This window comes from Pseudomonas sp. IT-P2 (assembly GCF_949767575.1).
In the GTDB taxonomy this organism is placed as follows: domain Bacteria; phylum Pseudomonadota; class Gammaproteobacteria; order Pseudomonadales; family Pseudomonadaceae; genus Aquipseudomonas; species Aquipseudomonas pharyngis.
In genome coordinates, this window is sequence record NZ_CATKQA010000011.1 from 806,681 (window position 1) to 862,451 (window position 55,771).

A 55,771-nucleotide genomic window follows, 5' to 3' on the forward strand; every position below is an offset into this window, starting at 1 on the left:
GCTTCGGCGCAGGCCTGTTCCAGGGGCATCGGGCCGCTGGTGACCGCGAATGCAGCGTCAATGCCGTGATGGTAGAGCGCTTGATAGCCCTCACCGAGGGTGCCGGCGATGACGATCACGGGGACGCCGTGTTGCTTGGCGATCCGCGCCACGCCAAACGGGGTTTTGCCGCGCAGGGTCTGGGCATCGAAGCGCCCTTCTCCAGTAATCACCAGATCTGCGTCCTTTACTGCGTCGGCCAGTCCGACCAGCTCGGCGACCACTTCGACACCGGCCTGGAATCGCGCACCGAGAAACGCCTTGGCGGCAAAGCCCAATCCACCTGCGGCACCACTGCCCGGTTCATCGCGTACGTCCTTGCCCAACGCCTGCGCGCAGAGTCCGGCGAAGTGGCCGAGGGCCTGATCCAGTTGTTGAACTTGCGCCGGTGATGCGCCCTTTTGTGGGCCAAAAATCGCCGAAGCGCCGTGGGGGCCGCACAGTGGATTGTTGACGTCAGCGGCGATGTCGAAACGGACGTGAGCCAGACGTGGGTCAAGTTCGCTCAGGTCCAGACGTGCGAGTTGCGCCAACGCCAGACCTCCCGGCACCAGCGATTGCCCTTGAGCATCCAGCAGTTTCACGCCCAACGCTTGCATGGCGCCGGCGCCACCGTCGTTGGTGGCACTGCCGCCGATGGCCAGAATGACTCGCTGCGCGCCGGCATCCAGCGCGGCGCGGATCAGCTCACCCGTGCCGAAGGTGCTGCTGATGCAGGCATCACGCTGCCCCGGCGGCACCAGTTGCAGGCCGCTGGCTTCAGCCATTTCGATGATTGCGGTGTGGTTATGCGGCAACCAGCCCCACGCAGCTTCAACTGCCGCACCCAACGGGCCACGCACGCGAGTGCGGCGCAATTCGCCTTCGCACGCGGCGAGAATCGATTCCACCGTGCCTTCGCCACCGTCGGCCATCGGGCACTTGACCAGCGTCGCCTGCGGCCAGACCTGCGCCAGGCCCAACGCAATGGCTTCTGCAACGCCTTGGGCACTCAGGCTGTCCTTGAACGAATCGGGGGCGATGACGATTTTCATGCGAATTCTCCAGTTCCAATGCCCCTCATGCTGCCAGTCGCCTTGCCGGTTGACGCCTGTCCGCTGCACAAGTCGTGCAGGCGTTTATTGTTCATTTCGACAAATCGTCGGTCTGCGGCAGCAATTGCACACCCAGATACAACGCCAGCATCCCGTCGAGCTTCAACGGATCGACCCCGCTCAACTCGGCAACCCGCTCCATCCGGTAACGCAGGCTGTTGCGGTGAATGCCCAAGGCATCGGCGCAGGCCTGGCTCTGGCCGTCGTGATCGCACCAACTGCGCAGGGTCGCGAGCAACTGGCCGTTGCTGTCCTTGGCGATCACTTTGCGCAACGGTTTGAGCAGTTCATCCAGCGCATCGTCGTTGCGATGGCGCCAGAGCATCACCGGCAAGCGATAGCGATTGAGAGTCAGGAGCCGTGAACGCGGCAGCACTTCGCGGCCATAGGCGAGCAAGTCGCCGACCCGCCGATAGCAACGGCGCAACCCTGCCAGCCCATCGGCCTGCCCGCCAACCGCGATACGCAGAATGTTCCAGCCCAGACCATCGAGTTTTTCCAGCAGGCGATCATGCTCGACATTCTGACTCGCCGGCCGGCACCAGAGCAGTGACGACTTGGCCGAGCTCACACACCAACTGTCGGGATAGCGCGACATCAGCCAGGCACTCAACGCCTCGACGGTTTGCCCCGGTCCGTGTTCCAGGCCCAACTCGAACAGATACGGCACTCGTGTCAGTTGCGGTTTAAGGCCAAGTTGCTGGGCCTCGTCAATCAGCCTTGGCGAATCCCCCGCCTCGCTCAGCAGCAAGGCCAGTAAATCATCGCAACGTTGCCGCCGCCATTGCTGTTCGGATTGCTGGTTGCGCTGGCCCACCAGCATTTCAGCGGTCATGCGCACCAGCTCGGCGTAAGTACGCAGTTGCTCCGGCTCGCCGGTGATGCCGAGTACGCCGATCAAACGCTGATCGAGCAGCAGCGGCAGATTGATCCCCGGCTGCACGCCTTTGAGATGCACCGCCGTCTGCGCGTCAATCTCCACCACCCGCCCGTTGGCCAGCACCAGTTGCGCGCCCTCGTGGCGGGTGTTGATGCGCTCCGGCTCGCCACTGCCGAGGATCAGCCCCTGGCTGTCCATGACGTTGACGTTGTACGGCAAAATGGCCATGGCCCGGTCGACGATGTCCTGGGCGAGGTCGTGATCGAGTTCGAACATAGGGGCTGGAATCCTTGAAAACAGGCGCGGACGGTTGTTCACCCGCACAGGGTCTGGCGGCAAACCCTGTGCTCAGGCACAAAGACAATCCGGCCAAAGGTGGCCGAGACTCTCAGGGCGATCAACGTTACCCTTTGCATCGCAAAAAATCATAATAAAGAGAGAGCCGCCATGTCGCAGAGCGCCGCTGCCGCCCAGACCATCGTTGACGATAAAAATGCCGTCTACAAACGCATCACCCTGCGTTTGATCCCCTTCATCTTCATCTGCTACCTGTTCAACTACCTCGACCGGGTCAACGTTGGATTTGCCAAACTGCAGATGCTCGACGCGCTGAAATTCAGCGAAACCGTGTACGGCCTCGGTGCCGGTATCTTCTTCATTGGCTACGTGCTGTGCGGCGTACCGAGCAACCTGGCGCTGACCAAATTCGGGCCACGGCGCTGGATCGCGCTGATGATGATCACCTGGGGCACGCTGTCGACTTGCCTGCTGTTCGTCACCACGCCAACCCAGTTCTACACCCTGCGCCTGTTCACTGGCGCCGCCGAAGCCGGGTTCTTCCCGGGTGTTGTGCTCTATCTCTCGCAATGGTTCCCGACCTTCCGCCGTGGCCGGATCATGGCGTTGTTCATGTCGGCGATCCCGGTGTCCGGCCTGCTCGGCAGCCCGTTTTCCGGCTGGATCCTCAATCACTTCGCCGCCGGCCAGGGTGGTTTGGCCGGCTGGCAGTGGATGTTCCTGCTGCAGGGCATTCCAACCGTGGTGCTGGGCGCCCTCGCCTACTTCCTGCTCAGCGACAACTTCGCCAACGCCAAATGGCTGACCCCTTACGAGCGTTCGGTGCTGGAAGCGGATCAGGCCGAAGACCTGGCGAACAAACCGAAAACCGCCTCCGATTCGCTGATCGCCGTTTTCAAGAACCCGGCCATCTGGGCGTTTGGCTTGATCTACTTCTGCATCCAGAGCGGCGTGTACGCGATCAACTTCTGGCTGCCGTCGATCATCAAGAACCTCGGCTTCAGCGACAACCTGGTGATTGGCTGGTTGAGTGCGATTCCGTATCTGTTGGCCGCCGTGTTCATGCTGGTAGTGGGTCGTTCGGCGGACTTGCGTAAAGAACGTCGCTGGCATTTGGTGGTGCCGATGTTGATGGGCGCCATTGGCCTGTTGATCGCGGTGAACTTCGCGGCGAATCCGGCGATTGCGATCCTCGGTCTGACCATCGCGACCATGGGCGCGCTGACCGGTCTGCCGATGTTCTGGCCGGTGCCGACTGCCATGTTGAGCGCGGGTGCTGCGGCGGGTGGTCTGGCGTTGATCAACTCGATGGGGCAGATGGCCGGGTTCCTGAGCCCTTACCTTGTGGGTTGGGTCAAGGACAGCACCGGGTCGACCGATGCGGCGTTGTATCTGCTGGCGGGGGTGATTGTTGGCGGGAGTCTGCTGGCGTTGCGGATGACGCGGACGTTGCGGGCCTGATTATTGGCAGGCACACAAAAACGGCCCATCTCGGGCCGTTTCTCGTTTATATCGTTCCCACGCTCTGCGTGGGAATGCCTCAAGGGACGCTCCGCGTTCCAGCTCTGGAAGGGACGCGGAGCGTCCCGGGCTGCATTCTCACGCGGACGGTTCGACGCCTCGACGTGGGAACGATCAGGCTAAGGATCTGGCTAGAGCGGTGTTTCTGGCTTCAACTCCAGATTATCCAGCGCCCGATTCACCGCCAGTTCACTCAGCATGATCAGTTGCGAGATGCCCAGCAGCACATGCCGCTGCGAGCCGTCCACCAGCCCGGCGAAGTCAGTGGCCATGGTTTTGGCGCAAGTCAGGGTTTCAGAGGCATCGGCCAGCAGTTCTTCGCTGTCGATGCCGGGGGCGATGAGGTAGCGGGTGTTGGGTTTGAGCAGCGGTTTTCTGGGGAGCAGCGGATTGAGGTAGTGGTCGAGGGCGCGTTCGGCGGCTTCGTGGAATTTCTTGGAGTCGAGGGTTTCGTAGGGTGAGGTTGTATCGGTTTCGGGTGGGTTGGGTGTTGGTTTGATCACGTTTGAATCTCCAAATCAGAAAAATGGAGCCATCAAACTTCGCTACCAAACGAAGAGGTGGTGGCCATACACGGGTTGGTAGACCGGTGACTTGGAGAACCGGCGCGCTCGAAAACGCCCCACGCATGGCCACCATAAAAGCACGGACGGATGAGCGTCCGAATACGGTGAATTGCGCAACAAGTCAGATCCGGGCTACCAAACCCGATCGCTGCATTTCAGCGACGGGACAACGATAAAACCCGGCCCATAAGCGCACAAGCCGGCGGATTCTGGCGCAGTCGTAGGCAACGGCGCAAGGTTGTGTAGCCTGGGGTGCGTGTCTGAACGTGTCCTTTAAACACCCCTCTTAAACACCCCTACTCCGATCGTTCCCACGCTCCGCGTGGGAATGCAGCCCGGGACGCTCCGCGTCCCTTCCAAAGCCGAACGCGGAGCGTCCGTGGAGGCATTCCCACGCAGAGCGTGGGAACGAGCGTCACACACTGTTTTTTGCATCCAGCTCAAGCACCAACCCACCCGGCATCTGCACAAAAATCTGCCAGATCCCATCTTCCGGCACCTGCGCCACCTGATACGGCAACCCACTGCCCTGCACCCGCTTCAAAACCACCGCCGCGTCTTCATCGGTGCGAAACGCAATATGACTCAACGCCGCCTCATCCAGCGCGGGCTGCTCAATCACATGCACCAACGCCTGCGCATCCTGATACAACCACCGCCCCGGAAACGGAAACGGCGGCCGGCGCCCCGGCGTCAGCCCCAGTAACCCACCAAAAGCGTCCTGCAGCGCCTGACCGTTAGCGGTATTGAAGGCCAGATGATCAAATGTCCACGTCATGTCTGTCTCCTGCGGTTATTCAGGATTCCAGTATCTGCGCTTGCCAATCCCGGAAAAATCCCGCAAAACGCCAAGGATCTTCAACGGATTTTTACTAATGAGCTCAATCCTCGATCTGGAAATCTTCGTCCGCACCGCCGACTCCGGCAGCATCTCCGCCGCCGCCCGGGCTCTGGAACTGACCCCGGCCGCCGCCAGCATCGCGCTGAAACGCCTGGAAACCCGCCTCGGCATCCGCCTGTTCGCCCGCTCGACCCGCAGCATGCGCCTGACCGAAGAGGGCCGACGCTATCTGGAAAGTGTGCGTCTGGCGCTGGCCACCCTGGCCGAAGGCGAGCAAGCGCTGAAGCAGCAAACCGAAGGCCTGAGCGGCGTGCTGCAACTGGCAGCGCCGTCGGATTTCGGGCGCAATGTGCTGTTGCCGTGGCTGGACGATTTCAAACGCGAGCACCCGCATATTCAATTGCAATTGCTGCTCAACGACCGGCATGCGGATCTGTTTCGCGAAACGGTGGACGTGGCGCTGCGCTTTGGCGTGCCGAGTGATTCGACGCTGGTGGCGTTGCCGATTCTGCCTGATCATCGCCGTGTGGCTTGCGCCAGCCCTGCGTATCTGGAACGGCACGGCACGCCGCAAAACCCTGCCGAATTGAGCAAGCACAGCGCCCTGCTCTATCTGCGCAACGGCCGGCCTTACAACACCTGGCGCTTCCATCGCGAAGACGAAACCGTCGAGGTCGAAGTACGCGGCGACTACCTCAGCGATGACGGCGAAGTCGCCCGCCGCTGGGCACTCGCCGGGCACGGCATCGCCTACAAGGCTTGGCTCGACGTCGCCGAAGACGTGCGCGCCGGGCGGCTGATGACGCTGTTCGATGACTGGCATGGCGAGAGCGTGCCGTTCAATCTGTTGTGCCCGCACCGGGTGCAGGTGTCGGAACGGGTCAAGGTGTTGCAGGCGTTTTTGCGCCAGCGCTGCGAGGCGTTGCGCCGATAAATTCACTTTGCCGCGCCGGGCGCTTCTGGTATTTGATGGAAGCTTTCCCACCGACAAAAGGATTTCGGCATGAGCTATCGCACACTGGGTCACTCGGGGTTGCAGGTTTCCACTCTCACCCTTGGCACGATGATGTTCGGCGAGCAGACCAGCGCAGAAGATTCGCTGCGCATCATCGACAAGGCCTGGGATCAGGGCATCAATTTCATCGACACGGCTGACGTCTACACCAATGGCCGCTCGGAAGAGATCGTCGGCGAGGCCATTGCCCGTCATCGGCATGAATGGGTGCTGGCGACCAAGGTCGGTTTCGGCCCGGTGGACGGCGTGCCAAACCGCAGCGGTCTGAGCCGCAAGCACATTTTCAATGGTCTGGAGGCCAGCCTGACCCGGCTCGGCACCGACTACCTCGACATCTATTACCTGCACCGCGAAGACCACAACACGCCGCTGGAGGTGACGATCTCGGCGATTGGCGATCTGATTCGTCAGGGCAAGATCCGTTATTGGGGCCTGTCGAACTACCGTGGCTGGCGGATTGCCGAGGTGATTCGAGTGGCGGACAAACTCGGCGTTGATCGCCCGATCATCAGCCAGCCGCTGTACAACATCGTCAACCGTCAGGCCGAAACCGAGCAGATCACCGCCGCCCAGACCTACGGCCTCGGCGTGGTGCCTTATAGCCCGCTGGCCCGTGGCGTGCTCAGCGGCAAGTACGCACCGGACGTAACCCCGGACGCCAACAGCCGCGCCGGGCGCCAGGACAAACGGATTCTGGAGACTGAATGGCGGGTGGAGTCGTTGCGCATTGCCCAGCAGATTCAGCAATACACCCAGGAGCGTGGGGTCGGGATTGTCGAGTTTGCGATTGCCTGGGTGCTGAACAACGGCGCGGTGACCTCGGCGATTGTCGGGCCGCGTACTGAAGATCAGTGGGATGCGTATACCAAGGCGCAGGCGGTGAAGATTACGGCCGAGGATGAGGCGTTTATCGACTCGCTGGTGACGCCGGGGCATGCGTCTACGCCGGGGTTTAATGATGTGAGCCATTTTGTGTCGGGGCGTAAACCGCATCAGGCTTAAGCACCTATGCTTCGACACAGGTTCCCGCTCTCACGGGACCTGTGTCGAATGTTGGAAATATTGATCACTCGGCCAATATTCACCACAAAAACCACGTATCCTGCGCGCCCCGCTTCACCATCATCCCCGCGAGGACAGTTTGTCTAAAGGCATTGCTCTATCGGTGACAGCATCGACGCTGTTCGCCGTCATGTATTACTACACCTCGTTGCTCACCCCGTTGAGCGGCGTGGAAATCTTCGGTTGGCGGATGCTGCTGACCGTGCCCTGCATGACCGTGTTCATGCTGGTGTCCGGCGAATGGCGGCGGGTGCTCGAGCTGCTGCGCCGGATCCCTGCGCTGCCGAAGTTGATCGGCGGCCTGATTCTTTCGTCAGCGCTGCTGGGCGTGCAGTTGTGGCTGTTCATGTGGGCGCCGCTCAATGGCTACAGCCTTGATGTGTCGCTGGGTTACTTCCTGCTGCCGTTGTCCATGGTCCTGACCGGCCGCATCGCTTATGGTGAAAACCTGTCATACCTGCAAAAAGTCGCGGTGTTTTTTGCCAGCCTCGGCGTGTTGAACGAGTTGTATCAGGTCGGTGGGTTTTCCTGGGCGACGCTGGTGGTGGTCGTTGGCTACCCCCTGTACTTCGTGCTGCGCAAATACCTCAAGACCGACAACCTTGGCGGCTTGTGGGTCGACATGACCCTGATGCTGCCGGTGGCGTACTGGTTCGTGCGCGGCGGTGAACAGGGTTTCGGCGTGTTCGATCAGTACCCGGCGCTGACGTGGCTGATACCGCTGCTCGGTCTGATCAGTGCCTCGGCGCTGGTGGTCTACATCATCGCCAGCCGTTTGTTGCCGTTCAGCCTGTTTGGTTTGTTGAGTTACGTTGAGCCGGTGTTGCTGCTCGGTGTTGCGCTGCTGCTGGGCGAAAGCATCAAGCCCGGCGAATGGCTGACCTACATCCCGATCTGGCTCGCGGTGGTGGTGCTGGTGTTTGAAGGGTTCAAGCACCTGATGCGCCAACGGCGCCCATAAGACGCGCAATAAAAAGCCCGGCCTGCATTTCTGCAGGCCGGGCTTTTTTACATCTGATGCGGATTACTCGGTAGCGAGTACGCCACGACGCACCTGGTCACGTTCGATCGATTCGAACAGTGCCTTGAAGTTGCCTTCACCGAAACCATCGTCGCCCTTGCGCTGGATGAATTCGAAGAACACCGGGCCCATCAGGGTTTCCGAGAAGATCTGCAGCAGCAGACGCTTGTCTTCTTTATCCGAGGCGCCGTCGAGCAGAATGCCGCGCGATTGCAACTGATCAACAGGCTCACCGTGGTTCGGCAGGCGGCCTTCGAGCATTTCGTAGTAGGTGTCCGGCGGCGCGGTCATGAAGCGCATGCCGATCTTCTTCAACTGATCCCAGGTCTTGACCAGGTCGTCGGTGAGGAACGCCACGTGCTGGATGCCTTCGCCGTTGAACTGCATCAGGAACTCTTCAATCTGCCCGGCCCCCTTCGACGACTCTTCGTTGAGCGGGATGCGGATCATGCCGTCCGGCGCGGTCATCGCTTTCGAGGTCAGGCCGGTGTATTCGCCCTTGATATCGAAGTAGCGGATTTCGCGGAAGTTGAACAGCTTCTCGTAGAAGTTCGCCCAGTAGGCCATGCGGCCCCGGTACACGTTGTGGGTCAGGTGGTCGATGATCTTCAGGCCGGCACCGACCGGGTTGCGGTCAACGCCTTCCAGAAACACGAAGTCGATGTCATAGATCGAGCTGCCTTCGCCGAAACGGTCGATCAGGTACAGCGGCGCGCCGCCAATGCCTTTGATCGCCGGCAGGTTCAGTTCCATCGGACCGGTTTCGATGTGGATTGGCTGAGCACCGAGTTCCAGAGCGCGGTTGTAGGCCTTCTGCGAATCCTTGACCCGGAACGCCATGCCGCAAACGGACGGGCCGTGTTCGGCCGCGAAGTACGAAGCAACGCTGTGGGGTTCGTTGTTGAGGATCAGGTTGATCGCGCCCTGGCGATACAGGTGCACGTTCTTGGAGCGGTGGGTCGCGACCTTGGTGAAGCCCATGATCTCGAAGATCGGCTCCAGGGTGCCAGGTGTCGGCGATGCGAACTCGATGAACTCGAAGCCCATCAGGCCCATTGGGTTTTCGTATAAATCTGCCATGGTTGGCGCCTCATCATTCTTATCAATTAACCAGAGTTATTTGTCAGTAATGCTGAGACCAGTGGGTGGCGCACAGGAGATGCCACGCACACTGCGGGCGAGGAAGTCACCGTAGATCAGTTGAAACCCGAATATCTTCATTGTCGACCCAAGGCTCTTGCGGGCGAGGCTTCTGCTGCCAGAAGACGATTATTATTGTATGCGTAACCCGATTCTACACAGCGTAAATAGGGTTGTCTGCCCTCTCTATAAAATCCGCTTTTTTCGGCCCGGTGCAAGGGGTTTGTTGCACAGCCAGATGCCCGCCAGAAAGTTCCGCGCCTATTCAACGCCGCCCGGCAGAGCCCGAACATTCGCTATCGCTACGCGCAGTTGCTCACACCCTCGATGCCGTTGGCCGGGGCGATGCGATGACCGTGGTAGCCTAAGGTTCGTTGCCTTCCGACCCAGCAAGCGACTGCTATCCCCTGCAGTCACTCGACAGGTGGGTCTGGCGGTGCTGGATCAACGTCAGGCCTCGCCCGCCACGCTGGCGTTCATTCAACTGGCAACTCGGCTGGATTACCGTTGAGCGGCGCGGGTGCCATTGGCCATCTATCATGGGCTCAGACCTTGGGCTTTGCGCGCACGCTTCTCCTGCAATCAAGAGCCCCACTCCATCGCGACAGGATGCGCCCATGCCACTGACCGTCAGGCCCCGCCGCAAGCGCAGCACCCGGATTATCGTGACATTGCTGTGTGGCCTGCTGCCGATCGTACTCGGCAGCGTCATTCTCTATATGCAGGCTGAACGCGCCCTCCAGCAGAGTTCGCAACACACCGCCGATGAAGCCTTGCGACAGTTCGAACTGATGCTCGACAACACTGCCCAGGCCGCCCGCGAACTGTTGCCTTTGGCCGGCCAGACCTGCGAGACCGTCAAGCTGGCTTTACGCGAGCAAGTCACCCGCCGTCCGTTCGTACGCTCGACCAATCTGGTGTGGGATGACAATCTCTATTGCAGTTCGCTGTTCGGCGACTTCAAGGAAGCCGTGAATCCGGGCGATTACGCCGAAGGCAAGCTGTGGCTCATGAACGGCAACCCGGTGACACCCAATACCGCGCTGCTGGTGTATCGCCTGAGCGAAGGGCGCGGTGGTGCGCTGACCACGCTGGACGGCTACCACCTGAGCAACATCCTGCGCCTCATCGGCCGGCACACGTTATTGTTGCTGCAAGTCGGCAACAACTGGCTCTCCGCCGACGGCAAAGTGCATCAGGGCGCCCTGCCCGCGTTGCCGGTGGCGCAGAGCACCTTGCACTCGTCGCACTATGCGTTCTCGGTCAGCGCCGCGTTTCCGGCAGGCGAAACCTGGCGCTACATGAAAGATGAATATCCGCCGCTGTTCAGCCTGCTGATTTTCTTTGGTGCGGTGTCCGGGGCCATCGGCTACATCGTGCAGAAGCGCTCCACGTCGCCAAGCCACGAAATGCTTCGGGCACTGGAGGCGGGAGAATTCATTCCCTACTTCCAACCGGTGGTGCACGGCGACAGCAAACGCTGGTCAGGTGCGGAAGTGCTGATGCGCTGGAACCATCCCAAGGAAGGGCTGGTGCGTCCGGACCTGTTCATACCCTTTGCCGAACATTCCGGGCTGATCGTGCCAATGACCCGCGCTTTGATGCAGCAAACGGCTGTCATCCTGGGGCCGCAGTCACCGACCTTCAAAGCGCCTTTCCACATTGGCATCAACATCACCGCCAGCCACTGCCACGATCTGGAACTGGTGGAGGATTGCCGTGAATTTTTGTCAGCTTTCCATCCCGGCAGCATCAGCCTGGTCCTGGAGCTGACCGAACGCGAGCTGATCGAACCATCCGACATCACCCAACAACTGTTCGCAGAGTTGCGTGCGATGGGGGTGAAGATCGCGATTGACGACTTTGGCACCGGCCATTCAAGCCTCGGCTACTTGAGAACCTTCAATGTCGACTTCCTCAAGATCGACCAGACATTCGTGGCCATGATCGATAAGGATGCCCTTTCCCGGCACATTCTGGACACCATCATCGAGCTTTCCACCAAGCTGGATCTGGGCATCGTGGCCGAAGGTGTGGAAACGCAAGCCCAATGTGATTATCTGGCCGCCCACCATGTCAACTTTCTGCAGGGCTACCTTTTCGGCAAGCCCATGCCGGCGGCCGACTTCATCGAAGCATTAACTCATCATTAACTTGTCTGGATAAATCCTGTCACGCCGACAGCCCGCACCAAATTGATACAAAACAGCGTTGTTGTTACATGAAGAAAAAGTCAGGATTTACTCTTGTCGCATTAACTACTACAATTTTTCTTACCTGTTGCAAGATGGGCAGGTGAGCCATTATCACCGAGTCGCTTCAAGGCTCTTGGCTTATAGCTTTGTTTGCGGTTGGTATCAGCCAAACACACTATTGGAGTAAAGATATTGTCCAGACTCGCTGAATTTCGTGCAGCTGAAAAGGCCCTTCAGGAACAGCTCAAGCAGCTGGAGTCGCTGAAGAATGATGCCGGGCTCAAGAAAGAAATCGAATTCGAAGAAAAGCTCCAGGGGCTGATGAAAACCTACGGCAAAGGCCTGAAAGACATCATCGCCATTCTCGATCCGAACCCGGCGAAATCCGGTCTGCAACTGACCGCCGCACCTAAAACCCGCCGCGCTCGAGTGGTCAAGGTCTATCAGAACCCGCACACTGGCGAACTGATCGAGACCAAGGGTGGCAACCATCGCGGCTTGAAAGCCTGGAAGGAAAAATACGGTGCAGCTACCGTTGATTCCTGGTTGCGCGGTTAATCTCTCGCAAACATGAAAGCCCTGCATATGCAGGGCTTTTTTTTGGACAATATTTAACAAATGAAACGATTTTTCTGGTGGGAAAGTTGTTTCTCAAACCGCTCCCGCACTGAAACTATGCTTCGGAATGTTGCCCCCAGCACCCAAGATTAACTTTATGTTTAATCAATTCAGGTATCTAACACCACGCCGGCCACAACAGACGACTAAAATTTCAAGCTGTTTCGCGCAGCCACTATGTCGTCGCCGCTGGCTTTATAAACCTCCGCCTGCCCGGCATACGAAAGTACGTACGCTTTTTCCGCCTCGACCGCTGCAACCAATGTTTGCGACAACACATGGCGACCGTTTTCAGTCACCGTACAAGTGGTCTCAAGCGCTGCGAGCGAACCCAGCGTACTCGGATGAACCCTGTTGCAGACACTCTGATAACCGCTCTGGAAAAAGTCTTTTTGCACCGACTTGCGCATCTCCAGTAACACGCCCTGCAAGTTGACCTGGTGGCCACTTTCCACACGGGTCATCGTCAACTCCATCACCATGACCTGATTGCCATCGGCGTCAGTCTTCACTGCGCGCTGACGCGAGACCTCAGGCGAGGTTTCGGGCAGCGCCTCGACCTCCCAGCCGGCGGGCCAGGTGATGCTCGGCGCCTCGGCAAAGGCCGGCAGAGCAAGCAGGGAAAAACCCAGGAAAACGAACAGCGATTTGAACGGTCGGATCATTACCAGAGGCACTCGCGGATTGAGCCGTAAAGTCTGAGGCTCGCCCGCTCACAGGGCAAGCCCGCGCTTTCGGTTTGGCGATGCTGCCAGGCATGCGTATCATTGCGCCCATTCACTCGCCCCAATTTGTTACGGAGGGCTCATGAGCCTGCAAGAACTGAACACCTTCCCCGGCGTCACCGCCACCCCGGACAGCGCAACCCGCAACTTCGTGTTCAACCACACCATGCTGCGCGTCAAAGACATCACCAAGTCGCTGGATTTCTACACCCGCGTACTGGGTTTCTCGCTGGTAGAGAAGCGTGATTTCCCGGAAGCGGAATTCAGCCTGTACTTCCTCGCCCTGGTCGACAAATCGCAGATCCCGGCCGACGCCGCTGCCCGCACCGAGTGGATGAAGTCGATTCCCGGCATTCTGGAACTGACCCACAACCATGGCACCGAGAACGACGCAGAGTTCGCCTACCACAACGGCAACACCGACCCACGTGGTTTCGGTCACATCTGCATCTCGGTACCGGACATCGTCGCTGCCTGCGCGCGCTTTGAAGAACTGGGCTGCGACTTCCAGAAGCGCCTGACCGATGGCCGCATGAAGAGCCTGGCGTTCATCAAGGATCCGGATGGCTACTGGGTCGAGATCATTCAGCCGGCACCGCTGTAAAGCTGAAACGGGGTAGAAAGCACCCCACAAAGAAAAAACCCCATCATCGCTGATGGGTTTTTTTCTGTTTCAGGCCCGGGATTTACGCCGGAGCCGAAGTGCGGATCAAGTGATCAAAAGCGCTGAGAGAAGCCTTGGCACCCTCGCCCACCGCAATCACGATTTGCTTGTACGGCACGGTGGTCACGTCACCGGCGGCGAAGATACCGGGGATCGAGGTTTCACCGCGATTGTCGACGATGATCTCGCCGCGCGGCGACAGCTCGATGGTGCCTTTGAGCCAATCGGTGTTGGGCAGCAGACCGATCTGCACGAAGATCCCTTCCAGCTCGACCGTGCGCGACTCGTCAGTATTGCGATCCTTGTAGCGCAGACCGTTGACCTTTTGGCCATCGCCGGTGACTTCAGTGGTCAGCGCACTGGTGATCACGGTGACGTTCGGCAGGCTGTGCAGCTTGCGTTGCAATACGGCGTCGGCGCGCAGCTGTACGTCGAACTCCAGCAAGGTGACGTGAGACACGATACCGGCCAAGTCAATGGCCGCTTCGACGCCGGAGTTACCGCCGCCAATCACCGCCACACGCTTGCCTTTGAACAGCGGACCGTCACAGTGCGGGCAGTACGCCACGCCTTTGTTGCGGTATTCCTGCTCGCCCGGCACGTTCATTTCACGCCACCGCGCGCCGGTCGCCAGAATCACGCTCTTGGCCTTGAGGGTCGCGCCGCTGGCAAAGCGGACTTCATGCAGCTCGCCATTCTTGCCCGGGATCAGCTTGTCGGCACGTTGCAGGTTCATGATGTCGACGTCGTATTGCTTGACGTGTTCTTCCAGCGCGGTCGCCAGTTTCGGGCCTTCGGTTTCCTGCACGGAAATGAAGTTCTCGATGGCCATGGTGTCCAGCACCTGACCGCCGAAGCGCTCGGCTGCAACACCGGTGCGAATGCCTTTCCGTGCGGCGTAGATCGCCGCCGAAGCACCAGCCGGGCCACCGCCGACCACCAGCACATCAAAGGCTTGCTTGGCGCTGATTTTCTCGGCCTGACGCTCGATGGCGCCGGTGTCGAGTTTGGCGAGGATTTCTTCCAGGCCCATGCGGCCCTGACCAAAGTTTTCGCCGTTCAGGTAAATGCTCGGCACAGCCATGATCTTGCGATCGTTGACTTCGTCCTGGAACAGCGCACCGTCGATGGCGACGTGGCGGATGTTCGGGTTCAGGACGGCCATCAGGTTCAGTGCCTGAACGACGTCCGGGCAGTTCTGGCAGGACAGCGAAAAATAAGTCTCGAAGTTGAACTCGCCCTTGAGCGAGCGGATCTGTTCGATCACTTCGACACTGGCCTTCGAAGGGTGGCCGCCGACTTGCAGCAGGGCCAGCACCAGCGAAGTGAATTCATGGCCCATCGGAATGCCGGCGAAACGCAGGCTGATGTCGGCACCGGGGCGGTTGATCGAGAACGACGGCTTGCGTGCATCGTCGCCGCTGTCGATCAAGGTAATTTGGTGCGAAAGACTGGCAACATCTTTCAGCAGGTCGAGCATTTCACGGGATTTCGCACCGTCGTCGAGTGAGGCAACGATCTCGATCGGCTGGGTGACCCGTTCCAGGTACGATTTCAACTGGGCTTTAAGATTGGCGTCCAACATACGGGCGATCTCCTGACTTTATTTGAGGCGAAAAAAAGCCCGAGCGAATCTCGCCCGGGCTTTTCTATTGGGCGGTGCAGCTTACTTGAGTAGGTGCGGAATCCCGCCCTGCATTGCGTTTGTCACAGACTTAGATCTTGCCGACCAGGTCCAGGGACGGAGCCAGAGTGGCCTCGCCTTCTTTCCACTTGGCCGGGCAAACTTCGCCTGGGTGAGCAGCGACGTACTGAGCAGCCTTGATTTTGCGCAGCAGCTCGGAAGCGTCACGGCCAACGCCGCCATCGTTCAGTTCAACGATTTTGATCTGGCCCTCAGGGTTGATCACGAAGGTGCCACGGTCAGCCAGACCTGCTTCTTCGATCAGCACGTCGAAGTTGCGGGAGATGACCTGAGTCGGGTCGCCGATCATGGTGTACTGGATTTTGCCGATGGCTGGCGAAGTGTTGTGCCAGGCAGCGTGAGCAAAGTGGGTGTCGGTCGAAACGCTGTAGATCTCTACGCCCAGCTTTTGGAAGGCGGCGTAGTTGTCAGCCAGGTCTTCGAGTTCGGTTGGGCAAACGAAAGTGAAGTCGGCCGGGTAGAAGAACACTACGGACCATTTGCCTTTCAGGTCAGCGTCCGAGACTTGTACGAAGTCGCCGTTTTTGAACGCGGTAGCTTTGAACGGTTTTACTTGGCTGTTGATGATAGGCATTGATGACTCTCCGTCAGGGTTGTGAATTCGATGGGTGAATCCTACCCAGTCACTCGACGGATGGCTCATTGGCAAACCTGATGCTGCTGATTTGTTTTCGCTATTAGCTGGAGGTATTAATAGAAGAAAACGATATCTACGGCGACAGCGGCTTATCCGTAATCCGGGCCATCCCGTGAAAGGGGCTCGCTTCAACATAGCGCATGGCGGACTTCATATCCTTCCAGCCCACGTAACTCATCAACGACTTGAGGTCCCAGCCGCTTTGATGGGCCCACGTTGCGAAGCCGCGACGCAGGGAATGGCTGGTGTAGCGCTCGGCAGAGATTCCCGCGCGCTCCAGAGCCTGGCGCAACAAAGGGATCACACTGTTGGCGTGCAAGCCCTCTTCGCTCAGATTGCCCCACCGGTCGACGGCGCGAAACACCGGGCCCCGCACCAGCGCCGCTTCGGTGATCCATTCGATATAAGCCTGCACCGGGCACAACTTCAGCAGCGCCGGGGCCTGATAGGTCTGCCCGAGGTTTTCCCGATCGCCCTTGCTACGCGGCAGGTACAGGGTGATGCCGCTGCCGGCGTGCGCCTGCACGTGCTCGATCTGCACCCGACACAGCTCATCGCTGCGAAAGCCACGCCAGAAGCCCAGCAGGATCAACGCGCGGTCGCGGCAGGCTCGGAGCAGCACCGGCCGGTCCTGTTGTTCCCGGGCGTCTTTCATTTCCTGCTCAAGCCAGGCGACGGTCTGCTCAAGATCGCGCAGCTGGAGTGGCTCGGCCTGTTTTTCCTGCGCGGGATGCAGGGCGCGAATGCCCTTGAACACTTTGCGCACCACCGGCGACTTGGTGGGATCGGCGAAGCCCTGACTGTTATGCCACTGCGCCAGCGCCGACAGACGCAACTTCAGCGTGTTGACCGACAGCACGCCCGCATGCGCCACCAGATACCGCGCGACGCTGTCCGCTGTCGCGGGCAGGAATCCGCCCCATACCGTTTCGAAATGCTCGACGGCCGCACGATAGCTGCGGCGAGTGTTGTCACGGGTGGCGGCTTGCAGATAGCGATCGATATCGCTCATGGACTGATTTTCTCGTGGCGTACTGAGGTTTTTTGCGGAAACCGATTTTATGGGTTTCACATGGGGTAATACCAGTATATCCCGCCTGTTTATCAGTGCTTGTTTCACTTTATTTTCAACATGGTACACTGCGTTCTTTGGTGGCATGTACCACAGTACGAAATGGTAGGAGCAAATATGGCCCGTGGCGGCGTTAACAAAGCAGTGGTCCAGATCGCGCGCGCAGCGATCCTCGCCCGTGGCGAACACCCCAGCATCGACGCAGTACGAATCGAACTTGGTAATACGGGTTCAAAAACCACGATTCATCGCTATCTGAAAGAGCTGGATGACGGCAGCGAACCGGCCGATCCTTCGGCAGAACCCATCGATGACGAGCTGCTGGCACTCGTTACGCGCCTTGCCCAACGCCTGAAAGAACAGGCACAGGAACCGATTGACCAGGCGCGCGAGCAGTACGAGCAACAGCGTCAGGCACTGGAGGACGAACTGAATCAGCTTCGTCAGGATCATGTGCAACTGGAGAAGAAGCACGACATTCAGACTGCCGCGCTGGCCAAGGAATCCGAAGCGCTGAGCGATACCCGCTCGATGTTGCAGACCGAACAGACCCGCAATGCCGGACTGAATCAGGCACTGGCAGACTCTGAATTGCGCCTGCAGGACAAGGACGAGCAGATCCGCTCGCTGGAAGAGAAGCACTTGCACGCCCGCGACGCGCTTGAGCACTACCGCAACGCCATTAAGGAACAGCGCGAGCAGGAGCAAAGCCGTCACGAAACTCAGGTGCAGCAGTTGCAGATGGAGTTGCGCCAGGCGCAGCAAAGCGCACTGGTACGTCAGGACGAGATCACTCAGTTGCACCGCGACAACGAACGTCTGCTGACCGAGAATCGCGGCACCGTGCGCGAACTGAGCCTGATGCAGGATCAGCTCAAGCAGAGCAATCAGCGCCAGGATCAACTGCTGGAGCAAGCGTCCCGCGTCGACAGCGAACGCACCCTCCTCCAGGAACGCCTGCGCGTGGCTCTGCTGGAAAGCCAGACGCTCAAGCAGAACGTCGACGAGCAGTCGCAGCTCAATCAGTCATTGGAAAAGGAATTGACCAAGGTTCAAGCCAGCTTGCGCCTGGCCACTGCCGTTGCGGCAGCGCCAGACGCAGCAGAACCGAAAAAGACTTAAGCGCCGACCGGCGTACGCATAGTGACAAACTCTTCGGCCGCCGTCGGGTGCACCCCGATGGTGTCGTCGAAGTCACGCTTGGTGGCGCCAGCCTTCAACGCGATCGCCAGACCCTGCACGATCTCGCCGGCATCCGGCCCGACCATGTGACAGCCCAGCACCTTGTCGGTTTTGCCATCGACTACCAGCTTCATCAGCGTGCGCTCCTGGCAGTCCGTCAGGGTCAGCTTCATCGGCCGGAAGCGGCTTTCGTAGATCACTACGTCGTGACCCGCTTCCCGCGCCTCTTCTTCGGTCAGCCCAACAGTGCCGATGTTCGGCAGACTGAACACTGCCGTCGGGATCATCTTGTAACCCACCGGACGGTATTGCTCAGGCTTGAACAGACGCCGCGCCACCGCCATGCCTTCAGCCAGCGCCACCGGCGTCAATTGCACACGGCCGATGACATCGCCCAGCGCCAGAATCGACGGCTGGGTAGTTTGATATTGCTCGTCGACTTTGATGAAGCCTTTGTCGTCGAGCTGCACATCAGTGTTCTCCAGCCCCAGGTTGTCCAGCATCGGACGTCGGCCGGTGGCGTAGAACACGCAATCCGCTTCCAGTACGCGACCATCCTTCAGGATCGCCTTCAGGCTGCCATCCGGCTGCTTGTCGATGCGCGCAATGTCGGCATTGAATTGCAGATCCATACCGCGCTTGGTCAGCTCTTCTTTCAAATGGTTACGCACTGAACCGTCGAAACCGCGCAGGAACAGATCCCCGCGATACAGCAATGTCGTGTTGGCGCCCAGCCCATGGAAAATCCCGGCAAATTCGACGGCGATGTACCCGCCGCCGACGACCAGCACGCGCTTGGGCAGTTCTTTGAGGAAGAACGCCTGGTTTGAGCTGATCGCATGTTCATGCCCAGGAATTTCGGGGATCTGCGGCCAGCCACCGGTGGCGATCAGAATATTCTTCGCAGTGTATCGCTCGCCATTGACCTCGACTTCGTGCGGGCCGACGATCTTCGCGTGGGCTTCATGCAGCGTCACGCCGCTGTTGACCAGCAGATTGCGATAAATGCCGTTCAGGCGATTGATCTCGCGATCCTTGTTGGCGATCAGCGTGGCCCAATCGAAATCCGCCTCGCCCAGGCTCCAGCCAAAACCCGAGGACTGTTCGAAGTCTTCGGCGAAATGCGCGCCATACACCAACAGTTTTTTCGGTACGCAACCGACGTTGACGCAGGTGCCGCCCAGATAACGGCTCTCGGCCACCGCCACTTTCGCACCGAACCCGGCAGCAAAACGCGCAGCCCGCACACCGCCGGAACCGGCACCAATCACATAAAGGTCAAAATCGTAGGCCATTTCTATCTCCTCGGCAGGCGATCAGCATACCCGCCGTCGTCCGTTGGGCAAGCACTCCTGCCGATATAGGGGCGGAAAATGAAAAAGCCACCCGAAGGTGGCTTTTTCGTACAGGCAGATCAGGCGCTATCAGTAAGCCTTGCCAGTCTTGTAGAAGTTTTCGAAGCAGAAGTTGGTTGCTTCGATATAGCCTTCAGCACCACCGCAGTCGAAGCGCTTGCCTTTGAACTTGTAAGCCATCACGCAGCCGTTCTGGGCTTGTTTCATCAGGGCGTCGGTGATCTGGATTTCACCGCCCTTGCCTGGCTCGGTCTGTTCGATCAGGTCGAAGATGTCCGGAGTCAGAATGTAACGACCAATGATCGCCAGGTTCGACGGTGCGTCTTCCGGCTTTGGCTTCTCGACCATGCTGTGTACGCGGTAGATGTCGTCGCGGATCATTTCGCCAGCGATCACGCCGTACTTGCTGGTTTCTTGCGGATCGACTTCCTGAATGGCGATGATCGAGCAGCGGAACTGCTTGTACAGCTTGACCATCTGGGTCAGTACGCCGTCACCGTCGAGGTTGACGCACAGGTCGTCCGCCAGCACTACGGCGAACGGTTCGTCGCCGATCAATGGGCGACCGGTCAGGATCGCGTGACCCAGGCCTTTCATTTCGGTCTGGCGGGTGTAGGAGAACGAGCACTCGTCCAGCAGCTTGCGGATACCGACCAGGTATTTTTCCTTGTCGGTGCCCTTGATCTGGTTTTCCAGCTCGTAGCTGATGTCGAAGTGGTCTTCCAGGGCGCGCTTGCCACGGCCGGTCACGATGGAAATTTCGTTCAGGCCAGCATCCAGAGCTTCTTCGACGCCGTACTGGATCAGTGGCTTGTTTACCACCGGCAGCATTTCTTTGGGCATGGCCTTCGTCGCTGGGAGGAAGCGAGTACCGTAACCGGCTGCTGGGAACAAGCATTTCTTGATCATATAAGTCCTTGAAAGGGCTGTGTGTACGAGTTTCGGCGCAGTCTAATCAGGCGGCGCGCACCTTACAATGCCCCGCACTGGCTAACCGATGTCAACATAGAGAAATAATCTGGCGGATAGTTCAATCCGCTCACAGAGACTGCGCATTCAGCTTAGCCCAAAGATCTCGGAACGCCGCATCGACCTGCGCCCGTTCGCCCATTTACCGTTATCATGGCGCCTTTGAACCAGCCAACGAGGCCGCTAGATGTCCGCAGCAAAAATCATCAACGGGTACACCGTCGCCAAGGCTAAAGATGGCCAGTGGCATATCACTGCCGCCAACGGCGAAGACGTGTCCGGCCCGTTGCCCACAGAGGCGATGGCGATTGAAGTCGCCGCGGTGCTCGATTACACGCCCGCAGCTCCGAAACGTCGCGGCAAGGAACAGGACTGATCGGTAACGACGAAGGCCGGCCCTGCCATTGCGCAGGGCTTTTTTTTGGCTGCGCGAAAAGAAGTGGCCAATCGCTATAACCTTTTCCTGCCGGCGCTGTCATAGCGTCTAGCCCCCCTCCTCCTCGAAGACGACATTGCCATGACCAACCGTTCCCTCATCAGTTTCCTGCCGCTGATTGCACTCGCCGCCCTGACCGGCTGCGCCACTTCACAGACCACTTACCTGAACAATGGCGAACAAGGGTTGAGCATCGATTGCTCCGGCGAGGCCAATTCCTGGGCCACCTGCTATGAAAAGGCTGACGCGTCCTGCGCCGGCACCGGTTATCGCATCGTCGGAACTGACGGCACACCGGCGCCCAAGGAAGACGACAAGACGCTGGGCGTCGACGTCGGCAACTACAAAACCCGCAGCGTGGTAGTGGTCTGCAAATAGCCTTACATGTGAATTTCGGCGAACTTGATCCCCAGCCCGCGCACGACCTCGATCAGGTCGTCGAGCCGGTTGAATGATTCGACTTCGTCGTTATCGTCGACCAGGAAGTAACTGCGCCCGGCGCTTTTCTTGAAAAACACGATCCACTCCCCCGGATTCGCCGGGTTCTGGATCACATGGGTAGCCGCAATAAGCCCTTCCTTGCGTCGCTCCCGCACCTGCTCTCTCTTCATTCACCGCTCCGGAAATGACAATGCCGCCACAGCAACGCTGTGACGGCATCAATGCTGACTGCTGACAGTCTATCAGCCGGAAATACAGGCCGTGGCGGCTTTGCGTACATCCCATGGACGCAGCGGCACGTTGGACATCCGCTCGTGCAGCTTGATGCTGCTGCCACCGGAGCGATCCTCGATGTCAAACACCGCCGCCGGCCCCGATCCCAGCTTGCCCGGCACAATGACCCGAACCTCGTCCTTGTTCCGCTCTACCTGCAGGGCACCGCGGCTGCTGGACAGCTTTTCGGCCAGGCATTCAGCATATTCATGGGGCTTCTTGCCGGAAATGACGTTCATGGTCGGCAGTGTTTCATTGATTTCCGAAACACTTGCGCAACCACCCATTGCCAATGCCAACGGCAGAATCACCACACCCCACTTCATACAAAACCTCCAATAAAGACCCTCCGACAGCATGAATGCCGTTTTTCTCCGAGGCTCACTGCATTTAACCCACATCGAATCGTGAATTCTGTTTTTAATTGTCAAAGCGCTGCCCGACGGCCGGATAATAACCTGTCCGGGCTGATAAACTGCGCCAATCGACAATGCTATCGTTTTGATTTTGTAGAAAAAGCCCTTCTGGAGGCGCCCATGAAATTCATTCACCAGCGCGAGCACCTCAACGAAGACGACATCGTCGTCATTCAATGCTCGCAAACCTGCAACATCCGCTTGATGAACGACGCCAACTTCCGCAGCTTCAAAAATGGCGGCCGTCACACCTATCACGGCGGTGCTTTCGACACATTCCCGGCCCGCATTACCGCCCCGAGCACCGGTTTCTGGAACATCACCATCGACACCGTCAACCGCCGGGCAATCAGCGTGACCCGCAAGCCGACCCTGACGCATTCGATCAAGATCATCCGCCGCTCCAGCTCCAAACTCAGCTGAGCGCTTCCGCCAACGCAGACAGGTAAGCATCAACGTGGCCCAAACGACCAAATACGTAATCAAGTACAAACTCAACGGTGAACGCCGCTTCGAGTTCGCCCAACTGGAAAACGGCACGCCGGAAGAAGCCAAGGCAGCACTGAATGCCCTGCACGGCCAGAGCGACGATGTGATCAGCGACATCAGCGTCAGCAAGGCCCTGTAAGCCCCGGATGACAATTTGACCGCAAGCGGCGGAGTGTTCCGGCCGGGTGGACGGCCCAGACTGATACCTGAATGCAAGCCAAGGAATCAGCATGTCATCCTCACCCGCCTCACCCGCCTCCCCGCTCGTTGCGCTCGACTGGATCGCCCTGGAGCGGCAACTGGATCAGGACGGTTGCGCCCTCATCCGCACGCTGCTGCGCCCGGAGACCTGCGATCGATTGAGTGCGCTTTACCCGCACAGCGAACCATTTCGATCCCAGGTGATCATGGCCCACCACGGTTTCGGACGCGGGGAATACAAATACCTGCGCTATCCGCTTCCATCCGTGGTGGAACGCCTGCGCAGCGCGCTTTACCCGCGACTCGTGCCTCTGGCCAACCGCTGGCAGGAGCGAATGGGGCTGCTGGAGCGTTTTCCAGCGCAACACAGCGAATTTCTCGAGCGCTGCCACGCCGCCGGTCAACTGCGACCTACCCCGCTCTTGCTGCAATACGGCCCACAGGACTACAACTGTCTGCATCAGGATCTGTACGGCGAACATGTGTTTCCGCTGCAAGTGGCGATTCTTCTGTCAGAACCTGGCGAAGATTTCACCGGCGGTGAATTTGTCCTGACGGAACAACGTCCGAGAATGCAATCACGCCCTCTGGTGATGGACCTGAGAAAAGGCGACGCGCTGATCTTTGCCGTCAACCAGCGCCCGGTCAAAGGCGTGCGCGGCGACTATCGGGTGACCATGCGCCACGGTGTCAGCCGACTGCACAGCGGAAAACGGCATACTCTGGGCATCATCTTCCACGACGCGACCTGACGATCATGCAAACCACCTTCGATCTGTTCGCCGACACAGAATCCGAGCAGCCCCGGCGCGCCGAACAGATCGGCGAGCAATCCTGGGTGTTGCGCGGCTTTGCATTGCCGCGAATCGAGCAGTTGTTGCCGGCCCTGGAATCGATCATAGCCTGCGCTCCGTTGCGCCACATGATGACGCCCGGGGGCTTCAGCATGTCGGTGGCCACCAGCAGTTGCGGTGCACTGGGCTGGATCACCGATCGCAGCGGTTACCGCTATTCATCCGAAGATCCAGTGAGCCATCGACCCTGGCCGGCAATGCCCGAGGTGTTTCGTGAATTGGCACAGGCGGCGGCGAAAGGCGCCGGATTTTCCGAATTCATGCCGGATTCCTGCCTGATCAATCGTTATGTCCCAGGCGCGAAGATGTCGTTGCATCAGGACAAAGACGAAAATGCCTACGAAGCGCCGATCGTTTCGCTGTCATTGGGCTTGCCCGCGACGTTCCTGTTCGGCGGTTTCACGCGTGGCGACAGGAGCCAGAAAATCCCGCTACTGCACGGCGACATGGTGATCTGGGGCGGCGTCGACCGGCTGCGCTTTCACGGCATCCTGCCAATCAAGCCTGGCCGACACCCGCGCCTGGGAGAACAACGCTTCAACCTCACGTTTCGCGTCGCCGGATAATCCTGCAAAGTTTGACCGCAAGGCTCGGAGTGTTCCGGCCGGTGGCACTGGTTAACCTGAAATTCAACAGGTCAACGGACTCTCCATCATGAAAACGCTTACCACCTCGCTGAACACTGAAGACGATCCACGCTGGGCCGCAGTCGTGGCACGCGACGCTCGGGCGGACGGCCAGTTCGTCTATGCCGTGAAAACCACCGGCATCTATTGCCGCCCCAGCAGCCTGGCGCGCTTGCCGAAACCGCAGAACGTCGAGTTTTTCGACACCGCCGAGGATGCCGAGGCAGCGGGCTATCGTCCCAGCAAACGGGCGAGCAAGGATCAGACCGAAGTCGCCGCGCAACATGCTGCGACCGTCGCGGCAGCCTGTCGCCAGATCGAAGCGTCGGACAGCCTGCCGGCGCTCAACGATCTCGCCGAGACTGCCGGCCTGAGCGCCTTTCATTTTCATCGCGTGTTCAAAGCAGCAACGGGCCTGACGCCCAAAGGCTATGCCGCCGCGCATCGCTCGCGTCGGGTTCGTCAGCGTCTGGCGGACGGCGGCTCGGTGACCGACGCGTTGTATGACGCCGGTTTCAATTCCAACAGCCGTTTCTACGAGGCGGCCGATCAGGTGCTGGGCATGAAACCCGGCGACTTCCGGGCTGCCGGCCAGAACAACGACATCCGCTTCGCCGTCGGCCAATGCTCGCTCGGGGCTATTCTGGTGGCACAGAGTGAGCGCGGGATTTGCGCGATTCTGCTGGGGGACGATCCGCACCAATTGGTGTGCGACCTGCAGGACCAGTTTCGCCGGGCCAACCTGATCGGTGCCGATGCCGAGTTCGAACAACTGATCGCTCGCGTCGTCGGCTTCATCGAAGCGCCTGCCATCGGCCTCGACTTACCGCTGGATGTGCGCGGCACCGCGTTTCAGGAACGGGTGTGGCAGGCGCTGCGGGAAATACCGGTCGGCAGCACCGCCAGCTACGCGGACATCGCCCTGCGGATCGGCTCGCCAAAAGCCGTGCGCGCTGTGGCCCAGGCTTGCGGCGCCAACAGCCTGGCGGTAGCGATCCCCTGTCATCGCGTTGTGCGCAGTGACGGCAATCTGTCGGGCTACCGCTGGGGCGTGGAGCGCAAACGCGAATTGCTCGAGCGTGAAGGCAAACCCCGACAGTAATCAGCGATTCACATCAACGACAACTCGCCCCCGGAGTTGCCCCGCCAGCAACTTCGGTGCCGCGTCGATAGCTTCGCCGAGGCCTATTTCATGACTGATCAGTGGCAACAGGGCAAAATCCAGGTCCTGCGCCAGACGATCCCAAGCCTCGATGCGGCGGGCCGTGGGCTGGGTCACGCTGTTGATCCCGGCCAACGTCACGCCGCGCAAAATGAACGGCGCGACTGAGGCCGGGAAGTCCATGCCCTGAGCCAGACCGCATGCAGCCACGGTGCCTTCGGCCCGAGTGCTGGCGCAGGCATTGGCGAGCGTGTGGCTGCCGACCGAATCGATGACGCCCGCCCAGCGCTCCTTGGCCAGCGGCTTGCCGGGTTCGGACAGGGTGGCGCGATCAATGATTTCGCTGGCACCCAGTTGTTTCAGGTATTCGTGTTCCGACACCCGACCGGTCGAAGCGACCACGCGGTAGCCAAGCTTGCTCAACAACGCAATGGCAAAACTGCCGACGCCGCCGTTGGCGCCAGTCACCAGCACTTCGCCCTGTTGCGGGGTCACGCCGTTGCGTTCCAGCGCCATGACGCACAGCATCGCCGTATAGCCCGCCGTGCCGATGGCCATGGCTTGCGCAGCGGTGAATGCCTTGGGCAGCGGAATCAGCCAGTCACCGTTCAGTCGCGCCTTCTGCGCCAGGCCGCCCCAGTGGCTTTCGCCGACGCCCCAGCCGTTGAGCAGCACCGCGTCGCCGACCTTGTAGTTCGGGTGCGAGCTGACTTCGACGGTGCCCGCCAGATCGATCCCCGGCACCATCGGAAACTTGCGCACCACCGGGCTGCTGCCGGTGATCGCCAGGCCGTCCTTGAAGTTCAGCGTGCTGTACGCGACGCGAACCGTCACATCGCCGTCCGGCAGCTGCTCATCACTGATCTCTTGCAGGTTGGCGCGATAACCGCTGTTGTCTTTATCGATCACAATGCCTTTAAACATGACTGCCTCTTACCGGTGAAATTCAGGATGTCGAGGCATTGGAATAGCACATTGCAACATTTTGCCCCACTCGACCTTTAGCCAATCGCGCCCCAACGCCGAGCCAAAGTCGGCTGTTCAAGCTACAAATCTGTGCTGGTCATGGGGTTGGCTTTGCGTTAAAAAACCGGCTGCTACCGTCCCTGCCCTGTTTTGTCGTCGGAGAAGCTATTCCATGAGCCAATGGCCTGATACCCGCATTCTTGACCTGTTCGGCATCGAACTGCCGATCATCCAGGGCCCCATGGCCGGAGCCACTAATTCATCCATGGTTATCGCAACTTGCAACGCCGGTGGCCTCGGTTCGATGCCGGCCGCGATGCTGACCATCGAGCAACTGCGCGAAGAACTGAAAACCATTCGCCAGGGCACGAACAAGCCGTTCAATGTCAACTTCTTCTGCCATCAGCCTCCGGCCGCCGATGAGCAAAAGGCCCGCGACTGGAAAAACCTGCTGGAACCCTACTATCGCGAACTGGGTGTCGATTTCGATGCGCCGACGCCGGTGTCCAACCGCGCGCCCTTCGATGCAGCCGCCTGCGAGGTGCTGGAAGAGTTTCGCCCTGAAGTGGTGAGCTTCCACTTCGGCCTGCCGGAAAAGTCCTTGCTGGATCGGGTCAAGGCCACTGGTGCGAAAATCATCTCTTCGGCAACCACCGTCGACGAAGCGATCTGGCTGGAGCAGAACGGTTGCGACGCGATCATCGCCATGGGCTACGAGGCCGGCGGCCATCGCGGGATGTTCCTCAGCACTGACCTGAGCAGTCAGGTCGGTACGTTTGCCCTGGTGCCGCAAGTGGTCGACGCGGTGAGCACGCCGGTGATTGCGGCCGGTGCGATTGCCGATGCGCGCGGCGTCGCAGCAGCGTTCATGCTCGGTGCTTCGGCAGTTCAAGTCGGCACGGCGTATCTGTTTACTCCGGAAGCGAAAGTCAGCGCGTCGCACCACAAAGCTTTGCGCACCGCCAAGGAAAGCGAAACGGCGGTGACCAATCTGTTTACCGGGCGTCCGGCGCGGGGGATTCTCAATCGAGTGATGCGCGAGCTGGGCCCGATGTCGGACAAGGCTCCTGCCTTTCCGCTGGCGGGTGGGGCCTTGATGCCGCTGCGCGCGAAGGGCGAAGCCGAATTCAGCAACCTCTGGGCCGGCCAGGCTTTCACGCTCGGCAAAGACCTCGGCACCGCCGAATTGACCCGGCAACTGGCTGAAGGCGCTCTGGCAAAACTGACGCGATGATGAACCCGAACGGGTGAGGAGCGTGGCGCCCTCGCCCGGTTTTAATCCAGTGCTTTCCGTTTGACGGCATTTCGCTATATATTTCGATATATAGCGTTTCACCCCCTCGCATCGGCGCAGTCTTCCCATCCAATAACAACTGCCCACTGCACTTGCCCCCCACGGAGCCGTTACATGATCAATCGTGCCTCACGTTTTGCCCCTGCCCTGCTCGCGTTATTCGCCATCGGCGCGGCACAGGCCGATGAAGTGCAAGTCGCTGTCGCGGCCAACTTCACCGCACCGATCCAGGCGATTGCCGCCGATTTCGAAAAAGACACCGGGCACAAACTGGTCGCTGCGTACGGCGCCACCGGCCAGTTCTATACCCAGATCAAAAACGGCGCACCGTTCGAAGTGTTCCTCTCGGCCGATGACACCACCCCTGAAAAACTCGAGAAAGAAGGCGACACCGTCAAAGGTTCGCGCTTCACCTACGCCATCGGCACCCTGGCACTGTGGTCGGCCAAGGAAGGTTACGTCGACGCCAAAGGCGACGTCCTGAAGAAAAACCAGTACCAGCACCTGTCCATCGCCAACCCGAAAGCCGCCCCTTATGGTCTGGCCGCCACTCAGGTACTGGAAAAGCTGAAACTGACCGACGCCACCAAAGCCAAGATCGTCGAAGGCCAGAACATCACCCAGGCCTACCAGTTCGTATCCACCGGCAACGCCGAGCTGGGCTTCGTCGCGCTGTCGCAGATCTACAAGGATGGCAAGGTCAGCAGCGGTTCGGCGTGGATCGTTCCGGCGAGCATGCACGACCCGATCAAGCAAGACGCAGTGATCCTCAACAAAGGCAAAGACAACGCCGCTGCCAAGGCGCTGGTTGATTACCTCAAAGGCCCGAAAGCCGCTGCGGTCATCAAGTCCTACGGTTACCAGCTGTAAATGGCGCTGACGAGTGCCGATTTCGCGGCGATCTGGCTGACCCTCAAACTGGCGTCTCTGACCACCGCGATCCTGCTGGTTGTCGGCACGCCGATCGCCCTGTGGTTGTCGCGCAGCCGTTCCTGGCTGCGCGGCCCCATCGGCGCGATTGTTGCGTTGCCGCTGGTGCTGCCACCGACGGTCATCGGTTTCTATCTGTTGCTGGCGCTCGGTCCCAACGGGTTCATTGGCCAGTTCACCCAGTGGCTGGGGCTTGGCACCTTGACTTTCAGCTTCACCGGCCTGGTGATCGGTTCGGTGCTCTATTCCATGCCGTTCGTGGTGCAGCCGTTGCAAAACGCCTTCTCTGCGATCGGCACCCGCCCACTGGAAGTGGCCGCAACCTTGCGCTCCAATCCCTGGGACACCTTTTTCAGCGTAATTCTTCCCCTCGCCCGCCCCGGCTTCATCACTGCAGCAATCCTCGGCTTCGCCCACACCGTCGGCGAATTCGGCGTGGTGCTGATGATCGGCGGGAATATTCCTGACAAGACCCGGGTGGTTTCCGTACAAATCTACGACCACGTCGAAGCCATGGAGTACGCGCAGGCGCACTGGCTGGCCGGGGCGATGCTGGTGTTTTCATTTCTGGTGTTGCTGGCGCTGTATTCCAGCCGAAAGACCCGCGCGGGCTGGAGCTGATCGATGATTGATGCACGTCTGAAACTGGCCTGGCCGCGCTTCAGCCTCGATGTTGACCTGCGGCTGCCCGGTCGCGGCGTGACGGCGTTGTTCGGGCAGTCCGGCTCGGGCAAGACCACGTGCCTGCGCTGCATCGCCGGGCTCGAACGCGCGCCGCAGGCGCTTATCCGCATCAATGGCGAAGTCTGGCAGGACAGCGAGAAAGGCATTTTCGTGCCGCCGCACAAACGCGCGCTCGGCTATGTGTTTCAGGAAGCCAGCCTGTTTGAGCATCTGTCGGTGCTGGCCAATCTGCAGTTCGGCCTCAAACGCATTCCCAAGGCGCAGCGCCGGGTCGACATGACCCAAGCCACCGAACTGTTGGGGATCGGCCACTTGCTCGATCGTCACCCGCAAAACTTATCCGGCGGTGAGCGTCAGCGTGTCGGCATCGCCCGCGCGCTGTTGACCAGCCCCCGACTGCTGCTGATGGATGAGCCTTTGGCCGCACTCGACAGTCAGCGCAAAGGCGAAATCCTGCCCTACCTGCAACGCCTGCACGACGAACTGGAAATCCCCGTCCTGTATGTCAGCCATGCGCAGGACGAAGTGGCCAGGCTCGCCGACCATCTGGTGCTGCTCAGCGACGGCAAAGCGCTGGCCAGCGGCCCGATTGGCGAAACCCTGGCGCGACTCGACCTCCCCCTGGCCATGGACAATAACGCCGGCGTGATCATCGAAGGCCAGGTCAGTGGCTACGATGCCGACTATCAATTGCTCACCCTGCAACTGCCGGACTCGTCACTGAACATTCGCGTGACCCACGCGCCGATGACGACGGGCCAAAGTCTTCGCTGCAAGGTACACGCGCGAGACATCAGCCTGACTCTGCAAAACAGTGAGTTCAGCAGCATCCTCAATCGACTGCCGGTTACGGTCGTCAGCGAGCAGCCGGCCGATAACGCCGCGCACGTGCTCATTCGTCTCGATGCAGGGGGCACACCGCTGCTGGCGCGCATCACACGCTACTCGCGGGACCAACTCGGCGTGCATCCGGGCCAGTCATTGTGGGCCCAGATCAAGGCCGTCGCGGTGCTGGCGTAAACCCGCGGGCACGACCGTCATGGCGTGCGGTCAATGGCTTTAACAGCCTGATTTGCCGCGAAGGAAGTCCGCCATGCCCGATACTGCGCTCACCGAGGTATTGCCTTCGGATCTGCATTACGTCGATGACACCCAGCCCGGTATTACCCGAAAAAAACTGCGCGGGAAATTCGCCTATTTCAATCCCGAGGGCCAGCGCATCACCGATCCCGACGAGATCAAACGCATCAATTCACTGGCCGTTCCACCGGCCTATGTCGACGTGTGGATCTGCGCCGACCCGCGCGGCCATCTGCAAGCCACCGGCCGCGATGCCCGTGGGCGCAAGCAATATCGCTATCACGCGCGCTGGCGCGAGGTGCGCGACGCGGACAAGTATTCGCGACTGCGTGAATTCGGTCTGGCGCTGCCCAAACTACGCAAACAGCTGGAAGCGCTGCTGGCATCGCCGGGCTTCAGCCGAGACAAAGTCATGGCGACCGTCATCACGCTGCTCGACGCCACCCTGATCCGCGTCGGCAACACGCAATACGCGCGGGACAATCGCTCCTATGGCCTGACCACCCTGCGCAGCCGGCATGTCGAGATCAACGGGAGTGCGATCCTGTTCCAGTTTCGCGGCAAGAGTGGCATCGAGCATCAGATCACAGTGAAGGACCGGCGCCTGGCGCGGATCATCAAGCGCTGCCTGGAATTACCGGGGCAGAACCTGTTTCAGTATCTGGATGAAAACGGCGAGCGACACACCGTCAGCTCTTCCGACGTCAACAGCTACCTGCAGACCCTGACCGGGGCGGATTTCACCGCCAAGGATTACCGGACCTGGGCCGGCAGCGCATTGGCGTTGGCAGTCCTGCGGGAGCTGCAATGGGAATCCGAGGCCGAAGCCAAGCGGCATGTGGTCGAGATGGTGAAGGGCGTCGCCCGCCAACTGGGCAACACGCCGGCGGTCTGTCGCAAGTGCTACATCCACCCGGCGGTGGTCGAGCACTTCATGCTCGGGGCCCTGGCCGAGTTGCCGAAACCACGCGTCCGCAAGGGGCTGCGCAAGGAAGAAGTCGCGCTGGCCCTGTTCCTTGAACGGATGGTCGAGAAGGCAGCTGCACCTTGAAGCCTTCGGCCATCTCGAATAGGCTACGCCCTCCTACCTCCCCGGGACGACCGCAGAAGTGAACAACTAAGCCCTCAAAAAAATGTAATCGCGACACGCCGCTCCTGGCGCTTGTCAATGCTCACGACATTTTTTGGAGGTGCCGATGACTCACGTCTCGCGTACGCCTGCTCTCGTCTCCCTGAATCAACTGGGTTTCCAGTTCGCCAATGGCGAGACGATTTTCACTGCACTGAATCTGAAATTCGATCACACCCCGACCGCCATTGTCGGACGCAACGGCGTTGGCAAAAGTGTACTGGCGCGCCTGATCGCCGGATTTTGGCAACCTACAAGCGGCAGCGTGACGCGCGCCGTGGCGACGACCTACGTGGCACAAACCTTTGTCGCGACAGCCGGCGAGACGGTCGCCGAGTCCACCGGCAGCGCCGCGATTCTTCAAGCGCTGGAGCGAATGAACCGGGGCTGCGGATCAGTCGAGGATTTCGACCTCATTGGCGAACAATGGGATCTGGCGGACCGCCTGCGCCGCTTGCTTGATGACGCCGGCCTGGCCGAAGTGGCCTTCACCGATCACACCGGCAACCTCAGTGGCGGCCAGCAAGCGCGCATCGCCCTGATTGGCGCGTTTTTGAGTCAGGCTCCGTTGCTGATCCTCGATGAGCCGACCAACCATCTGGATGCATCGGGACGGCAATGGCTGATGAACTCGCTGGAACGCTGGCACACCGGCTTGATCGTTGCCAGCCATGATCGGCAACTGCTCGACCGGATGCAGCGCATCGTCGAGCTGAGCGCGTCGGGGGCTATCGAATTCGGTGGCAATTACTCGGCGTTTCGTGAGCATCAGCGAATTCATCATGCAGCGGCGCAAGCACGTCTCGACCACGCCAGAAGCGAACGCCAGCGCGAGCGGATTCGATTACGGCGCGAGCACGACACGATACAACGCCACGCCGCCAACTCCCGTCGCAACGCCGAAACCGCCAACATTGCCAGTTTCGAATACGTGGCGATCAAGGGCGCCGCCCGGGAAATCATGGGGCATGTCCGGCAGGGCCATCAGGCCCGCAAGTCCGAACTGGATGCCCAGGTGCGCGAGGCTTACGCCAAGGTGCAACCCCAGGACAGCGTGCTGATCAACCTGCCCGGGAGCGCGGTGCCGAACAACCGCCAGATCTGCACGCTGGTTGATGCTCGGCTGCCCTGGCTGTCAAACGGCGCACTGAGCCTTACGATCCACGGCCCGATGCGGATCGCTGTCAGCGGTCCCAACGGCTGTGGCAAATCAACCTTGCTGAAGGTGCTCGCCGGGGAACTCGCACCCGTCGATGGAATCGCCACAACACACGTGCCCTTAGCATTCCTGGATCAGCGGTTGGCCCAACTGGACGATCAGCGTTCCATCACCGAACAGCTGATGATGCATGGAACTGCGCTGACCGAGGGCACCCTGCGCAGCTATCTCGCCAACTTGCAACTGGATGCGAGCCGCGCTACGGGCCTCTGTGCTTCTTTGAGCGGTGGCGAACGCTTGAAAGCGGCATTGGCAATGGCCTTGTGGCGATCGGATCCTGCGCAGCTATTGTTGCTGGATGAGCCGACCAATCATCTGGATCTGCCTTCCGTGGAAGCATTCGAGCGGGCATTGCAGACATTTCCGGGCGCAATTGTCGCCGTTTCCCACGATCAGGATTTCCTTGAGGCGTTGAATCCGACCCACCACCTGCGCTGGCAGCAGTCAGGCTGGCAACTGCACCCGACGAACTGACTTGTCTATTTTTTGCACGATTGTTCAGGGCTTCTATAGTTGATCTGGTAGGAATCAGCTGCGGTGACGCCATGGAAGACATATTTGTCGTGAAGCGCTGCAACAAGATTGTCATCCACGGCCGGCGCGCCGGAGAAACGCTCCATGAGCCCGCCGAAGCCTTGGGCTGGTATCGCATCTGCGACACGCGAACCGGTGGTTTCATCGGCGATGGTTTCGACCGGGAAGAGGACGCCCGCAAGGAATGTCATCGGCTCAACACCGCCAGCTCGCAAGTGACCGCCCCCGAGTCGTCGGGCTGATAGCTGTCATTTACGGGTCTATACTCAAACCAGCTGAAGGAGCAGCGCCCCAACGGCAGAGAGCTCGCGCTTGGCGAGCTTTTTGCTGGTACCGAGCGGATTAATGAACGGAGGTGTTCCATGTCCGAAAAAGAGTCCATCACCACTCTGCTGACCTTGCTCGAGGCTCGGGAGGCGCGTCTCGCGGCAGCTTGCAAAGAGATCGCCGACTGGGTCGATCATCAAGGCGGACACCCGACCGCTCTGCGCATCCGCGACCGGCTGAACGATATCGACAAGGACACTCCCCTCATTCGCAGTACCTTGTCGTCGCTTAAACCCATTGATCGGCCGCTACCACGCTTCAGATAGCTCGTCGTTCGCCTGGGACATGAAAGAACGCCCGTGGTCGTGAGAGGTCAAAACCTTTACACGTCACCAAGGAGACGTCCCATGGTCATTCATTTCAAAGTCGACGGGCATCTGGCCTGTGGGCACAAGGGCAACAACCTCTCCTCCAGCAGCGAACTCAATCGAGTGAAGTGCCGTAGCTGCCGCAATACCGATGCATACAAGGATGCGCGCAAAAATCAGCGCAATGAGGCGCGGCGCGCGGCTCGCCAATCCTGGGCTGCACGCTCGGCGTCCGACTGGCGTTCCGAGTGGATCGAGCGGTTGACGGCTATGGCCGGGCTTCAGCGTTTGCCTAGAGGGTTTACCGGGCAAGCCTTCGTCTGAACAAAAAAAGGGCCGATTGAATCGGCCCTTTTTGCTGTCTTACGATCCAGGCCCCGACATGGAAAAAACCCGGCTTACTTCGTTTCCTTGACTTCACAAACCCCATTGGCTTTGTTCTTGCCAGTGTACGAAACATCAGGTGAGCCGTCGGGCGTGATCGTCAGCGAGATGGTCGCACCGCTGCCTCTGGCTTCGAAGGCGTTATCGTTGAATTTCTTCAGTTTTCCTTCTTTGCCATTGATGTAGATCGGGCCGCCCTCGTCTGCGTGGACCTCGATGTTTCCGGGGCATGTTGCGTTCAACAGCGGGATGCCGGCCTGAGCAGCGGCGGAAGACATCAGCAAAACGCCCATTAGCAGCCGTTTCATGATTATTGTCCTGTGTAGGGTTGAACTAGAAAGGAACACTAGCCCACTTCGTCCGTAATGACACAAGAGTACATCTAGAACTCGAAAGGGTAAAAAAGTGATGTCAACGAAGTGAATTGCGGACCACTGTCAAAATTGCGGACCGGAAACAAACAAGGGTTTGCATCAGCTTTCGCCCGCAAACCCTTGATTTAAGATGGTGCCCGAAGCCGGAATCGAACCGGCACGCCCTTACGAGCGGGGGATTTTAAGTCCCATGCGTCTACCAGTTTCGCCATTCGGGCGGTAGCGCGTCTAGCATTGGGCAACGATCACCAAGCAATCGCAAAAGCCCAACACTGGTGCAGCAGAGGGGGAGGAATATATACATCCATGAGACGCGAAGCAAGTTGAAAGCGGCCGTGCCAGGACAAAATTTGGTGAGTGCTGGACAGAAAAAACATCAAAAAATCATTGCCCTAGAAGATATCTCCAGGAGGGTCAGTCGAATTCGCTACCTCCTGCTGAGCTCCCGCCGTGTTTTCGTACGCTGGAGATTCCAGTCATCTCTCATTAGAAACGTGGGATGCAGGCCTACCAGGCACAAAGTCACGCCATCATAACGCCAGCAGCCGCTCTAGAGCGATGGTTCCAGCATCATTGGCGAAAACGCTGTTCAACTCAAAAACGATACACATATTCACACAAACCCACACTTGTGCGATGACAAACGTTCGTGTAACTCTTTGTGAGCAAATATGTCATTTTGTAATCTGCCGCACCCTAATCCGGCACGTGGCCGTCAAGAGATGGAGCTAAGCGGATCAAAACGCGCTCGAGCAAATGCCTCCTCGCTTCCGCAAATTAACAAAAATTTTCGTACACGAAAACCACAAAAATGAAAGGACTTATGATGGGAATCAACTCAATAAAAAGCATTTTTATTGAGCGGACCGGGGTACGGAGATTAGTCAATGCCGTGCGCAAGCGTCCTGCTGCAGTCACCGAGGAATGGGCGGCGGCGCAAGCGGAAGCATCTGACAGCGACGAAAATCCTGTAGCAGAGAATCAGGATCAATCGCTACCCCCCATGGACCAAGCTCCAAGCACCTCAAACCATGAACAGCCACCCGTTCAAAAAGAGGAGCTGATACCTGTCGAATCAAACCCGGAACCTATTGCTCCAGATTCCATAGCATCAAAGCACGCAGATCCGATACCTGAGTTCCCCCGGGTAGAACCCGGTAGTGCTATCAAGGTGCTTTTTGTTGCTCAACACCCGTCGATTTGGCCGAGCTGGAGAAGCATCTGGCAAACCATGGCAGACGACCCGCAATTTGTTGCAAAAGTCGTCCTGTCTCCCATGCTCCACCCCTACTCTTCGGCCGCCGTTACAATCGATAACATGAGGCGTAGCCTGATAGAGGAAGGAGTTCCGTTCTGTACAACAGATGCGTTGAATTTGGAATCTTTCCGTCCGCATGTCGTTTTCCTGCAAAACCCATATGACGAGACCAGACCCGGCTTTTTAACGTCTGAGGAATTGGTCCGAGCAGGCTGCAGGATTGCCTATGTGCCCTATGGACTTGAGATGGGAGGCGGTGCTTGGAATTTAACAGCACAGTTCGATCTGCCATTTCACAGAACGGCGTGGAGAATTTTCGCTCGCTCCGAACGCCACAAAAGAATGTTTGCCAAATACTGTCGATCGGGCAACAGTCACGTGGTAGTAACCGGTCATCCGAAGTTCGATTCAATCAACACGCCTCATAGTCCAATACCTTCGGAAGAACTCGAAAGAAAAATCGGTGGGCGCAAGGTTGTACTATGGACTCCCCATTTTTCGGTTACCGAAATTCCGTCCTGGTCAACCTACCTTCTCTATGGGGATGCGATATTTTCAGTATTTGACAAGCATCAGGATCTATTTTTGATCTTGCGACCCCACCCATTGTTCTTCAAGTCACTGGTGCAAAATCAGGTCATGAGCGACGAGGAAGTCGCTCAACTAAAAGAAAAAATAAACAAGAGCAATAACATCGCACTCGATGAAAGTGCCGACTACCAATCGGCATTCTTCTTGTCTGACGGACTTATGACCGACGTAGGCTCTTTTCTTTTAGAGTATTTGCCAACTCACAAACCGATACTCTACCTGCATCATCCTGATGGACTAGGAATGAATGATGATGAATCGCTGACGAAATTGCTATACACCGCAAATAGCGCACAAGACATTGATCGTTTTATTACCAACATAAAAGACAATATAGACACACTCCAAAATGAAAGATGCGCAGTTATAACTGACTATCTGTTTGGCCTTGATGGACACATTGGAGCCCGCATCTGCCAGAACATCGCCACGAGCCTGTACAACGGCGACATTTGGTTCCCACGATTGAACGACGAGAGCTCCGCACTACAGCAACGCTCGGAAACATACTGGAAGAATGCAACAACCACCTTCCTCGCCCCACCAGACTACTACGAAAGAAAGTTGACCATCCTTGACGAGGAACTCCCTCAACTGGCGAGCCCCAAGAGTGCAATGGACATTGGCTGTGGAGACGGCAAGTTCACCCTTCAACTTGCAAATCATGTACAGCGAATGCAGGCCTGTGACATTTCGGAAGAATTCATTGAAAAAGCCAGGAGTGCAGCACTGGCGGCTGAAGTGAATAACGTCACATTTTCCACACAAGAACTTGAGCAAATCGCACCCTTTGAAAAATTTGATCTTGTTTCGTGCATGGGCGTTACGAGCTGTATAATTGACGACTCAAAATTTATTTTCTTTCTACAAAAGTTACATGCGCTCGTCAAGAATCATGGTCATCTATTAATGATTGACACGCTTTCTACAACTCATGAACAAAGCGCGGAAGATCCAGAATCCGGCTACCTTGCAAAATACAGATCCATTGAGGATTACAGATTACTATTCAACAGAGCGGGATTTACGATCAAAAAGGAAAGAGTCATAACTGACGCGAGAGAGCGAAATCTGACTAACAATCTAATTATCATGCAACCCTCTGGCGTCAACGAGAAAACATAGACACCAACATCTCGACAAAGCGATTTTTAACATGGCAAGAATTTATACAACACCGAAAGATGAAAAACCGAAAATCAATAAATCCGCTGTTCTGGATTTTTTCGAACAAAGAGCGACAAAGGTCAGCACGCTCGGCCCTACTCGTGCCGTGATCTATCAAGATAAAAGCCCGGATCTGGCGGAAAGAAGAGATACAGCCGAAAAGAACCTCCTTCTGCCGCTGCTCAGTATCTCTCAATCCAGCCATATTCTTGATGCGGGCTGTGGAACTGGACGCTGGGCAGAAGCCGTCGTCCCCCATTGTGCCTCGTATTTTGGTGTTGATGTCAGCCCAGGACTTATCAAGGTTGCGCACGATCGGTTTGGCAGCCATGAAAACGTTCGATTTGCCGTATGCCCGGTAGACGCTCTTTCGAAAGAGGCACTTGGCACCGAACGCCTGTTCACACACATTCTCTCATTTGGCGTTTTTATTTATTTGAACGATGACGAAGTGCTGGATGCGTTGAGTGGTTATGCCGCTCTCGGCGCACCGGGCTGCAGGCTAATTTTTCGCGAGCCCGTAGCATTGGAGCAGCGACTGACGCTGCTGGAACACTTCTCGGACGAGATGGATCAGCAGTACAACGCGATATACAGAACAGAGCAAGAGTTGATCTCACTTATTAAGAGCGTCCTTGGCGATGCGTTTATTCAAGTAGACTCAGGCGATGTTTATCCGGATCCCTCGCTGAACAATCGAACTGAAACGAGGCAGAAGTGGTTTTTGTGGGAGAAACACTAAACAATGAAAACAGCTTTTTGTTTTGATCTTGATGGCACTGTCACCAGCACGGAGATATTGCCCTGTATCGCTTCCGAGTTGGGAGTCGCCGATGAAATCTCTACGCTGACACGAGCTACAATGGATGGTTTGATTTCTTTTGAAGCATCATTCCGGCTGCGCTGCCTGATTTTGAGTCGGGTGCCTCCAGAACGTATTTGCAGCATCGCCAAAGAAATCCCGATCAATGCGGATATTCTGTCATTCATTCAAAAAAACAAAAATAATACGTTCATTGTCACGGGCAATCTTGATATCTGGATCCAACCGATACTCGACTTGTGCGGATGTCAGGTATTTTCTTCAAAAGGCGTATATGAGGGAAACATTCTGCATGTCAACAATGTGCTAAACAAAGCGCATGCCATTTCCAAAATCCGCGCATCGGGCTACGACAGAATTGTAGCGATTGGCGATGGCGCAAATGACGCCCCGATGCTCGCGGCGGCAGATATTTCAATTGCATTTGGCGGTGTGCACTCGCCCTCTACTACAGCAAAGAACGCAGCACAGTACATCATTCACGAGGGGGCGACATTATGCAAAATGTTACACGCGCTATAATTGCCGCCGCGGGTATGGGGACCCGGCTCGGGCTCGGCATGCCCAAGTGCATGATTGAGATAGAGGGTAAGACTATATTAACCCGACTCATTGAAATGCTGACTCCGCATGTCGACTTGATTCATGTGGTAGTCGGATACAGAGAGGAGATGGTGATTGATTATTGCGCCCAACATCATCGCAATGTAGTGCTAGTGAGAAATCCGGACTATCGGACCACTAATACTGCATTTAGCTTCGCCAAGGGCGCCGCCAACCTTTCTGAAAAAGTCATCTATATGGATGGCGATCTGTTAGTTTCGCCTGACAGCCTGGAAAGCTTCTTGCGAGCTGCAGCCAGTAAAGAAATACTGGTAGGGCTGACTGATGCAAAAAGTGAGAATGCAGTATTCGTAGGGTGTGAGGAAGAAGCGGGTAAATTGATAATTACTGAGTTCTCCAGAAAGCAGATCAGTGCGTTTGAATGGGCAAACGTAGTAACCGGGCCGGCAAACCTCCTCGCCGATGCTCCGGGCTATGTATTTGAGCGATTGGTCAGTCAGCTTCCACTTGAGGGCAAGCTACTTGAGCTTGCAGAAGTCGATACAGCTGCCGATCTTGTTGCTGCGCGCCAATTTGTGAATGACCTGGCCTCAACACGCTAGACACACGCCGTGTGCGAACACTGCCAGCAAAATAGGGTTGCCACTCAAAAAACATTGGCAACCTCACCATTTGCACACCATAGACAGATCGCGCCAGACTTTTCGGCGCGATCCCCCCCCCTCACAATTCAGCCAACCAAATTCGACGGTTTCGAAATGTCACAGACACGCTGCAATTGGACAGGAGCTCCTGGAGCGGGGAGCTGGCGTCAGCACAATCATGGTATTGCCCTGCCCCTTGATCAAGCGCAGCGACGGGATATAGGTCCTTGTGGGTGAACTCTTCCAGAGGCCACAAGCTTGAAACCAACCGAGTCAGGTTTGAGAGAGTGGGAATGGCTAACTTGTGGAGTACTACCCAGCAAAATCGATAGCCGTACTATTTTGCAAACATAAAAAAACCCGTAGATCGAAGATCTACGGGTTCTTAATAGTGGAGGCCGAGGTCGGAATCGAACCGGCGTAGGCGGATTTGCAATCCGCTGCATAACCATTTTGCTACTCGGCCTCAAAACATTTGCTGTCAGTAGCGCAACAACAAACGTTGTACAAATTGGAGCGGGAAACGAGACTCGAACTCGCGACCCCGACCTTGGCAAGGTCGTGCTCTACCAACTGAGCTATTCCCGCTTGGTGTGGCGCATTCTATAGATTCCAGATGCCCCGTCAACCCTTTGATTCAAAAAAGTTTTATTTCTTTTCTACATCAGTCTTCAGATGTGGCCAGGCTGCGCGAAGGTATTGAACCATCGACCACAGGGTCAGACCTGCAGAGATCATCAGCAGCGCATAACCAATGAGAACCCAGAAACTGAAAGCCTTGGGGTTGGCCAGGAGAATCACCAGTGCCAGCATCTGCGCAGCAGTTTTCCATTTACCCAGATTCGATACGGCCACATGAGCCCGGGCACCGAGTTCGGCCATCCATTCACGCAACGCCGAGACCACGATCTCGCGACCGATAATGACAGCCGCCGGCAGTGTGAGCCAAAGATTGCCATGCTCTTGCACCAGCAAGACCAGTGCGACGGCGACCATGAGCTTGTCGGCTACCGGATCGAGAAACGCACCAAAAGGCGTGCTTTGCTCCAGGCGTCGCGCGAGATAGCCGTCCAGCCAGTCCGTCGCCGCCGCAAAGGCGAATACCGAACTTGAGGCCAGATAGCTCCATTGGTAAGGCAGATAGAACAGCAGAATGAAGATCGGGATGAGCAGGACGCGGAGAACGGTAATCAGATTAGGGATATTCATCGGCACAACTGGCTACGAGGTGAATGGGCATTCTACTCACTATGCAGGTTTGCATAAATCGACTCTGCTAGCTTTTTGCTGATCCCCGGTGCTTTGGCGATCTCTTCGATGCTTGCACGAGACAGCTCCTGCAATCCACCAAAATGTTTCAACAAGTCCCGCCGCCGGGTCGGCCCTACGCCAGCAACGCCTTCCAGCGTTGACGTGCGGCGGGTCTTGCCGCGCCGTGCACGGTGGCCGGTGATCGCAAAGCGGTGGGCCTCGTCACGGATTTGCTGAATCAGGTGCAGTGCTGGCGAATCACCCCGCAAGGTGAACTCATGCGCCGCATCATTCAGATACAAAGTCTCGAAGCCCGCCTTGCGCGTGGCACCCTTCGCGACCCCCAGCAAAATCAGATCGGGGACAGCCAGCTCGTTGAGCACATCACGTGCCATCGACAGCTGCCCCTTGCCACCGTCCACCAACAGGATGTCCGGTAACTTGCCCTCGCCTTCCTTAAGTTTGCTGAAGCGTCGGGTCAGGGCCTGATGCATGGCGGCGTAATCGTCGCCAGCGGTCACACCTTCGATGTTGTAGCGGCGATAATCCGACTTGATCGCTCCTTCCGGCCCGAACACCACGCAGGAAGCAACCGTGGCTTCACCGCTGGAGTGGCTGATGTCATAGCACTCCAGCCGTTGTGGCGGCTCATCGAGGTTCAGCACTTCAGCCAATGCTTCGAAGCGTGCGGCAACGTGTTGACGGTTGGCCAACCTTGCGCCAAGCGCCTGCTCGGCATTGGTCACGGCCAACTGCTGCCAGCGAGCCCGTGTTCCCCGCACCCGATGACTGATGGTCAACTCACGTCCGCGTAGCGTGTGAATAGCCTCGATCAACGCAGGAAAGTCTTCGTGAACGACATTGACGATCAACTCGCTCGGCAAGTCGCGCTCCGGGCTGCTGATGAAGTATTGCCCCAGAAACGCAGCCATGACTTCGGCTACGTCCTCTTCGATCCCGACCTGGGGGAAGAAATTCTTGCTGCCAAGCACTCGCCCTCCCCGCACGCTGATCAGGTGGACACAAGCACCGCCCGGATTGACGAACGCGGCGATCACATCGATATCACCCGTTCCGCCTTCCATGCTCTGCTGATCCTGTACCCGACGCAGCAAGGCAATCTGGTCACGCAGTTCGGCGGCGCGTTCGAACTCGAGGTTGATTGCAGCCTCTTCCATCGCCGTAGACAGTTCATTGGTCAACGCATGGCTGCGTCCTTCGAGGAACATCACCGAGTGACGCACATCCTCGGCGTAAACCTCAGGCTCGACCAGCCCGACACAAGGCGCCTTGCAACGCTTGATCTGATATTGCAGGCACGGCCGGGTCCGGTTCTTGTAATAGCTGTCCTCGCACTGACGCACGAAGAACGTCTTCTGCAGAAGGCTGAGGCTTTCGCGAATCGCGCCGGCGCTCGGGTAGGGACCAAAATATTTACCCTTCGCCTTTTTCGCCCCGCGATGAATACTCAGGCGTGGGAATTGTCCGTCAGACAAAAAGACATAGGGATAAGATTTGTCATCGCGCAACAGAATGTTGTACGGCGGCCTCCACTCCTTGATCAGAGTCTGCTCAAGCAGCAACGCCTCTGTCTCGTTGGACGTGATGGTGGTTTCGACCTGGGCGATACGCCCGACCAGTGCCGCCGTTTTCGGCGCCAGCCCCGTCTTGCGAAAGTAACTCGCCAGGCGTTTCTTCAGGTTCTTGGCTTTGCCTACGTACAACAGACGCGCGTCGCTGTCGAACATGCGATAAACGCCGGGGCGCCCGCTGACGGTCGATAAAAAAGCGCCCGAATCGAATGTTTCAGTCATGGTCAGAGGCTGGCATCAACCATGCCGTGACGAACCGCCAACAGCGTCAGTTCGACATCGCTGCTGATCGAGAGCTTTTCGAAAATGCGGTAGCGATAGGTATTCACGGTTTTCGGCGACAAACACAGTTTGTCGGAAATGATCTGAACCTTCTGGCAGCCGACAATCATCAGCGCAATCTGGATTTCCCGTTCCGACAACGCATCGAACGGTGAATCATTGGTCGGCTGAAAGGATTTGATTGCCAGTTGCTGGGCAATCTGCGGGCTGATATAGCGCTGGCCGGCGAACACCAGGCGAATGGCCTGAACCATTTCCGGCAACCCGGCGCCCTTGGTCAGATACCCCGCCGCACCGGCCTGCAACAAACGTGTAGGAAACGGATCTTCCTCACACACGGTGACTGCAACCACTTTGATGTCGGGATGACTTCGCAACAGTTTGCGCGTAGCTTCGAGGCCGCCGATGCCCGGCATCTTGACGTCCATCAGCACCACGTCGGGCTTCAACTCACGAGCCTTGATGAGGGATTCTTCCCCGGACTCGGCCTGGCCCACCACCTGCAGGCCATCGATGTCGGCCAGCATACGTGTAATGCCTGTACGAACGAGATCATGGTCATCGACCACTAGCACCCTAATCAAGCAGACACCTCGCGATATGGTCTTATTGGGATGCCGGACACCTTAGCAAAAAGTGCGGGGCAGACCTAGCGGCAAGCGACATATTAAAAGTTTCAATTCTTCATCGGGGGCTTGCCGGCTGTGGGTTTCAGAGCACAGGTGTACTGAAATCGAGCTGCATTCGCAGGAAACACTCATCCTCACCCTGCACCAACATTCCTTTTTTTCGATACAGGTTTTGCGCCGGATTGTTTTTGAACACCGTCAGGCGCAACGCCGGGCGACGCTCCAGCCGCGCCATCGCAACAACCTGATCGATCGCCCAGGATCCCGCGCCCTGGCCTTGAGCGCTTTCGACGATCTGCAATTCGCGGATGTACACGGCCCGAGCATCACGACTCAGACTGAAATAACCCGCCAATTCGCCTTCCTGAAGGATCAACCAGTTGTCGCGCCCGGCCCAGGCGACATCGAACGCCTCGTCCTGCCACAGCAAGTCATAGTGAATGTAGTAGCGGAGCATGTTTCGGCAAGTCAGCTCTCGCACAAACGACAGGTCGGCGGCCGTTGCCTGGCGCAATTCAAAACTCATTCCCGCCTCGATACGCGTCAAAAGCAGAGTGTGGCACACCCAGGCGAGCGCTCAACCCATAAAGTCCTTCTTGCTACTCCGATAGCATTTTCTGATTGCTGATGCGCAGCAGCCTCTAGTAAGCTCGGCGCATTCATCGGAGACAGCTCATGTTCAGCGCCCTTTCACAGCTCCATACCAGCAGCGCCTCGCGCTCGGTTGCGGCTGCCCGGGTGAACGGTGCCTCGGCTCCAGCAAGCTTTTATTTTGGGTATTGGTTTAGCCACTGGCGCGCCTGATACCCAACCGGCGCCCATTTGAACGGGTCGCCTACCAGAGATTTCTCAACCCCCGGTCGGCCTCCCGACCGGGGGTTTTGTTTTTCAGGCCCGAACTTTTTTCAGCAACACACCAGACACTTTGAGGATTCAACCAATGAACTACGCCACTTATTACCGTTACGACAGTTTTACCGCCTGGCGATTTACCAGCCTCCGCTCGGGACAGCCTGCCGCCTCCGATCGGTCACCCACAGGTGGCAAGCCAACACACGTAGCCAATCCGGCCAATTGTCGAACACCCCAGTAGGGCCGATTGAGCGGGAAGACCCCGCCGTCCGCCCAGGAATACCGAATATGAACTCGTCCGTTTCTGCTCTGCCACTGTCCACGTTGAACTCTGCCAACGAAGCGCTGACCCTGCGTCTGCCAAGTTCGCTGCAACTCAAGCAGCAATTGCCGCTCAGCAATGCCCTGAACAATCAAGTCGTTGCCCACCGCCAGGCGGTCCGAGCGATTCTCAATGGTGAAGACCAACGCCTTTTGGTGATCGTTGGCCCTTGCTCGATACACGACCCCGAATCCGCACTTGAATACGCCGAAAAGCTCGCACAACTGGCCAGCGAAGTCCGTCAGGACATGCAGCTTGTCATGCGCGCCTACGTTGAAAAGCCTCGCACAACCGTCGGCTGGAAAGGTCTGGCATACGATCCTCATCTCGACGGCAGCGACGACATGGCTGCGGGCCTGACGCTATCGCGCGAACTGATGCTGGAAATGATCCGCCTCGGACTGCCGGTCGCCACTGAACTGCTGCAACCCATGGCCGCCGGATACTTCGACGACTTGCTGAGCTGGGTCGCCATCGGCGCCCGCACCACTGAATCTCAGATCCATCGTGAAATGGCCAGCGGGCTTGGCATGCCGGTCGGCTTCAAGAATGGAACCGATGGTGGTGTCGCCATTGCCGTCGATGCAATGCGTTCGGCAGCTCATCCCCACCGCCATTTCGGCGTGGACAGCCAGGGCCATCCGGCAATCATCCCGACTTTGGGCAACCCGGATACGCATCTGGTGTTGCGGGGTGGACATCAGGGGCCGAACTACGACCGTGAAAGCGTTTCCAGGATCAACAGCGAATTGAGCCGACTGAAAATCCCGAGCCGGATAATGGTCGACTGTAGCCACGCGAACAGCGGCAAGGACCCGCTTCGTCAGCCTGAAGTGTTCAATCATGTACTGGAGCAGCGTTTGCAGGGCGACCGCTCGCTGATCGGCATGATGCTTGAATCGCACCTGTTCGAAGGATGCCAGCCCTTGAGCGAGTCGCTTCGCTACGGGGTTTCGGTAACCGATGGCTGCCTCGGGTTCGATGCCACGAGACAATTGCTGCTGGATGCCGCCCACCGTATGCGCAAACAGACTTCGGTCTGATGATGAGCACCGCCCTCCGCCGAATTTCAAGCGGAGGGCGGGCTACGTTCGCAACGCTGGATCAAGCCTGTACGCGGACCAGAGTCACCGCAGACTCCTGACTCACATCATCCAGCCGTTCGACCGAGTAGGACAGTCGCACAACAGTGTTCACATGCTCTCGCCAGAACCGGTAAGGCACGATGAAAACCAACGGCTGCATGGCCATCCCCCCGATGTTTTCCCGGTCGTCCCGATGGAAGAACGACTCTCCGTCACACTTGAGATAAACCAGCTCACCCTCCTCCACCTGCGCATCACTTACCATCACGCTGATGCCATCGATGGCGTCATGCATATCAAGCACGCCGTCTTCCGCTTCAAGCACTCGGGGTGCCGGTAGCTCATCTCGTGCCAATGGGCCAATGCTGATCCGCGTAGCGCCTGACTCGCGAATGGCTCCGCTTTTCTGCTCTACACGGTAGTGAACCAACACCTCGCCCCCCATATGCGGAGCGATGAATTCGGGCGCGACTCCGAACACCAAGGGCTGACCGACAGCAAAGAACTCAACGATAAGAATGTCTCGAAATGATGCCTGCGGCGAAGGCCCCTGCCAGATCAACTCTACCCGGTCGCCTGCACTCATTCCGGCATAGGGTTGAAGGATGGCAGTCGTTCCGTCGGGTACGCGAGCCGGATCGAGACTGCCCCCGACGGCATCCTCCACGAGGACCGGTAACAGACTGTAGCGGACGTCTCCGACGTCCAGCAGCGTACGCGCTGAAGAACCAGGCGCCGATCTCGTGACGCTGTTCAATGTCCAGAACACCTCCAGCGTGCCCCCGTCCAATGCTGCGATGTGAACGTCCCGCACGATCAGAACGACATCCTTGCCCAACTGACTTTCACTGACGGATCTCGCAATGTCGTGTCGATACGGCAGGCCTTCTGTATCGAAACCATGCCAGCTCAACACGACCCTGTCACCGCATGCCATTCCAGGCCAGGGCGCAATCCGCACGACAACCTTGCTCAATGACGGATCAACGACAGCGCCGACAATCGAATCCAGTGTGGGCGCCGGCAACGGCAAAGCCCCTGCGCCCTCCCGACAGGGTCCGAACGACTGAACGCTGCCACCCTCCATCCCTGTCTCCTTTTCTTGCAAGACCGCTGCTTGTAAATCATTCATCAGTTGTCTCTCCATTCCCTGGAAATGACACATTGCCTGAGCTCTGCGTCGAAGAGCCTCCATTTAAACCGCTTCACCACCGATCGGATGTCAGCTCCTTACTGTTCGAGCCATGGCCAAACGCACTAAAGGAAGTAGGCAAAAAAGGGAAAAGTACTTTCGATGAGGCGGGAGCTGTCTGAATGTTCCGAAGCGGAGTTCATGCAGCAGTGAAAATTCATACACGCATTGATCCAGTTTCCAACGCATGACGGCGATTCTTCAGGCATCCCCAGCCTCACGACTGTTTTAGAGTGGCAAGCAGAAAACATCGACGATCATCTGCGATCAAGGACGAAAAATGCTACTAAATGCGACAACCAATCATCCCATTCTTTTGGTGCATGGCCTGTTCGGATTCGAGCGCATTGGCCCGTTCGAACTGTTCCACGACGTAAAACAGGCGCTAAAGGCTGCCGGCGCGCAGGTGTTTGTGCCCCATCTGTCGGTCATCCATGACAATGAAATACGCGGGGAGCAACTGCTCTCGCAAATCAACGCCGTGTTAAGGGGCACAGGCGCGGCCAAAGTCAACCTGATCGGCCACAGTCAAGGCGCACTCACGGCACGCTATGCTGCAGCGCTAGCCCCACACAACGTTGCGTCTGTTACGTCAGTCAGCGGGCCAAACCATGGCTCGGAACTGGCGGACTTCCTGCGCAAGGCGTTGATACCTGGAAGACTTCCGGAGGTCGTGGCACAGAATGTAGCGACCCGGTTTGCCGATTTTCTGTCACTGCTCAGCGGGCAAAAGGCATTGCCGCACAGCGCACTGGCTGCGCTGGGTGCCTTGACGACCGAGGGGGTCGGCAACTTCAACGACAAATACCCGCAGGGTCTGCCCGAGGTCTGGGGCGGTCACGGTGCAGAATGGGTGAATGGCGTTCGCTATTTTTCATGGAGCGGCGTCGTACCCGAACCCGAAGAGCCGTCGCTCGACCCTGTCCAGGACATCTGCTGCGCCCTCTCGGAATACTTCATTACAGAACTCGCCCAGAACGACGGACTTGTCGGTCGCTTCAGCTCTCACCTGGGCACCGTGATCCGCTCCGACTACTCCCTCGATCACCTGCATACTCTGCGGCGGGCAAGCGGGCAACACGCCATGGCTAACGACTCGATACGTCTCTATGTCGAGCACGCCTTGCGCCTTCAAGCCGCTGATCTATAGATGTCTCATCAGACCAGCGAACGGAACTTTGCCGAGAAATCGACCACTGAATCCGGTAGGCTCCACCCTTTATCGATTTGATTGGAGAAATTCCCCATGGCTAAAGCCACTGCCCGCCACATCCTGGTTTCCAGCGAAGCCAAGTGCAACGAACTCAAGGCCCAGATCGAAGGTGGCGCTGATTTCGCCGAAGTGGCCAAGGCCAACTCCACCTGCCCGTCCAGCCGTCAGGGCGGCGACCTGGGTTCGTTCGGTCCTGGCCAGATGGTCAAGGAATTCGACACCGTGGTATTCAGCGCACCGATCAACGTCGTGCAAGGCCCGGTGAAGACCCAGTTTGGCTATCACCTGCTGGAAGTCACCAGCCGTCAGGACTGATTTCAGCCCGACCTGCTGTGCAACGGCCCGCCTGATGGCGGGCCGTTTTGTTTTGGTTACACCGCACCGCTGGCGAACGGCGCGCCGCTCGCGTACAAATTGCGCTTATCGATTACCCGGCTTTAAGGCTGACAATGCGACTGGCTTTCCCGACATTGATGTTCACTGCCCTGATCCTGCTGCTTGGGATCACTGGTGTGGACGCCGCACCGCAGCATGCGATGACCGTCTATGGCGAACCGGCAAAGTACCCGCCCGGTTTCAGTCACTTCGATTACACCAACGCCCAGGCGCCCAAAGGCGGGACGATGCGCCGCTCGGCCATCGAGATAGGCCACTTCGATCATGTCCTGCCGTATATCGATAAAGGCATCGGCGTCAGCCAGATCGACGGCCTGCTGTATTCCCCGTTGGCCCAGCGCTCGCTCGACGAGCCCTACACCGTATACGGCCTCGTGGCGCAGAAAATGGAACGCTCGGATGACGGCCTGTCCCTGCGCTTCTTTATCAATCCAAAAGCCCGCTTCGCCGATGGCAAGCCGATCACCGCCGAAGACGTGCGCTACACCTATGATTTGCTGATGACCCAGGGCAGCCTGCGTTATCGCACCCAGTTCGCCGACGTCAAAGGCGTCGAAGTCGAAGCGCCGCTGACCGTGCGCTTCGATTTCAAGAGCAATGAAAACCGCACCCTGCCGCTGGACATCGCGACCCTGCCGGTATTTCCCGAACATTGGTGGAAGACCCGTGATTTCGCAGGCGGTGGCGGCTATGAAGCGCCGCTGGGCAGCGGCCCGTATCGAGTCGGCAAAGTCGACTCCGGGCGCAGCATCACCTTTGAACGCAATCCCGACTGGTGGGGCAAGGACCTGCCGGTCAGCCGTGGCCTGTACAACTTCGATCACTTCAGCATCGAGTATTTCGGCGACACCGACGTCGCCCGTCAGGTCCTGCGCGGCGGCGCCTATGACTACAACCGTGAATTCTCCGCCACCGGCTACTCCATTGGTTACGACAGTCCGGCCCTGAGCGACGGTCGCCTGCAAAAGGCTCATCTGGCCACCGAGGCACCGCAGTCGGCCCAGGGTTTCGTGTTCAACCTGCAAAAGCCGATGTTCCAGGATCGCCGCGTTCGACAGGCCTTGGCCATGCTCTGGGATTTCGAATGGAGCAACCGGCAGATGATGCGCAACATGTACATTCGCCAGCAGAGTTACTTCTCCAACACCGACCTGGCCGCGCGCCAGCTGCCGGATGCCGCAGAGCTGAAGATTCTGGAACCCTTGCGCGGACAGATTCCCGACGAAGTGTTTACCCAGGTTTTCGAAGCGCCGAAAACCGATGGCAGCGGCATTATCCGCGACAAACAACTGCAAGCACTGGAGCTACTGGAACAGGCCGGCTGGAAACCCGATGGCGACCAGTTGGTCAACGACCGGGGCGAGCCGTTGAGTTTTACGTTCCTGGTCAGCCAGAACGGCATGGACCGTCTGCTGCTGCCCTACAAGCGCACACTTAAACAGATCGGCATCAACCTCGACATCCGTCGCATCGACTCCTCGCAATACGTCAACCGTCTGATGAGCCGCGACTACGACATGATCGTGACCGGTTACCCGGTCACCACTTCCCCCGGCGGAGAACTGTTGAACTACTTCGGTTCGGCGTCGGCCAACGACCCCGGTGCCAACAATTACATGGTGCTGAAGAACCCGGCGGTCGACACCTTGATCAACGGCCTGATCCGCGCCTCGACCCAGGCCGACATGCTGCGTTACGCCCATGCACTGGATCGGGTGCTGCAATGGAACTACTACTGGATTCCCAACTACTACCCGCCGGGCACATCGACTGTGTGGTGGAACCGTTTCGGCATTCCCACCGTGCAGGCGAGCAATGACGAAGCGATCGAGAGCTGGTGGGAAATCAGCAGCACGCCGCTGACCAACCAGCAGATGACGGCCGAGAAAATCAGCCGTGGCAGACCCGGAGGGCCGCACTGATGTGGGCTTACATACTGCGGCGCCTGCTGCTGATCATTCCGACGTTGGTGATCATTCTGCTGGTCAACTTCGTGATCATCCAGGCCGCGCCAGGTGGTCCGGTTGAACAAGCCATCGCCCACTTGCAAGGCATTGGCGGCGCCAGCGTCGGCGGCGGGGCGAGCGAGACCATGAATGGCACGTCCCGCGCCAGCCGCGGCCTCGATCCGCAGTTGATCAAGGACATCGAAAAACAGTACGGCTTCGACAAACCGGCCCATGAACGCCTGTGGCTGATGCTCAAGAATTACGCGCAGCTGGATTTCGGCAAGAGCTTCTTCCGTGGCGCCACGGTCACCGACCTGATCCTGCAGAAAATGCCGGTGACCATTTCCCTCGGCCTGTGGGCGACGCTGATCACTTATTTGGTGTCGATCCCTCTGGGCATCCGCAAAGCCGTGCACCACGGCAGCCATTTCGATATCTGGAGCAGCACGGCGATCATCATCGGCTACGCCATGCCGGCATTCCTGTTCGCGATGTTCCTGATCGTGGTGTTCGCCGGCGGCACGTCGCTGAACTGGTTTCCGGTGCGCGGGCTGGTGTCCGACAACTTCGAATCTCTGTCGACGCTGGGCAAGATCACCGACTACTTCTGGCACCTGGTGTTGCCGGTCACGGCGCTGGTGATCGGCGGTTTCGCCACCCTGACCATCCTCACCAAAAACTCGTTCCTCAATGAAATCACCCGCCAATACGTGGTCACCGCACGCGCCAAAGGCCTGAGCGAAAACCGGGTGCTGTACGGGCACGTGTTCCGCAACGCGATGCTGCTGGTGGTGTCGGGCATTCCCCAGGCGTTCATCAGCGTGTTCTTTGCCGGTTCGTTGCTGATCGAAGTGATCTTCTCCCTCGACGGCCTGGGGCGCATGAGTTACGAAGCGGCCGTTTCCCGTGACTATCCGGTGGTGTTCGGCTCGCTGTTCATCTTCACCCTGTTCGGCCTCCTGATAAAACTGATCGGCGACCTGTGCTACACGCTGGTCGACCCGCGCATCGACTTCGCCGCGAGGAACGCCTGATGTTCAAGCTCTCGCCGCTGGGCCGTCGCCGCTTCGAACGTTTCAAGAAAAACCGCCGGGGCTGGTGGTCGCTGTGGCTGTTTATCGGCCTGTTCCTGCTTAGCCTCGGCGGCGAACTGATCGCCAACGACAAGCCATTGGTCGTCAGTTATCAGGGCCAGTGGTACTTCCCGGTGTTTAAACGCCACACCGAGCAGGAGTTCGGCGGACAACTGCCGTTCCAGGCCGATTACCGCAGCGATTACGTGCAGAAGCTGATCCGCAAGGACGGTGGCTGGCTGCTGTTTCCGCCGATTCCGTTCAGTGACGACACCCCGAACTACGACCTCAACAAACCGGCACCGAGCCCGCCGACTTCGGTCAACTGGCTGGGCACCGACGATCAGGCGCGCGACGTACTGGCTCGGGTAATCTTCGGCGCCCGGGTGTCGATCCTGTTCGCCCTGATGCTGACGTTTGTCAGCGCCCTGATCGGCATCGCGGCCGGCGCCCTGCAGGGCTATTACGGGGGCTGGGTCGATCTGCTCGGCCAGCGTTTGCTGGAGGTCTGGTCGGGCTTGCCGGTGCTTTACCTGCTGATCATCCTTTCGGGATTCGTCGAGCCGAACTTCTGGTGGCTGCTGGGGATCATGGCGCTGTTTTCCTGGCTGGCGCTGGTGGACGTGGTCCGCGCCGAGTTTCTGCGCGGGCGCAACCTGGAGTACGTCAAGGCTGCCCGAGCTTTGGGCTTGAGCGATCGCAAGGTGATTGTCCGGCACATCCTGCCCAACGCGATGAACGCAACCCTGAGCTATCTGCCCTTCATTCTGACCGGGGCGATTTCGACCCTGACTGCGCTGGATTTCCTCGGCTTCGGCATGCCCGCCGGCAGCGCATCGCTGGGCGAGTTGATCGGTCAGGGCAAACAGAACCTGCAAGCGCCGTGGCTCGGGTTGACCGCGTTTTTCACCCTGGCGCTGATTCTTTCCCTGTTGGTATTCATCGGCGAAGCGCTGCGCGATGCCTTTGACCCGCGCTCATGAACGGAACCTTGATATGACTGACAATCTGATCGAAATCCGTGATCTCAGCGTCGCCTTCCATGGCCAGACCGTGGTGCGCAACCTGTGCCTGGACATCCGCCCCGGCGAGTGCCTGGCACTGGTCGGTGAGTCGGGCTCGGGCAAGTCGGTGACGGCCCACTCGATCCTGCAACTGCTCCCCGAATGCGATGCCCGGACCACCGGCAGCATCCGCTATCGTGGGCAGGAACTGGTCGGCGCCGATCCCAAGACCCTGCGCGACCTGCGGGGCAACCGCATCGCCATGATCTTCCAGGAGCCGATGACTTCGCTCAATCCGCTGCACACGATTGAAAAGCAGATCGGCGAAACCTTGTTGCTGCACCGTGGCCTCGGCGGCAAGGAGGCTCAGGCGCGGATCCTCGAACTGCTCGAACTGGTGGGCATTCAGAAACCGAAAGATCGGCTGAAGGCTTATCCGCATCAGCTGTCCGGTGGTCAACGCCAGCGGGTGATGATCGCGATGGCCCTGGCCTGCGAGCCCGAACTGCTGATCGCCGACGAGCCAACCACAGCCCTCGATGTGACCGTGCAGCGCAAGATCCTGTTGCTGCTCAAGTCCCTGCAACGGCGCCTTGGCATGTCGCTGCTGCTGATCAGCCACGACCTCAATCTGGTGCGCAGCATCGCCCAACGGGTGTGCGTGATGAAGGCCGGTGAGATCGTCGAGCAGGCGCCGTGCGAAACGCTGTTCACCGAACCGAAACACCCTTACAGCTGCGTGTTGCTCAACGCCGAACCGGAAGGTGAAGCGCTGCCCCGGGACGAACGCGAGAACGTGCTGGAAGTTGATGATTTGCGAGTCGACTTTACGGTCGGCGGCGGGCTGTTCCAGCGCAAGCAATACCTGCGCGCAGTGGACGGTATCAGCCTGAACATCCAGCGTGGCAAGACGCTGGGCATCGTCGGCGAGTCCGGTTCGGGCAAGTCGACCCTCGGTCAGGCGATCCTGCGGCTGCTCGACTCCAAGGGCAGCATTCGCTTCCAGGGCACGGCACTCGACGGCCTCGACCAGAAACAGATGCGGCCGTGGCGCCGGCAGATGCAGGTGGTGTTTCAGGATCCGTTCGGCAGCCTCAGCCCGCGCATGTCGGTGGCGCAGATCATCAGCGAAGGGCTGGAGGTGCATTGCCAGTCCACTGCCGACGAGTGCGACGACCAGGTGATCCGCGTGCTCAAGGAAGTGGGGCTCGACCCTGAAAGCCGCCATCGCTATCCCCATGAGTTCTCCGGTGGCCAGCGTCAGCGCATTGCCATCGCCCGGGCGCTGGTGCTCAAACCGGCGCTGATCCTGCTCGACGAGCCGACTTCGGCGCTGGATCGCACCGTGCAGAAACAGGTGGTCGCCCTGCTCCGTCAGCTTCAGGAAAAACACGGACTGACGTATCTGTTCATCAGCCACGATCTGGCCGTGGTGCGGGCGCTGGCCCACGACATGATCGTGATCAAGGACGGCAAAGTGGTCGAAAGCGGCGCCAGCCATGATGTGTTCGATTCGCCGCAGCATCCCTATACCAAAGAGCTGTTGGCGGCGGCGCATCCTGGATAGGCATAATCGCGCCACCTGACTTCCGCCAATGGACGCCGCCATGAACACCACCGAAAGCCTCAAGGATTACCAACGGGTTCGCACGCTGGCGATCCGTTCGTTGTTCGAGATCATCGAGCAATCCAGTGAAGGCACGGTGATTGTCGATCGCGATGCGAACATCGTCTGGATGAACGAGCGCTACGCCCGGCGCTTCGGGCTCGACTCCGCCGCCGGCGCCATCGGCAAGCCTTGCGAAAGCGTGATCCCCGGCAGCCTGCTGCGCGAAGTGGTACGCACCGGGCGGCCGATTCTGCTGGACATGCAGGACACCCCGAAAGAACCGCTGGTGGTCATGCGCCTGCCGATCCATGACGACGCCGGCGCGGTGATCGGCGCCATCGGTTTTGCCCTGTTCGACGAACTGCGCACGCTGTCGCCGATGCTCAAGCGCTACCTGAGCATGCAGGAAGAACTGGCCTCCACCCGTTCGCTGCTGCGCGCCCGGCAGACCAAATACAACTTCGCCCACTTTATCGGCACCAGCGCTGCCAGTCTGGAAGTCAAACGCCGTGCCCGTCGCAGCGCCAGTGCCGAGTCACCGGTTCTGTTACTGGGCGAGACTGGCAGCGGCAAGGAGTTGCTGGCACAGGCCATCCACGGTGCTTCGCCACGGGCGCACAAGGCCTTCGTCAGCATCAACAGCGCGGCAATTCCCGAAGCGCTGCTCGAAGCCGAGTTCTTCGGCACTGCGCCGGGTGCTTTCACCGGAGCCGACCGCAAGGGCCGCACCGGCAAGCTGCAGATCGCTCAGGGCGGGACACTGTTTCTCGACGAAATCGGCGACATGCCGCTGCCCTTGCAAAGCAAATTGCTGCGGGTGTTACAGGAAAAGGAGTTCGAACCCGTCGGCTCCAACGAAGTGATCCAGAGCGATGTGCGGGTGATTGCCGCGACCTCGACGGATCTGGAAGCGGCAATCAAGCGCGGCGAGTTCCGCGCCGACTTGTATTACCGCCTCAACGTATTGCCGATTCAGGTACCGCCGCTGCGAGAACGGCTGGACGATCTACCGGCGCTCAGTGAGGCGATTCTTGAGGAGTTGCGCAGTCAGCACGAGTTGAACCGTGAAGCGCTGGAGCTGTTGGGTCAGCATGCCTGGCCGGGGAATATCCGCGAGCTGCGCAACGTGCTGGAGCGGGCGGCGCTGCTCAGTGATGACTTGATGCTGACGGCGGATGACATTCGGGCGGCGATTGGCACGTTTACTCCGGTTGAGCGAACGCTGACGCCTCTGTCAGAGCCGGCAACCAACGAGACTTTCAGTCAGGCCCGCGAGCGGTTTGACCGACAGTTGATTCAATCGACCCTCGCGCAATGCGGGGGCAAGGTGATTGAAGCGGCTGAGCGGCTGGGGCTTGGGCGGTCGACGCTTTACAAGAAAATGATTGCGCTGGGGATCGCAGAGTCTCACTAAGGAGACACAATTCTCCAAATCAAGACAACATCCAAAGCATCGCGGACAAGCCCGCTCCCACAGGGGAATGCGTTCAACTGTGGAAGCGGGCTTGCCCGCGAAAGCGTCCTCTCAGTCATAGAAGTCTCCAAACCGA

General features: G+C 58.4%; 56 protein-coding genes, 3 tRNA genes and 1 pseudogene (1 of these 60 only partly in view). 37 read left to right on the forward strand and 23 right to left on the reverse strand.

All coding sequences use genetic code 11. The features are described 5' to 3' along the window. Together ACM6JM_RS10350 and ACM6JM_RS10355 are read right to left on the reverse strand one after the other, a co-directional pair. Positions 1–1,073, reverse strand: the 5' portion of a protein-coding gene (locus ACM6JM_RS10350) for a glycerate kinase (RefSeq protein WP_414881802.1). 67 nt of this gene lie to the left of the window's left edge; only the first 1,073 of its 1,140 coding nucleotides appear in the window; its start codon is at positions 1,071–1,073; the stop codon falls past the left edge of the window. Between the two features lie 91 nt (positions 1,074–1,164). Further along, positions 1,165–2,289, reverse strand: a complete 1,125-nt coding sequence (locus ACM6JM_RS10355) for a sugar diacid recognition domain-containing protein (protein WP_414881803.1) — start codon at positions 2,287–2,289, stop codon at positions 1,165–1,167. Positions 2,290–2,460: 171 nt separating this feature from the next. On the opposite strand from ACM6JM_RS10355, the gene ACM6JM_RS10360 reads away from it, so the two are divergent. Further along, complete coding sequence (locus tag ACM6JM_RS10360) at positions 2,461–3,771, forward strand: MFS transporter (RefSeq protein WP_414881804.1); 1,311 nt, start codon at positions 2,461–2,463, stop codon at positions 3,769–3,771. A 191-nt stretch (positions 3,772–3,962) separates the two neighbouring features. Here the strand turns inward: ACM6JM_RS10360 and ACM6JM_RS10365 are convergent, their stop codons facing one another. Together ACM6JM_RS10365 and ACM6JM_RS10370 are read right to left on the reverse strand one after the other, a co-directional pair. Then, positions 3,963–4,334 carry a DUF6124 family protein gene (locus ACM6JM_RS10365; RefSeq protein ID WP_039768710.1) on the reverse strand — a complete coding sequence of 124 codons (372 nt, stop codon included), beginning with the start codon at positions 4,332–4,334 and terminating at the stop codon, positions 3,963–3,965. Between the two features lie 478 nt (positions 4,335–4,812). Next, a complete protein-coding gene (locus ACM6JM_RS10370) occupies positions 4,813–5,175 on the reverse strand; it encodes a hypothetical protein (protein ID WP_414881805.1) in 363 nt (120 codons plus the stop codon). A gap of 97 nt (positions 5,176–5,272) precedes the next feature. On the opposite strand from ACM6JM_RS10370, the gene ACM6JM_RS10375 reads away from it, so the two are divergent. The 3 genes from ACM6JM_RS10375 to rarD all read left to right on the forward strand — a co-directional run bounded on the left by ACM6JM_RS10375 (position 5,273) and on the right by rarD (position 8,276). Next, positions 5,273–6,172, forward strand: a complete 900-nt coding sequence (locus ACM6JM_RS10375) for a LysR family transcriptional regulator (protein WP_163975417.1) — start codon at positions 5,273–5,275, stop codon at positions 6,170–6,172. 69 nt (positions 6,173–6,241) lie between these two features. Continuing rightward, a complete protein-coding gene (locus ACM6JM_RS10380; RefSeq protein WP_039768715.1) occupies positions 6,242–7,255 on the forward strand; it encodes an aldo/keto reductase in 1,014 nt (337 codons plus the stop codon). Positions 7,256–7,394: 139 nt separating this feature from the next. Further along, complete coding sequence (gene rarD / locus ACM6JM_RS10385) at positions 7,395–8,276, forward strand: EamA family transporter RarD (RefSeq protein ID WP_103385188.1); 882 nt, start codon at positions 7,395–7,397, stop codon at positions 8,274–8,276. Positions 8,277–8,339: 63 nt separating this feature from the next. Here rarD and hppD read toward each other — a convergent pair whose 3' ends face one another. After that, complete coding sequence (hppD, locus tag ACM6JM_RS10390; protein WP_007958955.1) at positions 8,340–9,416, reverse strand: 4-hydroxyphenylpyruvate dioxygenase; 1,077 nt, start codon at positions 9,414–9,416, stop codon at positions 8,340–8,342. 312 nt (positions 9,417–9,728) lie between these two features. Between hppD and ACM6JM_RS10395 the strand changes: the two are divergent. The 3 genes and pseudogenes from ACM6JM_RS10395 to ACM6JM_RS10405 all read left to right on the forward strand — a co-directional run. Beyond that, positions 9,729–9,987: pseudogene (locus tag ACM6JM_RS10395) on the forward strand (LysR family transcriptional regulator); the annotation flags it as partial. Between the two features lie 106 nt (positions 9,988–10,093). Beyond that, entirely contained in the window at positions 10,094–11,629 is a 1,536-nt protein-coding gene (locus ACM6JM_RS10400) for an EAL domain-containing protein (protein WP_210710626.1), read from the forward strand. Between the two features lie 234 nt (positions 11,630–11,863). Continuing rightward, positions 11,864–12,229: a histone-like nucleoid-structuring protein, MvaT/MvaU family gene (locus ACM6JM_RS10405; RefSeq protein ID WP_039768722.1), complete on the forward strand. Its 366-nt coding sequence runs from the start codon at positions 11,864–11,866 to the stop codon at positions 12,227–12,229. 206 nt (positions 12,230–12,435) lie between these two features. Here ACM6JM_RS10405 and ACM6JM_RS10410 read toward each other — a convergent pair whose 3' ends face one another. Continuing rightward, positions 12,436–12,954, reverse strand: a complete 519-nt coding sequence (locus tag ACM6JM_RS10410) for a DUF4946 domain-containing protein (RefSeq protein ID WP_414881806.1) — start codon at positions 12,952–12,954, stop codon at positions 12,436–12,438. A gap of 142 nt (positions 12,955–13,096) precedes the next feature. On the opposite strand from ACM6JM_RS10410, the gene gloA reads away from it, so the two are divergent. After that, a complete protein-coding gene (gene gloA / locus ACM6JM_RS10415; protein WP_039768726.1) occupies positions 13,097–13,618 on the forward strand; it encodes a lactoylglutathione lyase in 522 nt (173 codons plus the stop codon). A gap of 82 nt (positions 13,619–13,700) precedes the next feature. Here the strand turns inward: gloA and ahpF are convergent, their stop codons facing one another. From ahpF to ACM6JM_RS10430, 3 genes are all read right to left on the reverse strand, one after another. Then, positions 13,701–15,263, reverse strand: a complete 1,563-nt coding sequence (gene ahpF / locus ACM6JM_RS10420) for an alkyl hydroperoxide reductase subunit F (RefSeq protein ID WP_163975425.1) — start codon at positions 15,261–15,263, stop codon at positions 13,701–13,703. 130 nt (positions 15,264–15,393) lie between these two features. After that, positions 15,394–15,957, reverse strand: coding sequence for an alkyl hydroperoxide reductase subunit C (gene ahpC, locus ACM6JM_RS10425; RefSeq protein ID WP_007958941.1), 564 nt, complete (start codon positions 15,955–15,957; stop codon positions 15,394–15,396). Positions 15,958–16,093: 136 nt separating this feature from the next. Beyond that, positions 16,094–17,032, reverse strand: a complete 939-nt coding sequence (locus tag ACM6JM_RS10430; protein ID WP_414881807.1) for a site-specific integrase — start codon at positions 17,030–17,032, stop codon at positions 16,094–16,096. Positions 17,033–17,209: 177 nt separating this feature from the next. Between ACM6JM_RS10430 and ACM6JM_RS10435 the strand changes: the two genes are divergently transcribed. Then, positions 17,210–18,214 (forward strand): DNA-binding protein, encoded by a 1,005-nt coding sequence (locus ACM6JM_RS10435; protein WP_210710624.1) that lies wholly within the window; start codon positions 17,210–17,212, stop codon positions 18,212–18,214. Here the strand turns inward: ACM6JM_RS10435 and gorA are convergent. Together gorA and galU are read right to left on the reverse strand one after the other, a co-directional pair. Next, positions 18,211–19,569 carry a glutathione-disulfide reductase gene (gene gorA / locus ACM6JM_RS10440; RefSeq protein ID WP_414881809.1) on the reverse strand — a complete coding sequence of 453 codons (1,359 nt, stop codon included), beginning with the start codon at positions 19,567–19,569 and terminating at the stop codon, positions 18,211–18,213. The two genes, ACM6JM_RS10435 and gorA, sit on opposite strands and share 4 nt — an antisense overlap. Before the next feature lie 129 nt (positions 19,570–19,698). Next, positions 19,699–20,538 (reverse strand): UTP--glucose-1-phosphate uridylyltransferase GalU, encoded by an 840-nt coding sequence (gene galU / locus ACM6JM_RS10445; protein ID WP_039768735.1) that lies wholly within the window; start codon positions 20,536–20,538, stop codon positions 19,699–19,701. Positions 20,539–20,785: 247 nt separating this feature from the next. Between galU and ACM6JM_RS10450 the strand changes: the two genes are divergently transcribed. Then, positions 20,786–20,974 carry a hypothetical protein gene (locus tag ACM6JM_RS10450; protein WP_064596939.1) on the forward strand — a complete coding sequence of 63 codons (189 nt, stop codon included), beginning with the start codon at positions 20,786–20,788 and terminating at the stop codon, positions 20,972–20,974. A 141-nt stretch (positions 20,975–21,115) separates the two neighbouring features. Then, positions 21,116–21,412 (forward strand): hypothetical protein, encoded by a 297-nt coding sequence (locus tag ACM6JM_RS10455; protein ID WP_039768738.1) that lies wholly within the window; start codon positions 21,116–21,118, stop codon positions 21,410–21,412. Between the two features lie 2 nt (positions 21,413–21,414). Here ACM6JM_RS10455 and ACM6JM_RS10460 read toward each other — a convergent pair whose 3' ends face one another. Together ACM6JM_RS10460 and ACM6JM_RS10465 are read right to left on the reverse strand one after the other, a co-directional pair. Beyond that, complete coding sequence (locus ACM6JM_RS10460) at positions 21,415–21,645, reverse strand: hypothetical protein (RefSeq protein WP_039768740.1); 231 nt, start codon at positions 21,643–21,645, stop codon at positions 21,415–21,417. Between the two features lie 72 nt (positions 21,646–21,717). Next, positions 21,718–22,074, reverse strand: a complete 357-nt coding sequence (locus ACM6JM_RS10465; protein WP_039768742.1) for a hypothetical protein — start codon at positions 22,072–22,074, stop codon at positions 21,718–21,720. 210 nt (positions 22,075–22,284) lie between these two features. Here ACM6JM_RS10465 and ACM6JM_RS10470 point away from each other — a divergent pair, with 210 nt between their 5' ends. The 5 genes from ACM6JM_RS10470 (at position 22,285) to ada (ending at position 25,436) form a co-directional block, all read left to right on the forward strand. Continuing rightward, the gene (locus ACM6JM_RS10470) at positions 22,285–22,587 is read left to right on the forward strand and encodes a DUF1883 domain-containing protein (protein ID WP_007958929.1); all 303 of its coding nucleotides are present in this window, start codon (positions 22,285–22,287) and stop codon (positions 22,585–22,587) included. Positions 22,588–22,621: 34 nt separating this feature from the next. Then, the gene (locus ACM6JM_RS10475) at positions 22,622–22,792 is read left to right on the forward strand and encodes a hypothetical protein (protein WP_092163880.1); all 171 of its coding nucleotides are present in this window, start codon (positions 22,622–22,624) and stop codon (positions 22,790–22,792) included. Between the two features lie 91 nt (positions 22,793–22,883). Continuing rightward, a complete protein-coding gene (locus ACM6JM_RS10480; RefSeq protein WP_414881810.1) occupies positions 22,884–23,606 on the forward strand; it encodes a 2OG-Fe(II) oxygenase in 723 nt (240 codons plus the stop codon). A gap of 5 nt (positions 23,607–23,611) precedes the next feature. Continuing rightward, on the forward strand, positions 23,612–24,274 hold the full coding sequence (gene alkB, locus ACM6JM_RS10485; RefSeq protein ID WP_103385183.1) for a DNA oxidative demethylase AlkB: 663 nt from the start codon (positions 23,612–23,614) through the stop codon (positions 24,272–24,274). Between the two features lie 88 nt (positions 24,275–24,362). Continuing rightward, positions 24,363–25,436 carry a bifunctional DNA-binding transcriptional regulator/O6-methylguanine-DNA methyltransferase Ada gene (gene ada, locus ACM6JM_RS10490; protein WP_039768749.1) on the forward strand — a complete coding sequence of 358 codons (1,074 nt, stop codon included), beginning with the start codon at positions 24,363–24,365 and terminating at the stop codon, positions 25,434–25,436. On the opposite strand, the gene ACM6JM_RS10495 is transcribed toward ada, so the two are convergent. Beyond that, complete coding sequence (locus ACM6JM_RS10495; RefSeq protein ID WP_414881811.1) at positions 25,437–26,420, reverse strand: MDR family oxidoreductase; 984 nt, start codon at positions 26,418–26,420, stop codon at positions 25,437–25,439. A 214-nt stretch (positions 26,421–26,634) separates the two neighbouring features. Between ACM6JM_RS10495 and ACM6JM_RS10500 the strand changes: the two genes are divergently transcribed. From ACM6JM_RS10500 to ACM6JM_RS10540, 9 genes are all read left to right on the forward strand, one after another. After that, complete coding sequence (locus ACM6JM_RS10500; protein WP_414881813.1) at positions 26,635–27,696, forward strand: NAD(P)H-dependent flavin oxidoreductase; 1,062 nt, start codon at positions 26,635–26,637, stop codon at positions 27,694–27,696. Between the two features lie 174 nt (positions 27,697–27,870). After that, positions 27,871–28,626 (forward strand): molybdate ABC transporter substrate-binding protein, encoded by a 756-nt coding sequence (gene modA, locus ACM6JM_RS10505; protein WP_064381385.1) that lies wholly within the window; start codon positions 27,871–27,873, stop codon positions 28,624–28,626. Then, positions 28,627–29,307: a molybdate ABC transporter permease subunit gene (gene modB / locus ACM6JM_RS10510; RefSeq protein ID WP_064381383.1), complete on the forward strand. Its 681-nt coding sequence runs from the start codon at positions 28,627–28,629 to the stop codon at positions 29,305–29,307. A gap of 3 nt (positions 29,308–29,310) precedes the next feature. Beyond that, positions 29,311–30,390, forward strand: coding sequence for a molybdenum ABC transporter ATP-binding protein (gene modC / locus ACM6JM_RS10515; RefSeq protein WP_414881814.1), 1,080 nt, complete (start codon positions 29,311–29,313; stop codon positions 30,388–30,390). Between the two features lie 73 nt (positions 30,391–30,463). Continuing rightward, the gene (locus ACM6JM_RS10520) at positions 30,464–31,501 is read left to right on the forward strand and encodes a DNA topoisomerase IB (RefSeq protein ID WP_085666972.1); all 1,038 of its coding nucleotides are present in this window, start codon (positions 30,464–30,466) and stop codon (positions 31,499–31,501) included. 145 nt (positions 31,502–31,646) lie between these two features. Continuing rightward, the gene (locus ACM6JM_RS10525) at positions 31,647–33,272 is read left to right on the forward strand and encodes an ABC-F family ATP-binding cassette domain-containing protein (protein ID WP_039768764.1); all 1,626 of its coding nucleotides are present in this window, start codon (positions 31,647–31,649) and stop codon (positions 33,270–33,272) included. A gap of 71 nt (positions 33,273–33,343) precedes the next feature. Beyond that, positions 33,344–33,574, forward strand: coding sequence for a hypothetical protein (locus tag ACM6JM_RS10530; RefSeq protein WP_039768766.1), 231 nt, complete (start codon positions 33,344–33,346; stop codon positions 33,572–33,574). Positions 33,575–33,694: 120 nt separating this feature from the next. Beyond that, positions 33,695–33,925: a hypothetical protein gene (locus ACM6JM_RS10535; RefSeq protein WP_039768768.1), complete on the forward strand. Its 231-nt coding sequence runs from the start codon at positions 33,695–33,697 to the stop codon at positions 33,923–33,925. An 81-nt stretch (positions 33,926–34,006) separates the two neighbouring features. After that, positions 34,007–34,291 (forward strand): hypothetical protein, encoded by a 285-nt coding sequence (locus ACM6JM_RS10540; RefSeq protein ID WP_414881816.1) that lies wholly within the window; start codon positions 34,007–34,009, stop codon positions 34,289–34,291. A 74-nt stretch (positions 34,292–34,365) separates the two neighbouring features. On the opposite strand, the gene ACM6JM_RS10545 is transcribed toward ACM6JM_RS10540, so the two are convergent. Both ACM6JM_RS10545 and ACM6JM_RS10550 read right to left on the reverse strand, forming a co-directional pair. Beyond that, positions 34,366–34,659, reverse strand: coding sequence for a hypothetical protein (locus ACM6JM_RS10545; RefSeq protein ID WP_414881817.1), 294 nt, complete (start codon positions 34,657–34,659; stop codon positions 34,366–34,368). Between the two features lie 197 nt (positions 34,660–34,856). Continuing rightward, positions 34,857–34,943 (reverse strand) — tRNA-Leu (locus ACM6JM_RS10550). Between the two features lie 605 nt (positions 34,944–35,548). Here ACM6JM_RS10550 and ACM6JM_RS10555 point away from each other — a divergent pair. Genes ACM6JM_RS10555 through ACM6JM_RS10570 form a run of 4 tightly spaced genes read left to right on the forward strand, consistent with a single transcriptional unit; the run spans position 35,549 to position 39,730 of the window. Further along, complete coding sequence (locus ACM6JM_RS10555) at positions 35,549–37,699, forward strand: methyltransferase domain-containing protein (RefSeq protein ID WP_414881818.1); 2,151 nt, start codon at positions 35,549–35,551, stop codon at positions 37,697–37,699. A gap of 31 nt (positions 37,700–37,730) precedes the next feature. Continuing rightward, on the forward strand, positions 37,731–38,483 hold the full coding sequence (locus ACM6JM_RS10560; RefSeq protein ID WP_414881819.1) for a class I SAM-dependent methyltransferase: 753 nt from the start codon (positions 37,731–37,733) through the stop codon (positions 38,481–38,483). A gap of 3 nt (positions 38,484–38,486) precedes the next feature. Then, complete coding sequence (locus tag ACM6JM_RS10565; RefSeq protein ID WP_414881820.1) at positions 38,487–39,086, forward strand: HAD-IB family phosphatase; 600 nt, start codon at positions 38,487–38,489, stop codon at positions 39,084–39,086. 38 nt (positions 39,087–39,124) lie between these two features. After that, on the forward strand, positions 39,125–39,730 hold the full coding sequence (locus ACM6JM_RS10570; protein WP_414881821.1) for an NTP transferase domain-containing protein: 606 nt from the start codon (positions 39,125–39,127) through the stop codon (positions 39,728–39,730). Positions 39,731–40,164: 434 nt separating this feature from the next. On the opposite strand, the gene ACM6JM_RS10575 is transcribed toward ACM6JM_RS10570, so the two are convergent. From ACM6JM_RS10575 to ACM6JM_RS10600, 6 genes are all read right to left on the reverse strand, one after another. Continuing rightward, positions 40,165–40,238: transfer RNA gene (locus ACM6JM_RS10575), tRNA-Cys, on the reverse strand. A 46-nt stretch (positions 40,239–40,284) separates the two neighbouring features. Continuing rightward, a tRNA-Gly gene (locus tag ACM6JM_RS10580) sits at positions 40,285–40,360 on the reverse strand. A 60-nt stretch (positions 40,361–40,420) separates the two neighbouring features. Beyond that, a complete protein-coding gene (gene pgsA, locus ACM6JM_RS10585; protein WP_039768771.1) occupies positions 40,421–40,981 on the reverse strand; it encodes a CDP-diacylglycerol--glycerol-3-phosphate 3-phosphatidyltransferase in 561 nt (186 codons plus the stop codon). 32 nt (positions 40,982–41,013) lie between these two features. After that, positions 41,014–42,837 carry an excinuclease ABC subunit UvrC gene (uvrC, locus tag ACM6JM_RS10590; RefSeq protein WP_039768773.1) on the reverse strand — a complete coding sequence of 608 codons (1,824 nt, stop codon included), beginning with the start codon at positions 42,835–42,837 and terminating at the stop codon, positions 41,014–41,016. A 2-nt stretch (positions 42,838–42,839) separates the two neighbouring features. Continuing rightward, positions 42,840–43,481: a UvrY/SirA/GacA family response regulator transcription factor gene (gene uvrY / locus ACM6JM_RS10595; protein WP_032829778.1), complete on the reverse strand. Its 642-nt coding sequence runs from the start codon at positions 43,479–43,481 to the stop codon at positions 42,840–42,842. Between the two features lie 127 nt (positions 43,482–43,608). Continuing rightward, entirely contained in the window at positions 43,609–44,052 is a 444-nt protein-coding gene (locus tag ACM6JM_RS10600) for a GNAT family N-acetyltransferase (protein WP_011334464.1), read from the reverse strand. Between the two features lie 614 nt (positions 44,053–44,666). Between ACM6JM_RS10600 and ACM6JM_RS10605 the strand changes: the two genes are divergently transcribed. Next, positions 44,667–45,743 carry a 3-deoxy-7-phosphoheptulonate synthase gene (locus ACM6JM_RS10605; protein ID WP_414881822.1) on the forward strand — a complete coding sequence of 359 codons (1,077 nt, stop codon included), beginning with the start codon at positions 44,667–44,669 and terminating at the stop codon, positions 45,741–45,743. Between the two features lie 61 nt (positions 45,744–45,804). Here the strand turns inward: ACM6JM_RS10605 and ACM6JM_RS10610 are convergent, their stop codons facing one another. After that, a complete protein-coding gene (locus ACM6JM_RS10610) occupies positions 45,805–46,917 on the reverse strand; it encodes a hypothetical protein (RefSeq protein ID WP_414881823.1) in 1,113 nt (370 codons plus the stop codon). A 340-nt stretch (positions 46,918–47,257) separates the two neighbouring features. Here ACM6JM_RS10610 and ACM6JM_RS10615 point away from each other — a divergent pair, with 340 nt between their 5' ends. The 7 genes from ACM6JM_RS10615 (at position 47,258) to ACM6JM_RS10645 (ending at position 55,635) form a co-directional block, all read left to right on the forward strand. Beyond that, the gene (locus ACM6JM_RS10615) at positions 47,258–48,127 is read left to right on the forward strand and encodes an esterase/lipase family protein (protein ID WP_039768776.1); all 870 of its coding nucleotides are present in this window, start codon (positions 47,258–47,260) and stop codon (positions 48,125–48,127) included. A 96-nt stretch (positions 48,128–48,223) separates the two neighbouring features. Beyond that, complete coding sequence (locus tag ACM6JM_RS10620; protein ID WP_007952068.1) at positions 48,224–48,505, forward strand: peptidylprolyl isomerase; 282 nt, start codon at positions 48,224–48,226, stop codon at positions 48,503–48,505. Between the two features lie 134 nt (positions 48,506–48,639). After that, on the forward strand, positions 48,640–50,508 hold the full coding sequence (locus tag ACM6JM_RS10625) for an extracellular solute-binding protein (RefSeq protein ID WP_103385168.1): 1,869 nt from the start codon (positions 48,640–48,642) through the stop codon (positions 50,506–50,508). Further along, positions 50,508–51,569, forward strand: a complete 1,062-nt coding sequence (locus ACM6JM_RS10630; RefSeq protein ID WP_074690379.1) for a microcin C ABC transporter permease YejB — start codon at positions 50,508–50,510, stop codon at positions 51,567–51,569. Before ACM6JM_RS10625 ends, ACM6JM_RS10630 begins: the two co-directional genes overlap by 1 nt. Continuing rightward, positions 51,569–52,591: an ABC transporter permease gene (locus tag ACM6JM_RS10635; protein WP_007952058.1), complete on the forward strand. Its 1,023-nt coding sequence runs from the start codon at positions 51,569–51,571 to the stop codon at positions 52,589–52,591. Before ACM6JM_RS10630 ends, ACM6JM_RS10635 begins: the two co-directional genes overlap by 1 nt. Positions 52,592–52,604: 13 nt before the next feature. Next, on the forward strand, positions 52,605–54,179 hold the full coding sequence (locus ACM6JM_RS10640) for an ABC transporter ATP-binding protein (protein ID WP_414881824.1): 1,575 nt from the start codon (positions 52,605–52,607) through the stop codon (positions 54,177–54,179). A 40-nt stretch (positions 54,180–54,219) separates the two neighbouring features. Then, entirely contained in the window at positions 54,220–55,635 is a 1,416-nt protein-coding gene (locus ACM6JM_RS10645) for a sigma-54 interaction domain-containing protein (RefSeq protein WP_414881825.1), read from the forward strand. Positions 55,636–55,771: the final 136 nt, after the last annotated feature.

Excerpts from the sequence above, each read along its gene's own strand:
- ACM6JM_RS10355 (WP_414881803.1), bottom strand. The coding sequence starts at position 2,289 with ATGTTCGAACTCGATCACGACCTCGCCCAGGACATCGTCGACCGGGCC.
- ACM6JM_RS10360 (WP_414881804.1), top strand. The coding sequence starts at position 2,461 with ATGTCGCAGAGCGCCGCTGCCGCCCAGACCATCGTTGACGATAAAAAT.
- ACM6JM_RS10370 (WP_414881805.1), bottom strand. The coding sequence starts at position 5,175 with ATGACGTGGACATTTGATCATCTGGCCTTCAATACCGCTAACGGTCAG.
- ACM6JM_RS10375 (WP_163975417.1), top strand. The coding sequence starts at position 5,273 with ATGAGCTCAATCCTCGATCTGGAAATCTTCGTCCGCACCGCCGACTCC.
- ACM6JM_RS10380 (WP_039768715.1), top strand. The coding sequence starts at position 6,242 with ATGAGCTATCGCACACTGGGTCACTCGGGGTTGCAGGTTTCCACTCTC.
- hppD (WP_007958955.1), bottom strand. The coding sequence starts at position 9,416 with ATGGCAGATTTATACGAAAACCCAATGGGCCTGATGGGCTTCGAGTTC.
- ACM6JM_RS10400 (WP_210710626.1), top strand. The coding sequence starts at position 10,094 with ATGCCACTGACCGTCAGGCCCCGCCGCAAGCGCAGCACCCGGATTATC.
- ACM6JM_RS10410 (WP_414881806.1), bottom strand. The coding sequence starts at position 12,954 with ATGATCCGACCGTTCAAATCGCTGTTCGTTTTCCTGGGTTTTTCCCTG.
- gloA (WP_039768726.1), top strand. The coding sequence starts at position 13,097 with ATGAGCCTGCAAGAACTGAACACCTTCCCCGGCGTCACCGCCACCCCG.
- ahpF (WP_163975425.1), bottom strand. The coding sequence starts at position 15,263 with ATGTTGGACGCCAATCTTAAAGCCCAGTTGAAATCGTACCTGGAACGG.
- ahpC (WP_007958941.1), bottom strand. The coding sequence starts at position 15,957 with ATGCCTATCATCAACAGCCAAGTAAAACCGTTCAAAGCTACCGCGTTC.
- ACM6JM_RS10430 (WP_414881807.1), bottom strand. The coding sequence starts at position 17,032 with ATGAGCGATATCGATCGCTATCTGCAAGCCGCCACCCGTGACAACACT.
- ACM6JM_RS10435 (WP_210710624.1), top strand. The coding sequence starts at position 17,210 with ATGGCCCGTGGCGGCGTTAACAAAGCAGTGGTCCAGATCGCGCGCGCA.
- gorA (WP_414881809.1), bottom strand. The coding sequence starts at position 19,569 with ATGGCCTACGATTTTGACCTTTATGTGATTGGTGCCGGTTCCGGCGGT.
- galU (WP_039768735.1), bottom strand. The coding sequence starts at position 20,538 with ATGATCAAGAAATGCTTGTTCCCAGCAGCCGGTTACGGTACTCGCTTC.
- ACM6JM_RS10450 (WP_064596939.1), top strand. The coding sequence starts at position 20,786 with ATGTCCGCAGCAAAAATCATCAACGGGTACACCGTCGCCAAGGCTAAA.
- ACM6JM_RS10455 (WP_039768738.1), top strand. The coding sequence starts at position 21,116 with ATGACCAACCGTTCCCTCATCAGTTTCCTGCCGCTGATTGCACTCGCC.
- ACM6JM_RS10460 (WP_039768740.1), bottom strand. The coding sequence starts at position 21,645 with ATGAAGAGAGAGCAGGTGCGGGAGCGACGCAAGGAAGGGCTTATTGCG.
- ACM6JM_RS10465 (WP_039768742.1), bottom strand. The coding sequence starts at position 22,074 with ATGAAGTGGGGTGTGGTGATTCTGCCGTTGGCATTGGCAATGGGTGGT.
- ACM6JM_RS10470 (WP_007958929.1), top strand. The coding sequence starts at position 22,285 with ATGAAATTCATTCACCAGCGCGAGCACCTCAACGAAGACGACATCGTC.
- ACM6JM_RS10480 (WP_414881810.1), top strand. The coding sequence starts at position 22,884 with ATGTCATCCTCACCCGCCTCACCCGCCTCCCCGCTCGTTGCGCTCGAC.
- alkB (WP_103385183.1), top strand. The coding sequence starts at position 23,612 with ATGCAAACCACCTTCGATCTGTTCGCCGACACAGAATCCGAGCAGCCC.
- ada (WP_039768749.1), top strand. The coding sequence starts at position 24,363 with ATGAAAACGCTTACCACCTCGCTGAACACTGAAGACGATCCACGCTGG.
- ACM6JM_RS10495 (WP_414881811.1), bottom strand. The coding sequence starts at position 26,420 with ATGTTTAAAGGCATTGTGATCGATAAAGACAACAGCGGTTATCGCGCC.
- ACM6JM_RS10500 (WP_414881813.1), top strand. The coding sequence starts at position 26,635 with ATGAGCCAATGGCCTGATACCCGCATTCTTGACCTGTTCGGCATCGAA.
- modA (WP_064381385.1), top strand. The coding sequence starts at position 27,871 with ATGATCAATCGTGCCTCACGTTTTGCCCCTGCCCTGCTCGCGTTATTC.
- modB (WP_064381383.1), top strand. The coding sequence starts at position 28,627 with ATGGCGCTGACGAGTGCCGATTTCGCGGCGATCTGGCTGACCCTCAAA.
- modC (WP_414881814.1), top strand. The coding sequence starts at position 29,311 with ATGATTGATGCACGTCTGAAACTGGCCTGGCCGCGCTTCAGCCTCGAT.
- ACM6JM_RS10520 (WP_085666972.1), top strand. The coding sequence starts at position 30,464 with ATGCCCGATACTGCGCTCACCGAGGTATTGCCTTCGGATCTGCATTAC.
- ACM6JM_RS10525 (WP_039768764.1), top strand. The coding sequence starts at position 31,647 with ATGACTCACGTCTCGCGTACGCCTGCTCTCGTCTCCCTGAATCAACTG.
- ACM6JM_RS10530 (WP_039768766.1), top strand. The coding sequence starts at position 33,344 with ATGGAAGACATATTTGTCGTGAAGCGCTGCAACAAGATTGTCATCCAC.
- ACM6JM_RS10535 (WP_039768768.1), top strand. The coding sequence starts at position 33,695 with ATGTCCGAAAAAGAGTCCATCACCACTCTGCTGACCTTGCTCGAGGCT.
- ACM6JM_RS10540 (WP_414881816.1), top strand. The coding sequence starts at position 34,007 with ATGGTCATTCATTTCAAAGTCGACGGGCATCTGGCCTGTGGGCACAAG.
- ACM6JM_RS10545 (WP_414881817.1), bottom strand. The coding sequence starts at position 34,659 with ATGAAACGGCTGCTAATGGGCGTTTTGCTGATGTCTTCCGCCGCTGCT.
- ACM6JM_RS10555 (WP_414881818.1), top strand. The coding sequence starts at position 35,549 with ATGATGGGAATCAACTCAATAAAAAGCATTTTTATTGAGCGGACCGGG.
- ACM6JM_RS10560 (WP_414881819.1), top strand. The coding sequence starts at position 37,731 with ATGGCAAGAATTTATACAACACCGAAAGATGAAAAACCGAAAATCAAT.
- ACM6JM_RS10565 (WP_414881820.1), top strand. The coding sequence starts at position 38,487 with ATGAAAACAGCTTTTTGTTTTGATCTTGATGGCACTGTCACCAGCACG.
- ACM6JM_RS10570 (WP_414881821.1), top strand. The coding sequence starts at position 39,125 with ATGCCCAAGTGCATGATTGAGATAGAGGGTAAGACTATATTAACCCGA.
- pgsA (WP_039768771.1), bottom strand. The coding sequence starts at position 40,981 with ATGAATATCCCTAATCTGATTACCGTTCTCCGCGTCCTGCTCATCCCG.
- uvrC (WP_039768773.1), bottom strand. The coding sequence starts at position 42,837 with ATGACTGAAACATTCGATTCGGGCGCTTTTTTATCGACCGTCAGCGGG.
- ACM6JM_RS10600 (WP_011334464.1), bottom strand. The coding sequence starts at position 44,052 with ATGAGTTTTGAATTGCGCCAGGCAACGGCCGCCGACCTGTCGTTTGTG.
- ACM6JM_RS10605 (WP_414881822.1), top strand. The coding sequence starts at position 44,667 with ATGAACTCGTCCGTTTCTGCTCTGCCACTGTCCACGTTGAACTCTGCC.
- ACM6JM_RS10610 (WP_414881823.1), bottom strand. The coding sequence starts at position 46,917 with ATGAATGATTTACAAGCAGCGGTCTTGCAAGAAAAGGAGACAGGGATG.
- ACM6JM_RS10615 (WP_039768776.1), top strand. The coding sequence starts at position 47,258 with ATGCTACTAAATGCGACAACCAATCATCCCATTCTTTTGGTGCATGGC.
- ACM6JM_RS10620 (WP_007952068.1), top strand. The coding sequence starts at position 48,224 with ATGGCTAAAGCCACTGCCCGCCACATCCTGGTTTCCAGCGAAGCCAAG.
- ACM6JM_RS10625 (WP_103385168.1), top strand. The coding sequence starts at position 48,640 with ATGCGACTGGCTTTCCCGACATTGATGTTCACTGCCCTGATCCTGCTG.
- ACM6JM_RS10630 (WP_074690379.1), top strand. The coding sequence starts at position 50,508 with ATGTGGGCTTACATACTGCGGCGCCTGCTGCTGATCATTCCGACGTTG.
- ACM6JM_RS10635 (WP_007952058.1), top strand. The coding sequence starts at position 51,569 with ATGTTCAAGCTCTCGCCGCTGGGCCGTCGCCGCTTCGAACGTTTCAAG.
- ACM6JM_RS10640 (WP_414881824.1), top strand. The coding sequence starts at position 52,605 with ATGACTGACAATCTGATCGAAATCCGTGATCTCAGCGTCGCCTTCCAT.
- ACM6JM_RS10645 (WP_414881825.1), top strand. The coding sequence starts at position 54,220 with ATGAACACCACCGAAAGCCTCAAGGATTACCAACGGGTTCGCACGCTG.